This window comes from Methylophaga sp. (genome assembly GCF_048266885.1).
Classification (GTDB): Bacteria; Pseudomonadota; Gammaproteobacteria; order Nitrosococcales; family Methylophagaceae; genus Methylophaga.
In genome coordinates this window covers 1-57671 of the sequence record NZ_JBLWYR010000013.1, presented here as the reverse complement: position 1 = coordinate 57671, position 57671 = coordinate 1, and the positions used below count along the sequence as shown (strand labels likewise).

General features: G+C 41.4%; 53 protein-coding genes (1 of these 53 running past the window's edge). 9 read left to right on the top strand and 44 right to left on the bottom strand.

Annotated elements, in window-relative coordinates; translation table 11 throughout:
• The 22 genes from ACN0V2_RS08155 to ACN0V2_RS08050 form a co-directional block, all read right to left on the bottom strand.
• Positions 1-74: the start of an FAD-dependent oxidoreductase gene (locus ACN0V2_RS08155; RefSeq protein WP_417550316.1), read on the bottom strand. The gene continues 2119 nt to the left of window position 1, outside the view; the window shows 74 of its 2193 coding nt (coding positions 1-74); the start codon lies at positions 72-74; its stop codon lies off the left edge, out of view.
• A gap of 239 nt (positions 75-313) precedes the next feature.
• Entirely contained in the window at positions 314-2026 is a 1713-nt protein-coding gene (locus tag ACN0V2_RS08150; RefSeq protein WP_417550315.1) for an APC family permease, read from the bottom strand.
• Between the two features lie 327 nt (positions 2027-2353).
• Positions 2354-2659 (bottom strand): hypothetical protein, encoded by a 306-nt coding sequence (locus tag ACN0V2_RS08145; RefSeq protein ID WP_417550314.1) that lies wholly within the window; start codon positions 2657-2659, stop codon positions 2354-2356.
• On the bottom strand, positions 2656-3705 hold the full coding sequence (locus ACN0V2_RS08140) for a DMT family transporter (RefSeq protein ID WP_417550313.1): 1050 nt from the start codon (positions 3703-3705) through the stop codon (positions 2656-2658). The genes ACN0V2_RS08145 and ACN0V2_RS08140 overlap by 4 nt, the downstream gene beginning before the upstream one ends.
• 9 nt (positions 3706-3714) lie before the next feature.
• Positions 3715-4899: a bifunctional 3,4-dihydroxy-2-butanone-4-phosphate synthase/GTP cyclohydrolase II gene (ribBA, locus tag ACN0V2_RS08135; protein WP_417550312.1), complete on the bottom strand. Its 1185-nt coding sequence runs from the start codon at positions 4897-4899 to the stop codon at positions 3715-3717.
• A 5-nt stretch (positions 4900-4904) separates the two neighbouring features.
• On the bottom strand, positions 4905-5699 hold the full coding sequence (folE2, locus tag ACN0V2_RS08130) for a GTP cyclohydrolase FolE2 (protein WP_417550310.1): 795 nt from the start codon (positions 5697-5699) through the stop codon (positions 4905-4907).
• A gap of 419 nt (positions 5700-6118) precedes the next feature.
• Positions 6119-7582: an APC family permease gene (locus tag ACN0V2_RS08125; RefSeq protein ID WP_417550309.1), complete on the bottom strand. Its 1464-nt coding sequence runs from the start codon at positions 7580-7582 to the stop codon at positions 6119-6121.
• A 250-nt stretch (positions 7583-7832) separates the two neighbouring features.
• Entirely contained in the window at positions 7833-8117 is a 285-nt protein-coding gene (locus ACN0V2_RS08120; RefSeq protein ID WP_417550308.1) for a hypothetical protein, read from the bottom strand.
• Entirely contained in the window at positions 8114-8779 is a 666-nt protein-coding gene (locus ACN0V2_RS08115) for a hypothetical protein (RefSeq protein WP_417550307.1), read from the bottom strand. Before ACN0V2_RS08115 ends, ACN0V2_RS08120 begins: the two co-directional genes overlap by 4 nt.
• 124 nt (positions 8780-8903) lie before the next feature.
• Positions 8904-9332: a universal stress protein gene (locus tag ACN0V2_RS08110; protein ID WP_417550306.1), complete on the bottom strand. Its 429-nt coding sequence runs from the start codon at positions 9330-9332 to the stop codon at positions 8904-8906.
• Between the two features lie 13 nt (positions 9333-9345).
• Entirely contained in the window at positions 9346-10740 is a 1395-nt protein-coding gene (locus ACN0V2_RS08105) for an APC family permease (protein ID WP_417550305.1), read from the bottom strand.
• Positions 10737-10916 carry a hypothetical protein gene (locus ACN0V2_RS08100; RefSeq protein WP_417550304.1) on the bottom strand — a complete coding sequence of 60 codons (180 nt, stop codon included), beginning with the start codon at positions 10914-10916 and terminating at the stop codon, positions 10737-10739. Before ACN0V2_RS08100 ends, ACN0V2_RS08105 begins: the two co-directional genes overlap by 4 nt.
• Complete coding sequence (locus tag ACN0V2_RS08095; RefSeq protein WP_417550303.1) at positions 10913-11329, bottom strand: hypothetical protein; 417 nt, start codon at positions 11327-11329, stop codon at positions 10913-10915. The genes ACN0V2_RS08100 and ACN0V2_RS08095 overlap by 4 nt, the downstream gene beginning before the upstream one ends.
• The gene (locus ACN0V2_RS08090; protein ID WP_417550302.1) at positions 11326-11595 is read right to left on the bottom strand and encodes a hypothetical protein; all 270 of its coding nucleotides are present in this window, start codon (positions 11593-11595) and stop codon (positions 11326-11328) included. The genes ACN0V2_RS08095 and ACN0V2_RS08090 overlap by 4 nt, the downstream gene beginning before the upstream one ends.
• A gap of 240 nt (positions 11596-11835) precedes the next feature.
• On the bottom strand, positions 11836-13167 hold the full coding sequence (locus ACN0V2_RS08085) for an FMN-binding glutamate synthase family protein (protein ID WP_417550301.1): 1332 nt from the start codon (positions 13165-13167) through the stop codon (positions 11836-11838).
• Positions 13168-13191: 24 nt separating this feature from the next.
• Complete coding sequence (locus ACN0V2_RS08080) at positions 13192-13875, bottom strand: protein glxC (RefSeq protein WP_417550300.1); 684 nt, start codon at positions 13873-13875, stop codon at positions 13192-13194.
• A gap of 24 nt (positions 13876-13899) precedes the next feature.
• Complete coding sequence (locus ACN0V2_RS08075) at positions 13900-14802, bottom strand: class II glutamine amidotransferase (RefSeq protein WP_417550299.1); 903 nt, start codon at positions 14800-14802, stop codon at positions 13900-13902.
• 35 nt (positions 14803-14837) lie between these two features.
• The gene (gene glnT, locus ACN0V2_RS08070; RefSeq protein WP_417550298.1) at positions 14838-16172 is read right to left on the bottom strand and encodes a type III glutamate--ammonia ligase; all 1335 of its coding nucleotides are present in this window, start codon (positions 16170-16172) and stop codon (positions 14838-14840) included.
• 99 nt (positions 16173-16271) lie between these two features.
• Entirely contained in the window at positions 16272-16937 is a 666-nt protein-coding gene (locus ACN0V2_RS08065) for a sarcosine oxidase subunit gamma (protein ID WP_417550297.1), read from the bottom strand.
• An 11-nt stretch (positions 16938-16948) separates the two neighbouring features.
• Complete coding sequence (locus ACN0V2_RS08060; RefSeq protein WP_417550296.1) at positions 16949-19849, bottom strand: FAD-dependent oxidoreductase; 2901 nt, start codon at positions 19847-19849, stop codon at positions 16949-16951.
• Positions 19846-20109: a sarcosine oxidase subunit delta gene (locus tag ACN0V2_RS08055; RefSeq protein WP_292355646.1), complete on the bottom strand. Its 264-nt coding sequence runs from the start codon at positions 20107-20109 to the stop codon at positions 19846-19848. The genes ACN0V2_RS08060 and ACN0V2_RS08055 overlap by 4 nt, the downstream gene beginning before the upstream one ends.
• Before the next feature lie 15 nt (positions 20110-20124).
• Positions 20125-21366 carry an FAD-dependent oxidoreductase gene (locus ACN0V2_RS08050; protein WP_417550295.1) on the bottom strand — a complete coding sequence of 414 codons (1242 nt, stop codon included), beginning with the start codon at positions 21364-21366 and terminating at the stop codon, positions 20125-20127.
• Between the two features lie 246 nt (positions 21367-21612).
• Between ACN0V2_RS08050 and ACN0V2_RS08045 the strand changes: the two genes are divergently transcribed.
• A complete protein-coding gene (locus ACN0V2_RS08045) occupies positions 21613-22248 on the top strand; it encodes a helix-turn-helix domain-containing protein (RefSeq protein WP_417550294.1) in 636 nt (211 codons plus the stop codon).
• Here the strand turns inward: ACN0V2_RS08045 and ACN0V2_RS08040 are convergent.
• The 3 genes from ACN0V2_RS08040 to ACN0V2_RS08030 form a co-directional block, all read right to left on the bottom strand.
• Positions 22245-22649, bottom strand: a complete 405-nt coding sequence (locus ACN0V2_RS08040; RefSeq protein ID WP_417550293.1) for a group II truncated hemoglobin — start codon at positions 22647-22649, stop codon at positions 22245-22247. The two genes, ACN0V2_RS08045 and ACN0V2_RS08040, sit on opposite strands and share 4 nt — an antisense overlap.
• A 131-nt stretch (positions 22650-22780) precedes the next feature.
• Positions 22781-24571 (bottom strand): sodium-extruding oxaloacetate decarboxylase subunit alpha, encoded by a 1791-nt coding sequence (gene oadA / locus ACN0V2_RS08035; RefSeq protein WP_417550292.1) that lies wholly within the window; start codon positions 24569-24571, stop codon positions 22781-22783.
• A 23-nt stretch (positions 24572-24594) separates the two neighbouring features.
• Positions 24595-26010 (bottom strand): acetyl-CoA carboxylase biotin carboxylase subunit, encoded by a 1416-nt coding sequence (locus tag ACN0V2_RS08030; protein ID WP_417550291.1) that lies wholly within the window; start codon positions 26008-26010, stop codon positions 24595-24597.
• A gap of 120 nt (positions 26011-26130) precedes the next feature.
• Between ACN0V2_RS08030 and ACN0V2_RS08025 the strand changes: the two genes are divergently transcribed.
• Entirely contained in the window at positions 26131-27072 is a 942-nt protein-coding gene (locus ACN0V2_RS08025; protein ID WP_417550290.1) for a LysR family transcriptional regulator, read from the top strand.
• Positions 27073-27208: 136 nt separating this feature from the next.
• Positions 27209-27736, top strand: coding sequence for a cytochrome b (locus ACN0V2_RS08020; RefSeq protein WP_417550289.1), 528 nt, complete (start codon positions 27209-27211; stop codon positions 27734-27736).
• Positions 27737-27798: 62 nt separating this feature from the next.
• Here the strand turns inward: ACN0V2_RS08020 and ACN0V2_RS08015 are convergent, their stop codons facing one another.
• The 7 genes from ACN0V2_RS08015 to ACN0V2_RS07985 form a co-directional block, all read right to left on the bottom strand.
• The gene (locus ACN0V2_RS08015) at positions 27799-30177 is read right to left on the bottom strand and encodes a tetratricopeptide repeat protein (protein ID WP_417550288.1); all 2379 of its coding nucleotides are present in this window, start codon (positions 30175-30177) and stop codon (positions 27799-27801) included.
• Positions 30178-30192: 15 nt separating this feature from the next.
• The gene (gene xrtD, locus ACN0V2_RS08010) at positions 30193-31680 is read right to left on the bottom strand and encodes a VPLPA-CTERM-specific exosortase XrtD (protein ID WP_417550287.1); all 1488 of its coding nucleotides are present in this window, start codon (positions 31678-31680) and stop codon (positions 30193-30195) included.
• Between the two features lie 82 nt (positions 31681-31762).
• A complete protein-coding gene (locus tag ACN0V2_RS08005; RefSeq protein ID WP_417550286.1) occupies positions 31763-32890 on the bottom strand; it encodes a WecB/TagA/CpsF family glycosyltransferase in 1128 nt (375 codons plus the stop codon).
• Positions 32890-34149: a glycosyltransferase gene (locus ACN0V2_RS08000; RefSeq protein WP_417550285.1), complete on the bottom strand. Its 1260-nt coding sequence runs from the start codon at positions 34147-34149 to the stop codon at positions 32890-32892. Before ACN0V2_RS08000 ends, ACN0V2_RS08005 begins: the two co-directional genes overlap by 1 nt.
• Entirely contained in the window at positions 34142-35065 is a 924-nt protein-coding gene (locus ACN0V2_RS07995; RefSeq protein ID WP_417550284.1) for a glycosyltransferase family 2 protein, read from the bottom strand. Before ACN0V2_RS07995 ends, ACN0V2_RS08000 begins: the two co-directional genes overlap by 8 nt.
• Before the next feature lie 41 nt (positions 35066-35106).
• Positions 35107-35466 carry an SMR family transporter gene (locus ACN0V2_RS07990; protein WP_417550283.1) on the bottom strand — a complete coding sequence of 120 codons (360 nt, stop codon included), beginning with the start codon at positions 35464-35466 and terminating at the stop codon, positions 35107-35109.
• The gene (locus ACN0V2_RS07985) at positions 35463-36893 is read right to left on the bottom strand and encodes a UbiA family prenyltransferase (protein WP_417550282.1); all 1431 of its coding nucleotides are present in this window, start codon (positions 36891-36893) and stop codon (positions 35463-35465) included. Before ACN0V2_RS07985 ends, ACN0V2_RS07990 begins: the two co-directional genes overlap by 4 nt.
• 84 nt (positions 36894-36977) lie before the next feature.
• On the opposite strand from ACN0V2_RS07985, the gene ACN0V2_RS07980 reads away from it, so the two are divergent.
• The gene (locus ACN0V2_RS07980; RefSeq protein ID WP_417550281.1) at positions 36978-38210 is read left to right on the top strand and encodes an ArnT family glycosyltransferase; all 1233 of its coding nucleotides are present in this window, start codon (positions 36978-36980) and stop codon (positions 38208-38210) included.
• A gap of 28 nt (positions 38211-38238) precedes the next feature.
• Here the strand turns inward: ACN0V2_RS07980 and ACN0V2_RS07975 are convergent, their stop codons facing one another.
• From ACN0V2_RS07975 to ACN0V2_RS07940, 8 genes are all read right to left on the bottom strand, one after another.
• Positions 38239-38685 (bottom strand): hypothetical protein, encoded by a 447-nt coding sequence (locus tag ACN0V2_RS07975; RefSeq protein WP_417550280.1) that lies wholly within the window; start codon positions 38683-38685, stop codon positions 38239-38241.
• On the bottom strand, positions 38682-40106 hold the full coding sequence (locus ACN0V2_RS07970; RefSeq protein ID WP_417550279.1) for a GMC oxidoreductase: 1425 nt from the start codon (positions 40104-40106) through the stop codon (positions 38682-38684). The genes ACN0V2_RS07975 and ACN0V2_RS07970 overlap by 4 nt, the downstream gene beginning before the upstream one ends.
• 65 nt (positions 40107-40171) lie before the next feature.
• The gene (locus tag ACN0V2_RS07965; protein ID WP_417550278.1) at positions 40172-41182 is read right to left on the bottom strand and encodes a glycosyltransferase; all 1011 of its coding nucleotides are present in this window, start codon (positions 41180-41182) and stop codon (positions 40172-40174) included.
• On the bottom strand, positions 41175-41696 hold the full coding sequence (locus ACN0V2_RS07960; protein ID WP_417550277.1) for a serine acetyltransferase: 522 nt from the start codon (positions 41694-41696) through the stop codon (positions 41175-41177). The genes ACN0V2_RS07965 and ACN0V2_RS07960 overlap by 8 nt, the downstream gene beginning before the upstream one ends.
• A complete protein-coding gene (locus ACN0V2_RS07955; protein WP_417550276.1) occupies positions 41693-42217 on the bottom strand; it encodes a serine O-acetyltransferase in 525 nt (174 codons plus the stop codon). Before ACN0V2_RS07955 ends, ACN0V2_RS07960 begins: the two co-directional genes overlap by 4 nt.
• Complete coding sequence (locus tag ACN0V2_RS07950) at positions 42210-43205, bottom strand: glycosyltransferase family 2 protein (RefSeq protein ID WP_417550275.1); 996 nt, start codon at positions 43203-43205, stop codon at positions 42210-42212. Before ACN0V2_RS07950 ends, ACN0V2_RS07955 begins: the two co-directional genes overlap by 8 nt.
• A 2-nt stretch (positions 43206-43207) precedes the next feature.
• Positions 43208-44263, bottom strand: a complete 1056-nt coding sequence (locus ACN0V2_RS07945) for a glycosyltransferase family 4 protein (RefSeq protein WP_417550274.1) — start codon at positions 44261-44263, stop codon at positions 43208-43210.
• 17 nt (positions 44264-44280) lie between these two features.
• The gene (locus ACN0V2_RS07940) at positions 44281-45642 is read right to left on the bottom strand and encodes a hypothetical protein (RefSeq protein ID WP_417550273.1); all 1362 of its coding nucleotides are present in this window, start codon (positions 45640-45642) and stop codon (positions 44281-44283) included.
• 257 nt (positions 45643-45899) lie between these two features.
• Here ACN0V2_RS07940 and ACN0V2_RS07935 point away from each other — a divergent pair, with 257 nt between their 5' ends.
• From ACN0V2_RS07935 to ACN0V2_RS07920, 4 genes are all read left to right on the top strand, one after another.
• Positions 45900-47231: an oligosaccharide flippase family protein gene (locus ACN0V2_RS07935; RefSeq protein ID WP_417550272.1), complete on the top strand. Its 1332-nt coding sequence runs from the start codon at positions 45900-45902 to the stop codon at positions 47229-47231.
• A 23-nt stretch (positions 47232-47254) separates the two neighbouring features.
• Positions 47255-48148, top strand: a complete 894-nt coding sequence (locus tag ACN0V2_RS07930; protein ID WP_417550271.1) for a capsular polysaccharide synthesis protein — start codon at positions 47255-47257, stop codon at positions 48146-48148.
• A gap of 59 nt (positions 48149-48207) precedes the next feature.
• Positions 48208-49353 (top strand): glycosyltransferase family 4 protein, encoded by a 1146-nt coding sequence (locus ACN0V2_RS07925; protein ID WP_417550270.1) that lies wholly within the window; start codon positions 48208-48210, stop codon positions 49351-49353.
• Positions 49354-49433: 80 nt separating this feature from the next.
• Positions 49434-50267, top strand: a complete 834-nt coding sequence (locus tag ACN0V2_RS07920) for a hypothetical protein (RefSeq protein ID WP_417550269.1) — start codon at positions 49434-49436, stop codon at positions 50265-50267.
• A 74-nt stretch (positions 50268-50341) separates the two neighbouring features.
• Here ACN0V2_RS07920 and ACN0V2_RS07915 read toward each other — a convergent pair whose 3' ends face one another.
• Positions 50342-51301, bottom strand: coding sequence for a polysaccharide pyruvyl transferase family protein (locus ACN0V2_RS07915; RefSeq protein WP_417550268.1), 960 nt, complete (start codon positions 51299-51301; stop codon positions 50342-50344).
• 653 nt (positions 51302-51954) lie between these two features.
• On the opposite strand from ACN0V2_RS07915, the gene ACN0V2_RS07910 reads away from it, so the two are divergent.
• Positions 51955-52980 (top strand): glycosyltransferase, encoded by a 1026-nt coding sequence (locus ACN0V2_RS07910; RefSeq protein ID WP_417550267.1) that lies wholly within the window; start codon positions 51955-51957, stop codon positions 52978-52980.
• A gap of 83 nt (positions 52981-53063) precedes the next feature.
• Here ACN0V2_RS07910 and ACN0V2_RS07905 read toward each other — a convergent pair whose 3' ends face one another.
• The 3 genes from ACN0V2_RS07905 to ACN0V2_RS07895 form a co-directional block, all read right to left on the bottom strand.
• Positions 53064-55454, bottom strand: coding sequence for a hypothetical protein (locus tag ACN0V2_RS07905; RefSeq protein WP_417550266.1), 2391 nt, complete (start codon positions 55452-55454; stop codon positions 53064-53066).
• Between the two features lie 680 nt (positions 55455-56134).
• Complete coding sequence (locus ACN0V2_RS07900; protein WP_417550265.1) at positions 56135-57025, bottom strand: ExeA family protein; 891 nt, start codon at positions 57023-57025, stop codon at positions 56135-56137.
• Between the two features lie 3 nt (positions 57026-57028).
• Positions 57029-57671 (bottom strand): CpsD/CapB family tyrosine-protein kinase (locus ACN0V2_RS07895; protein ID WP_417550264.1); only part of this gene is annotated, 643 nt, incomplete at its 5' end.

Sequence of the window (57671 nt, the reverse complement as noted above, 5' to 3'; positions counted from 1 at the left end):
AAACGGTTGCGAAGAGTTTTAGGACCGATTTGAATCGGTTCGAATAATATATCGTGCTTGGGATCGCGTGCCATATCATGTTCTCCATTATTGTGAGTTCGGGCAAGCTTATTTTCAGCCTTGCCACATACCACAACAATTCTCCTGATGTGTTACCACCTAGGAAGTACGTGAGGCTTGAGCGAAGTGGTTACTCTGTCGGAGATAGCATAGGAGCTGTCAGATATGCCTTAATGAGCACACATTTAGCCATCAGTTGAAATTGATGCCAATACATGAATTATGGAAAGAAAAAAATGCTGGGGGGTTGGGGCTACAGCTCGGCCACCAGCAAACTGCTGAAAAAGACAATCAGAATGCCAGCCAGCAAGACCAGATAAGGCAAAATACCAGCACGACAGATAATGTCTCCGCCATTTTCATCCAGTGACATGTCTTCACGCATCGCTTTGGGAAATATGCCTTTATCCACCACATAATGGCGCCAAATAAAGATCGGAATCACCAGCAATGCCAGCAGAATGCCACTCATCAGGGTGCCTTTCCCCCAGACATTCGCTCCCATTCCCATCAAAACCATATTGAAATAGGACAATATAGTGCCAATCACAATCAGTAGTGTTGGCGCTCGATAAGGCCGTTCCCAATTAGGCCGATCCAGTCGATGGATCCAGCCGGCATTGAGGTTGAGGAAATTGAAAATGATATACCCTACATTCGAAGCTGCCAGCAGGAATACATAGTCAGACATGCTAAGCAGCACTAGGTTGACAATCAGATTGGTCCACATTGCAGCCGTCGGGGCACCCTGCTCATTCACCTTGGACAGATAACGCGGTAACATCCCGTCAACCGCCCCCTGATACAGGGTTCGTGAGGAACCCGCCATGGTGGTCATCACTGATAACATTAATGCCAGAACCAACATAACCACAAACACATTAGCAAACATACTGTCGCCGCCAAGAATACCTGCCAGTACGTTCGCCACACCCATGCCACTATAGATTTCTGCCGATAACATGCCATCATAAATGGCCGGTGCGACTAATTGCCCCGCACTGTTAAGTGTCTCCCGCTCTACAAGCTGCCCCAATCCCAAGTGTCCCTGAAATGCCAATGGCACCAGCGTAAACACTGCAATACACAATAAACCGGAAAAAAAGATCGCCTTAAACGTGTCACTTTTGGGATTTTTGAATTCCCGTGTATAACAGACTGCTGTTTCAAAACCATAAGTTGACCAGGCTGCAATAAACAGACCTCCGGCCATCAGTTTCCAGCCTTCAAGGTTCCACTCGCCTTCGATGACATTGCCAATCGAGTCATACGCCAGTGGTGTCAGTGGTGTGATATTAGATAACGGTAAATCCCCGGTAATCAGTGGTACCAGTCCCACCATCAATAAGGGCAATAAACCGGTCAAACCAAAGATCATTGTGGCTCGAGCCGAGCGAAGTATGCCGCCATTCTGGATAGCAAACACCACCAGCATCAGTGCACTGCCGATGATAAAGGTTGCATTGATACGTAAGCTCAGACCGTCTTTCAGGTAAGACAGGTCGACCAGCGTGATTTGCCAGCTATTAATAACTGCATCTGGAGCAAACAGGGCGGAGAGAATATAACCGGCTGCCAATCCTGAACCAATCGCCAGTACGGGTCCCCAGGCTATCCAGTTGCACCACACGGAGACTGGCGCAACAATCTTGATATATCGGATCCAGGCCACTGCCCCGTATACTGATGCACCACCAGTTTTATGTGGAAATAGTCCGGCAATTTCGGCATAGGTAAAAGCTTGCAGAAAACCAAAGCTGATAGAAACAATCCATATCAGCCAAGCGGGTTGGCCGACTGTAGCAGCAACGGCTCCCATGGAAAACAGAACAAGTGCCGGCACGCCACTTGCTACCCAGAAGGCTCCGGTCCAGTTGATTCGGCGGTGCAACGTTGATGGATCAGCCCTGTTTTCGGCCAATAAATCAACGGTCGCCACATTGGCAGATACTGATGGCTCTCTCACCCGTTTGCCCCTGAAGTTACAGCTCTATGGCCGTATTTTTTAATTATTATTGTTTACATTATCACGCATTGAAGATGCGTTAATTGCTTATAACCAAAATGCAATTAACGAACAGCTAGAAGCTGGGTATCTGACAATATGATTGCTTTAGACAGAATATGGCAACACATCTTTAGATGTACTTCCAAGGGAGTAGATGAATAGCTGACTGGAGTTATAGAGACTTAATACGTTTTGACAAATATTCTTGCACAGACTAAAGCCACGAGGCTGAGCGCGAATATAATCACAAAAGCCAGTACATCGGCGTAAGGATACCCCCAGAATTCAGTCATTAGTTGTTTCTCCATCTAATAAACCAGTATCCAACATGCGTTGTCGACCAAAATCAGACAACGCAAACTCAAACAATAAGCGATCCTTCGTAATAGCATCACCATCATCAAGCCGATGTCCGATACGCTTAATGAGTCCGGCCGAGGCCAGCTCATCCAAAGCAATACTAAAATGATTTATCCAGTAATGGCCCTGCAGCTCATATTCAACCATTGCACGTTGAATCAATTCAAAATCCCACAAACTCGGGTACTGATTTAGCGTGATCAGCAGAAAACCCTTTTGTGGTAGTTTCATGATTCCACCTCACGAAGAGTAGAAATGTTTTCAGCCGGTTCACGATACATAACAAAGCTGCCGGTTACGGTCAGAATTAGGCCCAACACAAAATACCATTCGGGGAGTTCCAGCGTGAATGCCATAACAAACAATACGGCAAACACCCCGTATAAATTACCTATCGCCTCGCCCCGGCCCACACCAATCAGTGAAAAACTCTTATAAAAAGCGGTGTAACAATATGCATGCGCAATCGAAGCCAACACCATCCAGATCATCACCATCGGGCTGGTCAGCATATCTACAATCAACGTGACAATGGGTAAATCTGTCAGCAGGTAAATCATCGGTAATACCAGAATGCCCCAAAACAGAATTTCAAAGCTGAAGCGACATTGGATACCAACATCAGGATCAGTAACATCCATCGCACGCGACGCTACCGCCCCCTCTGCCCCCCAACCTATAGCCGACATGATGCCACCCACATACCCCAGCCAGGCGTAGTTTTCGCTGATATCAATCTCACCAAACAGGCCTGGGCCGTAAATAACCATACCGCCCATGATAATGATTGCCATGCCCAGTGCAGCACGGCCGGAGATTTTTTCGTGATACCAGAGTCGCGCAATTATTGCTCCGACAACGGGATAAAATAGCGAGGTAATTGCCGCAAACACAGGGCCAACATAGCCCATCGCCATATACGAGCCAAAAATGGCCATCGGACCACCACACAAAGAAGCTAGTGCATACCATTTGGAGATACGTCTGAAACGCACAATGGTGCGACCATAGTCACGTAACTTGCCCAGCATGCCGTTCCAGATGATCAGAAACAGTAGCACTACAACAGCATGGATCCAGGTCATAACGGCCGTGGCGGCCAGACGCATGCCGTGATCTCCGCTATGAATGCTGACAAAGGGTTCTTCATACCACATTGCTGTACCAGGGACATACCATGCTCCCCAGAGAACAGCAGTCCATAAAGCCCAGGTAAAGCCCCAACGCTGACTGCGTTGGAAATGATTATGCAGTGCTTTATCCAACGATAATGACATTAAATTTCCCTACAACGCCTGTATCAGTTCTGCAAGAGCAGCATCAATCCCCTTTTCCGACTTTTCAGGTAAAACATAACCTTCCACTTCCAGACCAAAACCCGTCATATTATGGATCTTGCGTGGGCGGGTCATCAGACGCATCCGGCTGATTCCCAGATCCAACAGGATTTGTGCACCGATCCCATAATCCTTCAATTCGATACTGGCTACAGGCAAAGAATCCGGACTGCTGATTTGACGCAGGATGTCCTGTTCAGACTCATCACGCCTTAACAACACAATCACACCCGCCCCTTCGCTGACGATTTTCTGCATCGCAGCATGAATACTCCAGCTATGGGAGTGTTGATTAGCATCGAGTAATTCAATGACTGATAGCGGTTCATGAACTCTGACTAATGTGCTGGCAGCTTTTGTCGGATCCCCATACACCATGACCAGATGGGTTTTATCAGTCGTAATATCCCGGTAACCGATTAACTCAAACTCACCAAACATCGTATTGATCAGCCGACTGCTTTTACGTTCAATCAATGTTTCTGTCTGATGCCGATAAGCAATCAGATCGGCGATAGTGCCAATCTTCAAGCCATGCTCAAGGGCAAATCCCTGCAGATCCGGCAATCTCGCCATGCTGCCGTCTTCATTCATGATCTCGCAGATTACTGCGGCCGGGGTTCTATCAGCCATTGATGCGATATCACAACCTGCTTCAGTATGCCCTGCCCGAGCCAATACACCGCCAGGTTGTGCCATTAAAGGAAAAATATGCCCTGGTCGCACAATATCGCTGGGCGTCGCATTCGCAGCCACTGCAGCCTGAACAGTTCGCGCACGGTCCGCAGCAGAAATACCGGTGGTTACCCCTTCTGCTGCTTCAATGGATACCGTAAAGTTGGTGCTGAGCTGCGCCCGATTATGTTTGACCATCAAAGGTAGTTCCAACTGACGGCAACGTGCTTCGGTCAGTGTCAGACAAATCAGTCCCCGCGCATAACGGGCCATAAAGTTGATATGTTCTGCAGTAACCGCATCGGCGGCGATGACGATGTCGCCTTCATTCTCCCGATCCTCATCATCGATCAGAATCACCATTCTGCCCTGGCGTATTTCGTCAATTATTTCCTCAACTGGTGAAATCACCGATTGTGAAGAACTCGGAAAGCTTAAAGGTTGTAATGGATAGTTCATCGTGATCACCTACTTTTTTGCAACATGGCATAAGCCGAATGGTTATGTATCGATTCGAAGTTTTCACATTCAATGATGTAATCAACAATGGCCTCACAACTATTTAGCGATGCAGCTACATCACGTACCAGATCTTCAACGAATTTTGGGTTGTCATAGGCGTATTCGGTGACATACTTTTCATCAGGCCGTTTGAGTAAACCGTAAAGCTCACTGGAGGCCTGTTGTTCGATTTGCCCAATCAATGATTTGAGACTGATGATCTGATTCAACTCGGCCGTCACGGTAATCATTGAACGTTGATTGTGGGCACCATATTCGGAGATTTTTTTCGAGCAGGGACACAGGCTAGTCACCGGAATCGCTACTTTAAGTTTGAGATTCAGCGTTTCCTCTAGATTGGCAATCACCGTGACGTCGTAATCCATCAAGCTACTGACGCCGGAGACCGGTGCCTGCTTGCGAATAAAAAACGGAAACTGCATTTCCAGATGACCGCTATCGGCATCAAGCTGAGTCAGCATGGTTTTCATGAAATCGCCAATACTGTCAGTCGACATGACCAAATCAGGCGTTTCCAGCAGTTCGATGAAGCGTGACATATGTGTGCCTTTCACATCATGCGGTAACTTCACATACATATTGAAGTCAGCCACCACACGAATAGGCGCTTCATCAGCGTCACTTTGAAAAAATATAGGATAACGTAGAGATTTTATACCGACTCTATCGATGATTTGGCAGCGTTTATCTGGCGTATTCTGAACATCTTCCAATTGAATATGCAGGGGTAGGTTCATCGATCTATCCTTCTGTATTGGATTGCTGGTTAATCACCTGCTGTCGTCTTCCTCAAAAAAAAGTGGATCTGCCTTTGAAAACAAAAAACTGCGGATTTTGCTCTCCGGCATGATCCACCTAACGCCTCAACGAGAGAACGGATCGAGGAAACTAAATGAAGCTGAACTAACGGTTTAACTCAGCTACGGTTACATTATTGCCTCGAGCAATAGGCCTAACAATTCCAAAGAAGGATTACTCCCTAGTAGTTAGAAAATCACTGGAATTTTGTGCTCAACAATTACTATTTAATTTGCGTGTCAGAGCTCATCGGATTTAAAAAAGCTAAGGTAGCTTTCTCATGGTGAAATATTTCAGTAATCCCACATCTCAAAGTGAGTGTTAAATATCCACAAGAGAAAACTACCCGCCTAATCTCTTACTCTCCCGCTACAGAGTTAATAGCGATCTCAGGCTGCGAGCGAGCTTCGTATTGCGTGTAAAGCCAGATAGGCAAATACATGGCCAGCACAATAAATCCTATCCATGTCGAAAACCAACCCACTTCAAGACTGTTCAGATACACCACCCCAATCAGGCACAATGGAATATTGAACAGGCCGAACAATAGAGCGACATTTTTCCAGCCTGTAGGGGCTTTGAAAGGTCTATCTAGATTGGCAAAGTGAGGATTATTTTTGGCTTTGACATAAGCAAATAGACTGATGCCATTTGCACAGGTATAACCGATAGCTGAAGCAGCCAGAATAGCCGCAGGAGTGCCCATCGAAATCAATACTAGATTAAACAGACCAATCACCACCATCGCCACAACGGGGGTACCTCGTGAATTCAACTTACCAAACACTTTCGGTAAATTTCCCTCTGTGGCCATGGAGTGCATCGCTCTGGCAGAACCAAGATAAGCAGTTTGAATAATAAGAATCATCGCAGCAATCAGCATAATAATGGCAATCATTGCTCCGGCTTTACCAAAAGCGGCTTCAGCAACTGGAATCATAGGAGATAATGGTTCCGCCAATACGCCCTCAACTCCCAGAACACCTATCACTGCAGCCTGAACTAAAATAAAAGAGAACAAACAGATAGCACCACAAACAAAAAGGGCTTTAGGAACATCAGTTCCCGGTTTTTTATATTCCGGACCATAAATAGCTGCAGTTTCCCATGCACAGGCACTCCACTGAGCAATGGCAAATAAACCGAACAAAATCAATATATGATGCATATCCCAAGACCAATCTACCGGCAACCAGCTGCCAGTGATGTTGCTTATTTCCACTGCCCCACTAGCAAAAGGAGTGATAGTCATTACAACTAGTGGTATCAACGAAATAGCTGCCAGAATGTAACCTAAAATCGCACTGTCTTTTAGTCCAAAATAATTGATGATGAACAGTACGCTGAAAATCACACCTCCACATAGCAGAGAGAGTTGATACTCGGTAAACATCGTTCCCAGTACCGGAAACAGTCCATGCAGATAACTGCCGACAAGTATGGCAAAGATAGCCAGTACCGGGTTCCAGGCAAACCAGTAACTCCATGCACTGAACCCACCGATAAGCTTGCCTTTGTCATAATTGCCATCGTAATTCTGGGTTTTGAATACATTTTGGGCAAAACCAGGTAAACCTGAGGCTTTGGGAAAGGTAGTGGCTAATTCAGCATAGGCCAGATTTTGCATAAAACCCTGCAATACCGATAACCCCCAGATGAGGATCGCAGCAGACGCGACCCAAAGGGGAAAGTAACCCAATGAAGGTAAAATCAGTAATGGCACACCGGACGCAATGGCCAGACCCTGTTTCCAATCAATGGAACGTTCGAGGTCATCGGAATGTTCTCCACCTCCCTTAACGGAGGCACTTGTAGTGCTCATATTGTTTTCTCTCATAAGAATAATCTCCAGCTTATTAAGCGTGTAATTTCTCTGTAATTATTATTTTGTTATGTAATTTAAAGAACATTTAACATATTGAATTTAGGTTCATTTCAAACCCGAATTGAACTTAGCGTAATAATCAGCGATTGATAATTCTCCTCAATAAGTACTACTTTAGGTGTATGTGTCAGCTGATATGAAATATAAAAAATGTTGAGTAAAGCCGCACTAATGCCTGTTTTTTTAACTACTTCTGCTGCGCCAAAGCCCAATGCAACCTTGCCCACATATACGCATCCATGATGGATATGGCATAGATAAAAACACCACCGGCAAACTTACCAATTAATGAAACATCTGGATCAGCCAGATTAAAAGTGATCACACCTAAAACCATCATAAAAAACACCATCATCAAACCCCGTATAGGGGCATGATTCAGTACCTGACCTACACCGGGTAATAAAATAGCGATGATAAGTACAAGATAGGGATGAATTGGGCGGGAAGGTTTTTGTATAGCCTGACTCATGAGCTTTTGCCTCTTATTAAATTTTGCTGCAATCTCAGTAATTGACGAGTCAATGCCGCGACTTGATCCGAATCTATCGGTTCGTCATCAAATTGCACCGAACGCAACAGTAAATAATTACCCCTGTCAGCCTGACGAATCAGATATGTCAGTCGAACAGCATCGGGGGTTATAAGAAGTTCTTTGACTTTTTGATCGGCAAATATCGTCCTGACATCAGCATCAATTGCCTGCAGTTCCGGCGCAATATCACGACTCATATAACGGGCATGTTCCGGCCAACCAGGCAATGGCTTTATCGGTTGATCCCATTGCCATGATGGACTGTAAACCTCGGTATTCTGTGGTCGTACCAGAATATCGAGACTGCCGTTTATGGTAGGAGTGTTATGTAGTTTGATATGCAACCACATCACCGGAATCTTACGGGCAGTCAGGTTATCCACCTCAACCCGCAAACTCAGCGGCGTCTGATTAAAAATGCCCTTTAATGAGGCATAACCGGCAGTATTAAAGTGTGTTTCATTAACCTCCATGATTTTGCCAAAACCATTAAGTAAATTCGCACGCGATTGAATCACCTGTCGATGATGTTGTTTATATATCCACCACAAAGCAATACTGAACACGACGAGTAGCGTAAAAATGCCAAATTCAGACATCGAGCCCTCCTCTTCTCAGCACAGAAAATAGTTGACTGAACATTGAGTAACTCCCATAGATAACAGCAAAACATCGTAAAAAAAGGCCTCGCAGTTAGCATTTAACTCACTGCGAGGCCAACGATTAACGCACCACCGTTACCGGGCAATGCGCCTTGCTGATTACCTGCTCGGCAATAGAACCGAGCAGCACTTTAGAGACACCCGTACGTCCCACTGAACCAGTTATCACATGATCGTGCTCGTTCAGGTCAGCAAAATTAATAATTGCTGCCGCAGTGTTGTGTCCCTGTACCGTGGTGCAGGAAGCCGATCCAAGACCTCGCTGAAAGGCTTTATCAAAAGCTTTTTGCAACTCCATTTGAATCTGGTCATCTGCTGCTCTAAGCATATTGAAGTCCCAGAAGTGGGTTTTGGAAACATCCTCTCCAGTCGGCCTTATCACATGAATAAAGGTCAGTTCAGCCTTGGCCAGAAGTGCTAATTCAATGGCAAATTCAACTGCTTTTTCAGCACTGTGAGAACCATCTGTTGCGCATAAGATTTTTTTCATTTCTGCACCTCCCTTAATACCCTTTCGGCCGTGGCCAAGGCATAGTGAATTGGTCACCACGTTTCACAAACTGATACCGACGCATTACAAACCACACCGACGCCGCGATGTAGAAAGCCATGATCGACAGCAGCGAAGCACCATAACCAAGGAAAGTAGCGAAATAAACTACCGAACAGAGGGCCAACAAAGTGAATGCTGGAATTGGATGAAACGGATGAATATAGCCACGCTTAATCACATCCAAAGGCCACATTTTTCTGAAGCGGATCATATTGAAGGACATAAACGTATAGCCCAGCAAACCCGACAGAATCGAAAACGTGATTACTTGATCCAACAGACCGGTAAAGGCAAACGAGACTGCTATGGGTACCAAAAAGATAATGGCCCGAAATGGGGTTCGGTAATGCGGGTGAATTGCCCCAAACCAGGTTGGCATATAACGATCACGGCCCATGGAAAACCAGGCACGTGCCGCATCATTGATACAACCATTGGCAGAGGCAATCGCCGCGAACATGGTGCCAATAAACAGCACTATCTGCAGGGAAGGATTACCAATAATAGATGCTGCATCATATAAAGGTGTAGTTGCCTGCCCCAAATATTGCCATGGCATCAGTCCCGTTGAGACATACCAGGTCAGTGTAGCCGCCACCAGCAGTGTTAAAATCCCACCGATGGTTCCTAATGGAATAGACCTTCCTGCACTCCGCACTTCTTCTGCAGCCTGACAGGTTCCTTCAATCCCCAGGTAATACCACATGCCAAACTGCAATGCAGCAACGACCCCAATCCAGCCATACGGCAGCTCAGTTAATAAGTCACTGTGCTTGAGAATATTGCCTGGATTCAGTGGATCACTGCCGATAAACAAAGCAATAATGGCCAGAAAAGCAAACAGAGTAATGACAAAATTTACCGTCAAGGTCATAAACACCCCGCGATAATTCAACCAGGCCAGAAAAGCGATGGTCAACACCACAAATGGCTGTGGATTCAGATCGGCATAACCAGTGGCCGAAGCCACCGCTGCCATCAAATCCCCGACAATCAAGGCATCTGCGGCTTCCAGCATGGTATAGGCCATGACCAGATACAATCCGACATTAAAGGCCATAAGCGGTCCGATAATATGTTTTGCCTGAGTATATTGCCCACCAGCTGCGGCCACGGTTGATGTCACTTCGGAATCGATCATCGCCACACAGCTATACAGTAGTCCAATTACCCAGCAGGCAATCAAAGCACCATACGCACCGCCCTTGGCAACCGAAAAGTTCCAGCCCATAAACTCACCGACCAGAACAATACCGACCCCTAGTGCCCAAACATGAAAGGGGTTTAATACTTTCAACATCGAAATGCGTTTTTGAGCTCCAGTAGTAGAAGTAGACTGACTCATTTGCCTTCTCCTTCACTTTTGATTTGTTCAAGCATTTCATCCGCGCCCTCTCGGGAACTGACCAGCAAATCTTCATCAAATTGTCGAGAGACGCTCACCGCATCGACGACAATCCATAACAGAAGAAAGGCAGAAATAATCCAAGCGGCATAACTCAATAAATCCCAATAAATCATCTCGCATCCTCCTGCTCATTATTTTCCTGACGGCCAGCAGCACCGAATTTTTCCTCAATCACTTCACGGTATTGGCGGTCAGAAACACGGAGTACAAAAAAGAAATAACCGATAATGACTAACGCCGTGATAATCAACATGACCGGGTCAATCGTGTAATCAAATCGGTCATTGATAATCTCAGCAGCACCTAACTCATCAAAGCCAAGTTTTTGCCACTGTTCTTGTTCTACGGCGGAGACATTAAGGGATTCCCAAGTGATGACTTGGGCAGAAGCTGTTTCTTCGACTGTTTTGGTATCAGACTCGAGAAACAAAGGGATATAAAGACTTACGTAAACTAGAAATAAAATAAACAAACTGTCAAATAGTTGACCACGTTTGTGCTGAGTTTTAGGGATATAGTTAGTCATAGCCTTTCCTCATTAGTAGACTCTTGCATTAATTTTTTCGCTTCTCGATTTTCATCAAGATGCTTAATGTCTAATTCGTAAATGAAATTCTTATCTTCAGCGTAGTGTTTGGTCATTGCTGCCACTGACGCCGTATTGAAAATCACTAACAATGCACTGGAAATTATCAACACCGCTCGGATGAAGGGATCTTCCACAATGCTCAAGATACTAATGAGGACAAAGCCTATTGCCAGCCAGAGTAAAACAATATCCGACCAGGCCATAACACAGTCCCGTATGTACATATTTTCTATACGTTTTTTTAAATTATTATTCATAGTTATTTCTCTCTCTTATTTAAAGATAGTTAATGACTACACTTGTCCCTCCTTGTGAAATGAAAAAAAAAGGGCTGATGCCATCATGAATAAACTGACTTAAAGCGAAGGGGTAGAGATCGCTTTAAGCAGGTTTAATCAAAACAGCATCAGCCCTTGTCTCGATTTACTCTTTTAAACTGAGTATCAGAACGGCTGTTGACCGGGAATCCAGTTAGTCCCTGCTAACGGAACTCTGGCCATGGCAGCAGATTCCACTGTCAAGGCCACTAGATCTTCTGGTTCCAGATTACGCATATCATTTTTGCCACAGGCACGCGCCAACGTTTGTGCTTCTAACGTCAGAACTCGTAGATAGTTAGCCAGTCGGCGTCCACCTTCAACCGGATCCAGTCGTTTACTGAGCTCCGGATCCTGGGTTGAAATACCTGCCGGATCACGACCTTCATGATAATCATCATAAAAACCGGCAGCTGAGCCAATGGCTTTAAACTCTTCATCATATTTAGGATCGTTACATCCCAACGCGATCAAGGCTGCAGTACCAATCGCTACGGCATCCGCACCCAAAGCCATACACTTAGCCACATCAGCACCGTTCCGAATACCACCGGAAACGATCAGCTGCACTTTACGATGCATGCCCATTTCCTGCAGCGCCTGAACCGCTTGTGGAATAGCAGCCATGGTCGGAATGCCGACATGTTCGATAAAGACTTCCTGGGTTGCCGCTGTACCGCCCTGCATACCATCAACTACGATGACATCAGCACCGGCTTTCACCGCCAGCTTCACATCATAGTAAGTACGAGTCGCACCGACTTTAATATAGATAGGCACCTGCCAGTCAGTGATTTCGCGTAATTCAAGGATCTTGATTGCCAGATCATCCGGCCCAGTCCAGTCTGGATGACGGCAAGCACTGCGTTGGTCAACACCCATCGGCAAAGTACGCATTTTGGCGACACGTTCAGTAATTTTTTGACCCAATAACATACCGCCACCGCCAGGTTTAGCACCCTGTCCCAAGACCACTTCGATAGCATCCGCTTTCCGCAGATCATCCGGGTTCATACCATAGCGTGATGGCAAGTATTGATAGACCAGTTTGGTGGATTGACCACGTTCTTCCGGCGTCATACCGCCGTCACCGGTTGTGGTTGAAGTGCCTACTGCAGATGCACCACGACCCAGAGCCTCTTTTGCATTGGCCGATAAGGCACCAAAACTCATACCGGCAATGGTTACGGGGGTTTCAATAACGATCGGTTTTTTGGCAAAACGAGTGCCTAATGTGACTTGGGTATTACATTTTTCACGATAACCTTCCAACGGATAACGAGACATACTCGCCCCCAGGAATAACAAATCATCAAAATGTGGCAACTTACGTTTGGCACCCCAGCCACGGATATCGTAGATACCGGTATCCGCTGCCCGACGGATTTCGGACATGGTCGACCGATCAAAAGTCGCTGACTCACGGAGTTCGGTAATGTGTTTTGTTTTTTCACTCATAATAAATTCCTCGTAAAATCAGCATTAATACGCCGAAGCGTTATCGACTTTGAAATTGTAAAGTTGACGCGCAGAACCATAGCGTTTGAAAGCATGGGGATCCTCATCCACACCAGCCCGCTTGAGCAAATGACTAAGTTCCTGGATATGTTCATCACGCATTTCTTTGGCAATACAATCCGCACCCAATGATTTCACTTCACCTTTCACATAAATGTGGACTTCATACAATGAATCGCCCAGGGCATCACCCGCATCACCACACACCACCAACGTTCCGGCCTGCCCCATAAAGCAACTCATATGGCCAACATTGCCAGTTACGACAATGTCCGAGCCTTTCATGGAAATACCACAACGTGAACCGGCATCACCTTCTATCACCAAAAGTCCACCAATTGATGTCGCTCCAGCAGATGAAGAGGCGTTGCCTTTCACGCGAACACTGCCAGACATCATGTTTTCGGCAACACCTTGACCGGCACTGCCATGAACCACGATATCGGCTTCTTTATTCATGCCACCACAGTAATAACCGGCATGGCCTTTAATATCGATTCTAAGTTTTTGGTCAACGCCCACGGCCAGATTGTGCTGTCCTTTGGGATTAAGCACTTCCCATTCAGATTCGGTACATGCAGCCGCTTGATCATGTAGGGCCTGGTTTAAATCACGTACCGTCTGTGTTGCTAAATCAATTGTTTTCATTGTGTTCCCCTTAAGCACTTCTAATCAGTTACTTCCACGTTCCCAAACGTAGATAGTTGACGGTTCTGGTTCCCAAACCTTGGCGGTTTCAATCCCTGGTAAGGTTGTTAATGCCTGATATTCAGAGGCCATCGCTACATAGTCATCGGTTTCTGCAATAACAGCTGGTTTGCAGGCAATAGGATCACGAACTACTGCAAATCCATCTTTGGTGCCGATAGTAAAGGTGTAAAAGCCATCTAACTCTTTTAAAGCGTGTTCCAGGGCTTGATGTAGAGAATCACCTTGTTGCAAGCGATAGGTTAGAAAACCTGCCGCTACTTCGGTGTCATTCTCGGTATCAAAATGAATACCATTGCGTTTCAGTTCCTGACGCATACGGTTGTGATTAGACAAAGAGCCGTTATGCACCAGACACAGATCCATGCCGGTAGAGAAAGGATGGCTACCCGCCATTGTTACCGCAGATTCAGTCGCCATCCGGGTATGACCAATGATGTGAGTACCTTGCATATTGTCGAGATTGAACATGTTGACAATACGCTCTGGCAGACCGACTTCTTTCAATATTTCAATGGAACTACCGGCACTCATGATCAAAACATCAGGATGACTTTCATGCAGATAGTTTTCGACAAAGTCAGCGTCAGTTTTCACTTTGAAAACAGCTACTTTGTTGTTCTGAAACCAATCAACCTGAGTAACAAGTGCTTGTTCAATATCTTTTGCCAACTTTTCCCAGTCATAATTTTCATCTTCATGACGCAAGGTAAATTTGATACCGGTATCGACAGCATCACCATAAATGGCAAAGCCGGCGCTATCTGGACCACGATCGGTCATGGCAATCATCATTGGGGAAAATAATTCACCCAAGCGACTTTGATACTTATCATTTTTTAAATAAAGACCAACAATTCCACACATTAGATTTCTCCTAAAAATTCCAACTAGTCGGCTGCTTAATAAAATTCAGCGTAACGATCAATTTCCCAGTCAGAGACATGCCGCATATATTCCACCCATTCCATGTGTTTCAATTCCAAAAACTCATTTGCCAGTCCTTCGCCTAAAGCACCCTTTACGACACTGTCTTTTTCAAGCGCCAGCAGTGCTTCATGCAGGTTCTGGGGTAAGATATTGATACCTTTTTCTCTCAGCTCCATCGGGCTGAGATCATATAGATTGGTATTGTGACCCTCGCCAGGATCGAGCTCTCTTTCAACACCATCCAGACCTGCGGCGATAATCGCAGCAGTAGTCAGGTAAGGGTTGCACGAACCATCCGGCAGTCGCATTTCAATGCGGCCGTAAGGAATGCGAACCATAGTTGAGCGATTGTTATCGCCATAAGTGATGTAAGCCGGGGCCCAGGTTGCACCCGATAGTGAACGACCCACTACCAGACGTTTGTAAGAGTTAACAGTGGGGGCTGCCAAGGCACATAACGCTGGCGCATGTTCCAGCAGACCAGCCATAAAATGATAGGCCATCTTGCTTAAACCATGACCAGCTGGATCACTGTCATCATGGAACAGACACTTTTCACCATCGCTGATCGAAATGTGTAAATGCATGCCGTTACCGGGACGATTGCTGAATGGTTTTGGCATGTAGGTACAAATCATGCCCAGTTCATTGGCAATTTCGCTGGCTGCCATTTTGAACATAATAAAATCATCTGCACTTTTCAGGCAGTCGGCATAGGTATAGTTAATTTCAAACTGACCGTTAGCGTCTTCGTGGTCAATTTGATATACATCCAAACCGACTTCAATCAGTGATTCCGTTAGTTTTTCCAGGAAAACACTTTGGCGAGTTATGCCTTTATAGTCGTAGCAAGGCTTTTGTAATGTATCGCTATCTTCAAACGGATGAATATGACCATGCTCATCTTTTTTGAGCAGAGAGAATTCGGGTTCAAGACCGGTAAACATGGTCCAGCCCTTTTCTTCAAGCCGCTTGATCTGGTTTTTCAACACAACACGAGAATCGAAGTTATACGGTTCGCCATTAACGTGTCCGTTACAGATAACGCGCGCATAACCCGGCTGCCATGGAATCAGTGTCAACGTCGATAAATCGCCCATCGCCATATAATCAGGGCCATTTGGCTGGATGCCCATGCCGCAGATAGCGCCACCAGCAAAACCGGCACCGGTTTTAATGATGTCTTTAAGATGTGCAGAAGGGACCGATTTAACTTTGGCCACACCATGAATATCGACAAACTGTGCTAAAACATATTTGACGTTGTTGTCTTTAATAAATTGTTCTGCCTGTTCTAGGGTTTTCATCACTTTTGCTCCTGGTTATCGGTTATAGGCTGGCTAAGGTTTGTTTGTAACTCGTATTTCATAGCGTGACCTGGATGAGTTTATTCAGCACCGGATGACTTAATTACTATTGAAAAACTGATTGATACCAACCGGTCCGCCGCCTAATTCTTTAATAATGTTCAACAGGGTTTCCCATAGATAAACGCCAAAAGTGCCATCACACCAGAGACGCAATTGAGTTTGCCCCGCCACTTCCTGTCTGAGAACAATCACCGAGACACCTGCTATTGAGGTCATCGCCAGTCGATTGTCAGCCAACGTCGGCCCAATCAGATTAATTGCACATACCTGGGCCAGTAGCTCATCAAGCAACTCACCACTCAAAATGAAAGACGCATCATTACGTAGTACCACGTGAACGCCATCGCCACTTTGCAACTGCTCACTTAAACCTTTGCACTGCTGAACACCAATCGGGTCTTCCAGCAAAAATTCACTATTACCAAGACGCAGGACTAGGGTTGCGTCATGACGAATCCAGCTGTTTGCTGAACCGGGTAATTCAATACCTTTTGCTTTTAAAGAATCAGCTGCGGCAAGGCCTTTGATAGCGAAACGTGCCAGGCAACTGACATCACATATCGCCAACTTTGCAGCATAACGACTCTCCATATCAGGATCTGAATAACGATTGGCAATCGCCATGCCGTTGATAAAACCCATTTCCGGCTTCAGAGACGTTTGGGCAAACGCAACTGGACTCTGTAAAACAACATTTTGCATATGCTGGCTCCTTAGCCCTGACTCATACTTAGAAAAGAGTGTTCAACCACTTCAGCCATTTCCAGCCATCCACTATCAGTGCGAATAGCAAAGCGTTTTCCCGCTTTGGCCTGCTCAGGCAAAACAAAGGCAAAACCAATCACTCGATTTAAATATTCACTGAAAGAAATACTGGTCACCCTTCCAGCGATCTCGCCATTTTCAATCACCAGATTGCATTCCTTGGGCAGTTCACCAAATCCTTCATTTAATACAAAGGTCACCAGTTTTTTCTTTAATGGTTTCTTCTGCAGGATTTGCAGACTGCGTTGGCCGATGAAAAATGGTTTATCCATTGCCACCAGTGACTCTGCATGTGCCTCAAACGGGTTGGTCAAACCATCAGTATCATGACTAATCAGATGATGGCCCATTTCCAACCGCAGCAGACGCTGGGCATCAGTGCCAAAAGGTCGGATACCATAGGTTTTGCCTGCCTCCATGATTTTCTGCCAGACATGCAGACCGGCACTTGAAGGAACATGTATTTCGAAAGCCAGATCCGAGACAAACGCCACCCGCATAACTCTGGCATGGACACCCGCTACCAAAGCTTCGCGATATGCACCCTGTGGAAAGGCTTCTTCCAGCAGATCCAAATCAGTTACTTCACTGAGGATGGAACGAGATGAAGGCCCAGCCAAAGTCATCGCTGACATCACACCAGTAAGATTGACTAGGGTGACTTGCATGCCCCAAAGCTGCAGATTGCGTTGCATTTCTCGATACACCGTGGCGGCATTGGACGAGTTGGTAGAAACATAAAACTTGTCCTGGTCCAAACGAACCGCCACGCCATCATCGACAATGACGCCAGCTTCATCAAGTAACATTGCGATACGGCTGTTGCCGACTTTCTGACTGGCAAATCTGCCGGTATAAAAACGCTCTAGAAACGCAGCAGCATCTTTGCCGAAGACTTCGATTTTGCCCAACGTACTGCCATCAATCATGCCAGCAGACTTGCGAACAGCCAGTGCTTCCTGCTGCACTGCCTGTTTATTGGATATTTTAATTCCGACAGGCAAGTAGTAAGCAGGTCGCAACCACACACCGGCTTCCATCATCACCCCGCCTTCTCTCACATGCCATTCATGCATTGCGGTATGACGATGTGGGTGAAAACCACGACCACCTAAATGCCCAATAGGTGTTGGGTGGAAAAACGGCCTTGCTGTCGTCGAACCAATTTTTTCAACTGGCAAATCCCGAATACGTGCCAGAATACGAATGGCATTCATATTGGAATGTTTGCCCTGACTTGGTCCCATTCCTACTGTGGTGAAACGCTTCATCAACTCGATGTTGTCAAAGCCTTCTTTAGCGGCATTGATGAAATCCTTTACTTGGATATCTTCATCAAAATCAACAAAGTTTTTGCCTTTTGGATGATTCACAATGGGGTAAGGATGGCTGGGCGAGTTACCGCCATGCGTCATGACAGCAACAGGATCAGCAGTATTTTTGCCTAGATAGCGTGCAGCTTCGGCGCCGGCACGTTTTCCGTCTAACAAGCGTTGTTCAAGTGCAAATATGCCGTTCACTTTACCGGCAGCAAATACACCTTCCGGCAATTGATTAGGCACAAACTGTTGAACAGCCTGGTCATAACGCATCTGCGTACCAGCCTGATAAAGCAAGGCGGCAGCCGGAGCCCAGCCAGCACTCATCGCCACACCATCGCAATGCAATATCACCTGTTGATGAAGATCTGCCTCGGCAGTGGTTTCATCATAAGGACAGACCACAACCGCACTGACACCCATTTTGTCGGAGGTTGGCACTACTTCGTAAATACAACTACCCAGATGAACGGCGATGCCGGCCTGTTTAACTTTTGCAGTCAAATCGCCATCAGCACCGGTCTGACGCATATCAATGACAGCAACTATTTCGATTTTAGCCGCTGCCAAATCCAAGGCCGCCCGGTATCCATAATCATTCGCGGTGACCAATATGCCTTTGGTAAATGGTTTCACCGAGTAACGGTTTACAAGACGTTGTGCTGCTGAGCTGAGCATCACTCCTGGTAAGTCGTTATAACGAAATACTGGAGGTTGTTCAAAAGCACCACTGGCAACAATGATTGAACCGGCACGAACCTTGGTAATACCGGTTTTCCCTACGATAGGCACTAGATGATCAGTGTAATAACCGCCAGCATAGGCATCAGCAATTATCTGAATATTCGCATGGTTTTGCACGGAATCTGTCAGCTGTTTTAACAAGGATCCAGTGTCGGCATCTGCAGCCATATCATAGGTGAGACTGCCGCCAATTTTGCGGTTTTCATCCACCAGAATAACCTGACTGCCAGCTTCGGCTGCTTCAAGTGCTGCCGACATTCCAGATACACCTGCGCCGACGACCAAGACATCACAATGTGCATAGCGTTTGGCACGAGTGATTCGAGGATAGTTGAAATTGACTTCACCTAGGCCAGCTGCTTTACGGATCTTGTCTTCCCAGAATGGAAACATCCGTTTAGGGGTATGGAAAGCTTTGTAATAAAACCCTACCGGCAGAAACGCCGAGATTTTATCGATAAAGCGACCTTTATCTTTTAATACACCTCCGTCCGTGTTGACCGCAGTCAACTGCATGCCATGAGCAACGGGAATCACATCAGCCCGGATATTGGTGTCCACTCCATCTGTCATTAATGCGTTGACATCATGGTTGGCAAAACTCAATAAACCACGCGCCCGGTGATATTTAAAACTACGCCCCAAAACCTTAATATCGGCAGCCCAGAGCGCACTACTTATGGTATCGCCTTCATATGCTTCGACTTGCTGACCTTCGTATTCAAAGGTCAAGGGCATATCACGGTTGATCCATTCATTCTCTTGTTCAGTGATACGCAATGTCATGCTTTATTCTCCTGACCGTAAAGATAGGTCCGGCTGACCTTGTCAGTCAGCGTGTTTCTTTCTGCGATAAACCAGGTGCCACTTGGACCGTGATACCACCATTCTTTTTTCAAACCCGGCGCCCCATGCCGGTAATGCACATAACCAGCCCACTCTTTATCACTGCAGGTATCTGGGTCAGGCATTTCCCGGTATTCCCCACCGTAGGTAAATTCACTCACTGGGCGGATACCGTTAACGGGACATTGAAGTAATTTCATCTTGCTTTCCCTAAATTAGTGGCCGACCGAGGCTGCGCCTTTTTCACCGGTCAGCTCATAATCTTCAAATCGTGATAACCGGAAGGATCGGATCATATCCGGGGCCATATCGCGGGCGATGGTTTCGGCCATAGTTTTGCCACTGATGGGGGTGGCTTTAAAGCCCCAAGTGCCCCAACCGGCATCAATGTAAAACCCTTCCACTTCAGTTTTGCCCATGATTGGAGCAAAGTCAGGGGTAAGATCCGCCATCCCCGCCCATTGCCTTACGACTTTCACATTACCGAGGAAAGGAAACATATCGGTGATATGCGAGGTCAGGCCTTCAACAAAATCCAGTGAAGAACGAGTTGAATGTATTTCGTACGGATCCAGTGAAGACCCCATAACTAATTCACCACGAGAGGACTGACTGACATAAACATGCAAGCTGCCAGAAACCAGAATCGTATCCAGCCATGGTTTCATCGGTTCAGTCACACATGCTTGAAGCGGATGAATCACAATGGGCGTTTCCACATCGACCATTTCGCAAATGCGTGGTGTAAAACCGGCTACTGCTGATAACACGCGGTTGGTACTGATATAACCTTTGTTAGTTTGCACCCCAACGACCTTGCCACTTTTCACGTCAATGCTGGTCACTTCGGTGCTTTGGAAAATCTCTACCCCCATCCGGTCAGCTTCCTTGGCATATCCCCAGGCAACGGCATCATGACGGGCTACTGAGCCTGGTGCGTGATACAAGGCACCAAGGATTGGAGCCTGACCACTGCAAGAGATATCAAGTTGTGGGCATGCTTTTGATATTTCATCCGGGCCAACTACATAACTTTCAACACCAACATGTTTGTTAACTTCAGCCCGCCAGCGCATGGTACGCATGGCAGAGTCGGTATGGGCTAAAGTGAAATGGCCACGATTGGAATAAAACAGGTTGATGTCGAGCTCTTCTGAGAGATCTTCAAACAACTTAACACTGGCATTGTAAAAATTGACGCCTTCCGGAGTCAGGTAGTTGGAACGAACAATAGTGGTATTGCGTCCGGTATTACCGCCGCCGATATAGCCTTTTTCCAGCACCGCAACATTGGTGATGCCGTGATCCTTAGCCAGATAATAAGCGGCAGCCAGACCGTGCCCACCGCCGCCGATGATAACCGCATCATAGGTTTTTTTGGGTTCAGTACAGTCCCGAAAAAAACGGGGAGCCGGGTGTTCTCGGCTGAGTGCATATTTCAAAAGTCTTAATGGCATTGTTGCCCCTCATTGATATGTTTGCCATTTCATCTACTACCTAATAGGTATACTGAACTACCACCTTTTAGGTAAACTTTGTTTCACATGATGAAACCATGGGCTCATTTACTCATGTGGGAAATCAGATGTCAACACCCTAAAGAAACTTTTTTTCATGAGATGAATCTTAAGTGAGTTATCTACGAAAAAATTCGTGTATGATCAAGCTTCTATCAATGAAACAAAAAGGGAGAATTTGACGGCGTGAACGATAAACTAGAGATGAATGGAATCGAAAATACGGTTAAGTCACTGGACAAACATCTTGGCAACACGCTGCGCCATCTTCGTCTGGAAAATGGGTTAACAATTGCAGAAGTGGCCACGCGAGCTAGTTTAAGTCGTGGAATGTTGAGCAAAATCGAAAATGGTTTAACCTCGCCAAGTCTCGAAAAACTTGAACATTTAGCTAACGCTTTGGGCGTTACACTTTCAAAACTGTTTCATGATTACGACACCCCAAAAGGCGGAGCTCAATACGTTAAGAATGGCGAAGGGATGGAAGTAGTCAGACGGGGCACTAAATCTGGGCATACCTATCATTTGCTTGCTTATGATCAAGGCCCGCAGAAACTATTTGAACCGTTTCTGATTTCCCTTGAAGAAGAAAGCGAAGTATTTGATCCGTTTGAGCACTCAGGTATCGAATTTATCTATATGTTGGAAGGTAAACTTGAATACACAGTAGGAGACGAACGCTATATTCTGAATCCAGGCGACTCACTGACCTTCAATGCTGAACAGCCTCATCGTCCTGAAACTAAATTAAAAATGCCCATCCGCTACTTAGCGATCATTTATTACCACAGTCTGGATGCAATGGAACAAGAGCAGGATTAGCGATTAACCAATATGCTGGCCATGCGTTCAAAGTTTTCCATTAAATACTGTTTCATCCTTGGTTCATACTGAAGTCTCTCAACGGCAACCTGCATCGATGCTAACCAAGCATTCTTATGTGCTTCGGTTATGTCGACATGCTCGTGGATCTGTCGGATATTAGAATGGCCCCACTTCTCGGCATAAAGCCGCGGGCCTCCAAACATACCTGAGAAAAAATTGAACTGTTCCATGCGTGCGTGTGCCATTCCATGACCACGCAAATGTAGCAGATGAATTGGCCGACCAACATCAGTTGTTTCCAACACATCACAAAAGGTATTTACTAACTTTCGGATACCTTCGGCACCACCCAAACTATCATAGATTGACGTTTTTCTGAGATCTGCAGTCAGTGTCATATATGACTCCTCCATGCCTATTTATATGGCATGGAGTCTAACGCCAGAATATGCAATAAGTTAATACACAGGACTAAGTACTACTTAGAAAGTAACAAGCTGACCCCGCATAAACGTTTACAAGATATTCATTAAGCAATTTCAATTAATACTTCACCCGGTGTCACCCGATCACCTTTATTAACATGAATCGCTTTAACTTCCCCATCGATATTAGCCAACAGCTCTGATTCCATTTTCATCGCTTCAATGATCATTGTCGATTGACCTGACTTGACCTTGTCACCGACATTGACCAAAACATCCACTACATTACCCGGTAATGGTGTGGTGACATGACCTGGATCGCTGGCTTTTTTACGGCCTTGCTGAGCACCATCTGAAACAAATTCGCTGATGGTCTCGAATATAACTTCTTCCGGCATACCATCAACGGATACATACATTTTGCGTTTGCCACCGCCAACATCACCAACACCGGTAATAGCGACATCATAGGTTTCACCATGCACATCAACTTTAAACTCGGTTGATACGGTGCCTGGCGCTTTGCCTTTACTCTCCGGAATCAACGGTTCTGGTTGCAAAGTGCCATCTAAACGTTGTTGCAAAAATTCACGACCGATGTCCGGGAACATGGCAAAGGTCAATACATCTTCTTCGCAGGTCGCCAGTTCACCAATCTTGGCGCGTAATTTTTCCATTTCTGGTGCAATCGAATCTGCAGGACGTGACTCAATTACCGTTTCATTGCCGATTGCCTTGCGTTGCAGTTGGGCATTAATCGGTGCCGGCGGTTGACCGTAACCACCCAGTAGATAACGCTTAACCTCATTCGTAATGGTTTTATAGCGTTCGCCACTTAAGACGTTATAAACCGCCTGTGTACCGACGATTTGTGAAGTTGGCGTGACCAATGGAGGAAAGCCTAAATCTTCACGAACCCGCGGAATCTCAGCAAAAACATCACGAATCCGATCCAACGCATTCTGTTCTTTCAGCTGATTGGCCAGATTAGACATCATGCCACCAGGCACCTGATTGATTTGAACCGATACATCTTCGCGGGTGAATTCGCTTTCAAACTGGTGATATTTTTTGCGAACCTCACGGAAATAATCAGCGATTTCCGAGAGTAAATTCAAATCCAGTCCAGTATCCCACTCGGTGCCTTTTAACGCTGCTACCTGACTCTCGGTCGCAGGATGGCTAGTGCCACCAGCAAACGCTGAAATCGCGGTATCAATACGATCAACACCGGCTTCAATGGCTTTTAACTGACACAGAGGTGCCAAGCCAGAGGTGGAATGACTATGAATGACTAAAGGCAGATCCACAGCGGATTTAATGGCTTTGACCAACTCATAAGTTGGATACGGTGCCAGCAGACCGGCCATATCTTTAATTGCAATGGAGTCGGCGCCCATATCACGCAGAGTTTTAGCCTGTTCTACAAATAACTCAGGCGTATGTACTGGACTGGTGGTGTAAGCAATAGTGCCCTGAGCATGTTTACCCGCATCTTTCACCGCTTTTAATGCGGTTTCCAAATTACGCATATCATTCAAAGCATCAAACACCCTGAATACATCGATGCCATTCTCAGCCGCTTTGGCGACAAAAGCTTGCACTACGTCATCAGCATAGTGACGATATCCCAGCAGATTTTGACCACGTAATAACATTTGCAGCCGGGTATTAGGCAAAACACCTTTTAATAAACGTAAACGCTGCCAGGGATCTTCTTTCAGGTAACGCACACAGGCATCAAATGTCGCCCCGCCCCATACTTCCAGTGACCAATAGCCCACCCGATCCAGCTTTTCACAGATCGGCAACATGTCATCGGTACGCATGCGGGTGGCAATCAATGATTGATGTGCATCACGCAACGTCACATCAGTAACTTGAATTTTTTTCATTACAATTCTCCGGCTAACTTGTTTTACCAACCTGCATGCGCGGCGATGGCGGTAGCCAACACCAATGCTAATGCGGTCGGGTGACGTTTATCTGAATAAGTAAGAAGTTCAGGATGTGAAGGCACAAAACTGGTATCAAATTTTCCAGCCCTGAAATCAGGATCTTTGAGGATCTGCTGATAATAACTGGCTGTAGTTTTGATGCCATGTAAACGCATATCATCCAGAGCACGACGCCCTCGATCGACTGCATCCTCCCAATCCAATGCCCAGACAACTAGCTTCAAACACATTGAGTCAAAATATGGCGGGATTTCATATCCAGTGTAAATCGCGGTATCGACCCGAACACCTGGGCCACCGGGAGCGTAATAATGTGTGATGCGACCAAAGCTGGGCAGGAAATCATTTTTTGGATCTTCAGCATTGATACGAAACTGCAAGGCAAAGCCACGATAATGAATATCTTCCTGACGGTATCGCAAGGTTTCACCCGCGGCGATACGTAACTGTTCGCGAACAATATCAATACCGGTGATTTGTTCGGTAATGGTGTGTTCGACCTGAATCCGGGTATTCATTTCCATGAAATACACCTGATTGCCAGTCAGCAGAAACTCAACGGTTCCGGCATTTTCATACCCTACTGCTTCAGTGGCTTTTACCGCCAACCCACCGATATAGTTACGTTGTTCTGGTGTAAGTTGTGGGCTGGGAGCAATTTCAATTAGCTTCTGGTTGCGTCGTTGAATGGAACAATCGCGTTCGTATAAATGTACGACATTGCCGTGTCTATCAGCCAACACCTGCACTTCAATATGCCGTGGGTTAACGATGCACTTTTCCATAAACACTTCAGCTGAGCCAAACGCTTTGGTCGCTTCAGAAATAACACGGGGAAACTGTTGTTTCAGTTCAGCCGATGTATCACAACGGCGAATACCGCGACCACCACCACCGGAAGTAGCTTTGATCATGATGGGGTAACCAATCTCTTCAGCAACCGTTAATGCTTCTTCAATGTTTTCGAGGTTGCCGTCCGATCCAGGTGTAATTGGTACACCAGCCTCACGCATACTGTCGCGAGCAGCTGTTTTGTCGCCCATCTTTTCGATAACAGAGGCTTTAGGACCGATAAAGATGATGCCATTTTGTTCGCATAAACGAGCGAACCGGGCATTTTCAGATAGGAAACCATAACCAGGATGAATCGCATCACAGCCGGTTTCAACAGCCAGATTTACCAGCCGAACCGGATCCAGATAACCTTCAAGCGGGTCTTCACCTAATGAATAGGATTCATCAGCGCGTTTAACGTGTAAGGCATAACGATCCGGTTCGGTATAAATGGCTACTGAACGAACACCCATTTCCGAACAGGCACGGACAATTCGTACAGCAATTTCGCCACGATTAGCGATTAGAATTTTTTTTAACATAGCTCAGTCTCGGCCAAATTTGTTTGCTAAGACTAGAGCAAATTAATGATAAATAAAAATCAATAAAATATAATTCACCTATAAGCTAAAACTTATCAATCCCCAAATAGGTGCAAGATCATGGCGCTCAGCCTACAACAATTATTATCTCGTTTGTCGTTCCGACAAATGCAGGTGTTTCAAGCGGTCTATCAACACAAGGGTTATCGTAAAGCTGCGGAAAATCTAGGTTTGACCCAACCTGCTGTCAGCTCACAAATGCGTCATCTTGAAAATGCACTAGAGCAACCGTTATTTGAATATATCGGTCGCCAACTGTATTGCACCGAAGCTGGTGAAAGGGTAGCAACATTTATAGATAGGCTCTTTGGTCAGATGAGTGAACTGCAAACCGAATTGAATTTGTTACGGGAAGCGCTTTCCGGCGATTTGAAACTGAGTATTGTCAGTTCTGCTCAATCAGTAGTACCTCACTTATTGACTAGCTTTCTCGAAGAATTTCCTGCCATCAATCTGCATATTGAAGTAGTAAATCGAGCCCAGGCCTTAGAACGATTAAAACTAAATATCGATGACCTAGTGATTATGGCCATGGTACCCGAGGGGCGTTCATTATCTACGCTGCCGTTTTTGGATAATGAATTGATTGCTGTGATACCCGCACAACATAATTTGTCTGAAAAATTACCTTTATCCGCTAATCAGTTTTTTGCCGAACCAATGTTAATACGTGAAAACGGCTCTGGAACACGATTCGCTATTGAACAACATTGTCAGCAACATCGATTACAACTCAACCCGGTAATGGAATTAGGTTCAAATGAAGCCATAAAACATGCCGTGTTAGCAGGCCTTGGAGTAGCTATTTTGCCAAAGCTAAGTGTATTGGCCGAATTACAGACTGGCATACTAAAAACGTTAGATATTCCTGACTTTCCAATCCGTCGTACTTGGTGTCTGGTTCATCCGATGGGGAAATATCCATCCCGCGTTGCCCAAGCTTTTATTGATCATGTGTATGCTCGGCTTGAACAAATTCATGCTCATTTCCGTGACGTTTAACCACACCAGATTAGATAAGGAAGATCACCATAATCGCATTCTCTTAATAAACACTTAAAGTTGACATTTTTATACTGAAACAACGAGATCACTATCTCGTGCATATAAAAAATTATGGCAAGCAAAGGAGAGAGAAATGTTACATGACAACCATGAACGTTATGGGTCCATAACGCGTATTTTTCATTGGGTAATCGCAGTGGTGGTGCTGCAGCAGTTTTTCAAATTTGCTGATCGCATAAATGAAGGCGAGCATTGGCTGGGCGATACTTTTGGCCCCTGGCACGTAACAATGGGAGCAATCATTTTAATTCTGACGGTAGCAAGATTATTGTGGACTTTAAAACAAAAGCCGCAACGACCAGTTAACCCTGGTTTAGATGGCGTTATCGCCAAATTAGCTCATCGTTTAATGTATCTATCGATGCTTGTTATGCCCTTTCTTGGCGCATTATATATTCATGGTAAAGGCTACCCAGTCAAAGTATTCGGCTATGAACTGGTTGGCAAACCCGCTGGAGAAGTACCTTGGGCACTTGCTCTAGGTGAATGGCACTCCCCTTTTGCATTTTTATTAATATTTTTGGTATTGGCTCATATTACTGGGGCTTTGTATCACCATTTTATTAATAAAGATGATGTATTAAAACGCATGGCTGGGTAATAAACGCCAAGCATAAAAAAAGCCTTGCAGACTATAATCTGCAAGGCTTTTTAACTAAATATTTATAACTGACTCAACTGCTCATCAATTTTACCAATCAACGCTTCATCATTTTCTTCATTAGCCATCTTTTGTGCACGCTCTAAGGATTGACGTGCTTCTTCTGGCATTTGCATCGCCAAATACAAACGGCCTAAATGGTAATGGAATAATGCAATAGCATCACTGCTTGAAGCAGCTCTTTCCAATGCTGGTCTAGCTTCTTCATAATTACCTAGCTTGTAATTAACCCAGCCAAAAGTATCGGCAAAATAAGGTTGTTCAGAATCACGGAAGCGACTAGATAACGTTAACGCACGTTGTAAGTTCTCAGGAGATTCAAACTGATCAGAGAGCAAACTTGATAAGTTATTCGCTGCCACATCTATTGAAGGATCACGTGCGATAACTTCTTCATATAACTTACGTGCTTTTTCGTACTCTTTTTTTGTCTCGTGAGTTGATGCCAACTGCATCGCCAACTGATTATCTTCTGGCGTTTTCGAAAGCCCCTTTTCAAAGGCTGCAATAGCTGCATCGGGTTCATTGTTTAGATAATGCAAATTGGCTTTCAAACTATAACCCGCCGTCCATTCGTCATTTTTAGCTATTCCGTTATCGATTGCGGCGATCGCCTCCGGTAAATTCCCATCCATACGATAGTAATCTGCCAAGACTATGTAGCCATTGCTCAATTCAGGATGCTCGGCAATATGTTCATTCAGAAACGTAACAATCTCTTCTTTTTGATCTTGTTGATAATGAATGGCCATAATTTGCTGTAAGGCTCTCGTCAAGCTTGGGTCAAGCTTCAAAGCAGCTTCATACTCAGCAATCGCCAAGGTATTATCGTTTAAGCCTTGATACATTTGGGCTGTCAATAAATGGGTTAATGGAGTGGATTCCGTTAATCCATCAATAGCTTGTTGAGTCCCCGCCCAGTCACGTTTTAATATCCGAACCTGTGCCAATGCTTGTAATAAATTCTCATTATTAGCATTACCATCTAATGCTCTTACTAACACTTGTTCAGTACGGTCTAAATCATTGCCTCGCATCAGCACGCTTGCAACAGATAACGCTGCCTGTGGATTACTTGGGTTTACAGATAAAGCCTGACGGAAACTATTTTCAGCCAATTCAGATGACCCGGTTAAGGCATACGCCTGAGCTAACAAAACCATCGCTTCATCTAGTTCAGCATTATTTCTAATTAATACCCTTAAATTACTGATAGCAGGGTCAAGCTGTTCATCTCTTAATTGCAATTTAGCTTTTAATAATAATGCCTGCTCATGTTCAGAGGATATCGCCAACACCTCATTTACCATGGTTTCAGCTTCTTCAAATTTACCCTCTTGGGCTTTTATACCTGCAATAGTCGCTCTGGCACGTAAACCAATTTCACTGGTTGGTTCTGAAGCAATAATGGCTTCTAGCTCAGATATCATCAAATCTTGCTTGCCTTGAATACTCAGCATTTCTATTTTGGCAAAACGTAATTCTTGGTTATCAGGTTTAGCCGCAATAAATTCATCCAATTTAGCCATGGCCAGCTCTGGATCACGGCTGTTCATCAAAGCCACTAACAGCATAATGGTTTCAGCGTCATCTGGATTATTAGCCACATAATCCTCAAGCACTTTTTGCGATTCCTCAGGACGATTCATCGTGTCGTTAAGCAACTTAGCTAAAGAGACTGCGACCCAACTTTCGTGAGGGTATTCAGGCAATAACTCCCGGTAAAGCTGTTCCATCGCAGAATAATCATTAAGCTCTTGATAGATACTCAGCTTAATCATTTTTAACGGCATAGCATCTGGATACAATGCTAATGCTTCGTCAGTCGCTGTCATAGCTTTACTGGTTTGACCACTATTTTTATAAAGCATAACCCTAGCGGTTAAAGCTTCCATATTCTTAGGTTCGATTGCCAGTATGCGATTGATTTCGGCCTCAGCCATGCCAAAGTTTTCTTGCTTGATAAGTGTAGTTGCCTTCAGCAAGATGGCATTAATATTGTCCGGCTCAAGCGACAAAGCTTTTTCAGCTTTTTTCATTGCTTCATCAAGTTGACCAGAAACAATATGCAGTTGACCCAGCTTAATAAGAGCAGGAACATGATTGGGGTCCAATGACTCTACCGTCACTAAATTGGAATACATGCCTTTCCACTTCTGGCCTTTTTCATCAATTAAAGCCAACTGATAATAACCTTCCGCTTCCAGTGGATTGATTTGTAAGGCATTTCTGAATTCCAGACGAGCTTTATCGAACTCACCCTGTTCCATCAATTCTTTGCCACTTTCAATAAATCTTTCTGAGGAATCTTCGGCAGAACCACAGCCTGAAATCATCCCAGCCAACATTGCAGCCAAGACCGTGCGTTTAAAATTTTTCATATCCATATTCCTAACTTAATCTGCAATATAACGGTTTATTTCTGGTGTCGTATGTTGCATCAACGATTGAATTCTAGCGTCTGCATCTTGATGACTTTCTCCGGGTAAAATAGGAGTCACATAACGAACCAGAGCACCATCTGTTCTGTTTTCCAATAAAGCATCCTTGAATAAAAACCACTTATTCAAATATTCATTAGCTATCTGTCGGTTACGTCCTTGGAACCAGTAATAAACCAACTGTTCCTGATCACCGTTTTTAATAATCACTCGGTTAATAGGTTCACCAGCGACTTCTGTACGGTTAAATTCCGAAATTTCCCAACCACCACCTGGTATGCATACTCTGGGTGAGTGCGGTGATTGGCCTTTGCGTTGTGACTCGTAATAAGCCACATACACATTCACAATATTCCGGTCAATGCTTGTAAAGTTAACAAACAGATAATCCGTCATCCCGAGTTTATCGACAACCCGATCATCCAGTTTTTCATGCTGGCCAATCCAATCAGTAAACTGCATTGGGAAACTAATAAAATCTTCATGCTCTGGGACTTGTTCAACGCGGTTATCGACAAACTTAGTAGAAAACAAGGCAATCAGCAGAACGATAATGAAAACAATAAAAGGAGCGTATGAATACGATTTACCATAATTGCTACTGAACATGTTATTCGCCGGCGCATGATCTACTACGCCAAACAACTGGGACAGAGACTTACGGCTCGGGGCAATTTTTTCTAGTAACACCACCAATAAAAATAGCAGAGCTGCACAGGCCATGAAGATTATCCAGCCTTCAAAGTCATGCAGAAAACCTTCCGCCATCGAGATGCCCCAATTGTCGACCATCACACCAATAACACCTATACGGAAGCTGTTCATGAAGATGGTGATGGGAATAGTCATCAAAAAGATTGTGGCGCGCTTCCAAAATGCTGCTTGGTAAAAATACGCCGCAATAAAGCCAAGACTCATTAAAGGAAACAAATAACGTAAACCACTACAGGCTTCAACGACCTGAAGCTGATAAACCCCGAGGTCAATAATGTTCCCTTCAAGGAATACCGGTATTTGGAACAAACGAATAACTTGAACACCCAACCATGAAGAAAACAGCTGGAGTTTAGCGGTCAGAACGACCTCAACTACGTAGGGTAAAGGGATCGCAAACAATAATAAAAGTATTGGAGCCAATGTGTATTTGGTTGCTCGACCAACATAAATCATCGACAAACCAAGCAACATCAAAACAAATGAATACTGAATAAGGAGGTATAAAGCGCTAATTTCACCGATGATAAAAATGATAACGGCAATAACGCTTACAAGTACACCGGTCCACATTGGTGGCCCTTTTGTAGCGTTAATCAGATGGCGTTTTTCCCACAAGATAAAAAGTGTAACCAATGGTATAAGAAAACCATGGCTATATTCTTCTTGATTACTCCAGCGATTTACCGCTTCAGCTAAACCCGCCCAATATGCAACAATTGCAAGCACGAGCGCCAGGATAAACATCCCTGTCATCTTAATATTTAACAACCTTGACCCCCACTAAATATCCTGCAAACACCTAATCAAGTCAGATTAACTTGAATCTATTTAAAACGCTACTCATCCGTAGCAAAGTTATAATTTTGGCAGGAAAATCTTTTAATATCATTACATTCTGCTTTTGTTGCAGCTGTCCTTGGAAGGTCAAGAGTCTGGCAATCGTATCCATAGCTAAATAATGAATTTCCGCACCCTCAACAATGACATCTTTATCACTCAATAGTGCTTTCTGAATTACATTCTCTAAATCATTCATCTGCTCGGTAGTAATGCTACCTTTAAGTGTAACTATGAATTTCTCCTGCGGCAGTAATGTATCAGCTAAAACCTCTCTATTACTAGTGTCTGATTTTTTGGCCAATTTTTTTGAATACACCGCCAGTGGTATGGTTTGTGTCACCATCATCTTTAAAAATCGTAAGCCATCCCCTAAGTAACGTTTATAAAGCTTTGGTTCTTGCTTAATCCGCCATAACCACTCAAGCCCACCCCCCTGCCATTTTTCCGGTGCACGTTGCACACTCCCTGCAACAAAATTAATGACTGCCCCTAAATGACTTATGACAGGTGCATTTAGTTTATCGCGATTGTGCATAATCCAGCGCTGGCCCTTTTTGGCTCCCAGAGCCACCAAGACAAAGTCCGGTTCACAAGAATTTATATGCTCAATAACATTATCTGTACTCATCTCATCAATTGAGACAAACCCTGGATCATAAAAACCACAGCTTTCCATTCCTGGACTGGTTCGATTCAACTCCTGATGCGCCTTTTCGGCAATGCCCGTTTCTCCTCCAAAGAAAAACACACGAATTTTTCTTTCTCGAGGTTGCTCTGACAGAAAGGCAAACAGATCCGACCCAGCAACTCGTTCGGTTATAGGCAAACCGAGTAATTTAGCCACCCAAATTAACGGCATTCCGTCTGCGACCACTAAGTCACTTTGAATCACCGAGTTATAAAAATCCGGATCATCTTGAGCCATGACAGTGAAATTAAGATTAGGGGTGGACAGAAAACAGGGCGTTCGCTGTTCGATTGATTCTGTAACGATTAAAGCAGCATCACTCAATGATACCGCGTCAAAAGGAAGCCCCATTAGACTGTATCGATTGTGAGGGACAGATAAACGAGGCTGTAATCCTGGTAATTTCATTATTTGTGTCTAGTGTTTATGGAAGACTGAATTAACGTCAAAAGTTTTGCCACATTTTTATTTAACAAAAACTCATTTTCGACTCTTTGTTTAGCTCCAGAAACGAGACGTAAGGCTGTTTCTGGTTTATCCATTAGTTGGTATATCGCTTCTGCTAGCTCAATCTCATTATCAGGTGGAACAGTTAAACCAGTTAGATTATTAATTACCAACTCTGGAATTCCAGATAGCTCTGTTGAAATCACTGGAACCCCACAAAGCATGGCTTCCATTAATACAACCGGTATGCCATCCATATCACCTTGTTTATCTTTTTTACAAGGCAATACAAATACATCTAAACCACTAATAAAATCGGCAACCTTATCATGAGATAAAGCCCCAAGAAATTGCAGCTGGTCGTCTACTAGCCCAAGTGAAACAGTCTGCTGCTTTAGCTCAGTTTCAAGTGGCCCATTACCTGCGATTTGCAAACGAACTTTCCGTCCATCTTTAACTAACTTGGAAATAGCATTGATGAGCGTATCAATACCTTTTTTCTCGACCAGTCGACCAACGGTGCCAATCGTAAAAATCTCATTCTTGTTTAATGACTTTGCCGGAGGTTGCCAGTTCTGGTCGACTCCACAACGTACTATTTTAATTTTGTTGGAATCAGCCTTCAGATTCTCTAAAAACCGCTGATTAAATTCAGAAATTGTTGCGAAAAAAACGGAACGAGAGACCTTTTGTTTTAGCAACCATCCTCTTTCAAATAAATCATTTGCATGGGCTTGCACGCTAAAGACTATGCCGGCCATTGGCGCAGCATACATCGCTATATCTGTTGGAATATGTGCAAAATGCACATGTAAATGTTGAACATCGGCTTGTTTTAATTGTTTAGCCAAAGTCGCAGCATACAAAAAGCGATAAACCAGCCCCAATGCTGAACGTGTAATAACACCCTGTCGGAAGATATCACCTATTAATCTAGTCGCTGCTTTTAGATAACCCATTGGATTTCGGAAAAGCATAATGAAATTATCCAGGACAACCTGTCCTTTTGATATTTCATATAAATGAAAAACCGCTTTTTTTAATTCTGTCAGCGAAGACTCAGAAGCAATATGGGCAGGACGATGCACTGAAAAAGCCTTAACCTCCACCCCCAACTTGCCGAGCTCTAATATCTCGTTATAAACAAAGGTGGCAGACAGTGCCGGAATCTCAGGTGCTAAATAGGCAATTTTGATTGAAGCCCCAGCCTTATCAGGCATATTGTTGTTCCCATACCTTTGCCTGTTGCACATTCAGTTCTGCTGTGGCTTTCGATTTACCTTTTAACAAGCATTGCCATTGATAATTATTAATAAATTTAACAAGCGCTTTATCTTCAAAACGTGGTTTGCGTTGCAACATGCTTTTTACGTAGCCCCACCACATGGCAGCGCCACCAAGAACATACGGAGGATGAAGCATGCGAAACACTGAAGATGCTGTCATGTAAGTCAAACCAGTGCCCATGAAATACTGCCCAAACCCATGACGCATTCGGCCTGTAAAGATGCCTTGTTGACTCGAGCCCATCGGCCGTAAATGAATAAAGCGTAAATCCGGTTCATCCCAGCTCACAGCAATCCAACCCATTTGGCGGCATTTATGACAATCAATGCCATCCCACATTACTTGGCGAACGAACCCGCCAATCGCTTCAAAACAGGTGCGTCGGTAAAACTTAGTCATACCAACTGACATCTCATCACCACATTTTTCGCTGATTAATTCACCCGTTTTTTTATCCCGAAAATAGGCTTTGCCACTGCAAGTACCGATACGTGGATTCTGCTGCATGCGCCCGATTAAAATTTCAAAGTATTTAGGTGGCAGGTCCAAATCCAAATCAAACTTACAGACATAATCAAATTGCGAAACATCCACCTGATCGTAGCCATGATAAAACGCTTCAATTACACCAGGTCCAACACTACGATGACCGCGATTTTCACGTGTGATGATCTTGATAAACGGATATCGCTCTGCATATTCAGCCAAAATATTTGGCGTTTGGTCAGTAGAGCCATCATCAACGATTACCCACAAATCTGGCTGCACCGTTTGATTGACTACACTATCCAAGGTAATCCGCATATAAGCGGATTCATTACGGCAGGGCGAGACTAATAGATAACTCATATGATTCCTTATTAAACACCGTTACAAGTAATAGAACATAGTTACCGAGCGAGCAAAACAACACCCGATACAACAAGCATTGTTCCCACCAGCTTTTGAACTGTAATCGGCTCATGCAATAAAAGGTGAGCAAATAACATTGTGCCAACAAATCCAAGTCCTACAAAAGGATAGGCACGGCTCACTTCGACCTTCGTTAAAACATACAACCAAAACACCATGCTCATGCCGTAACAGAACAAACCTAGCAACACAAATCGATTGAGAATCAAAAAGACACTTTCTATCGAGAGCAGCGTTTCCGGTAAAATTAAACGCCCCATTCCCGCTTTGAGCGATAACTGAGCGGCAACAGAAAGCATTACACTGACCAAAATCATTAAAAGGGTGAGATAACTCATATGAGTTTAGCCAATAAGGTAATGATTAATATAAAGCAAATTGTTGCCAGACTGCCTTTATTTTTAATTGAAAAAACAATCGGATCATCATGCATTTCCCCTCGATTGGTTTTTAACCACATTCGTAAAAACCAGTAGGCAAAAGCAGGCAAGGTTGCCCATAACAACAATGGTGTCGAGTATTCTTCATTAGTCATTGCGACCTGAACATAAAATGCCACTAGCAATAAAGAAATAAATGCGGAGGTCACGCCGAAGCTCTGCATCAAATAGTAATCCTCCACCTGATAATCTCTACCAGTGGCTTTATCTTTGTTCACTTTTGATAATAATTTCAGTTCAGCACAGCGCTTCACCAAAGCTAAACTGAAAAAAGTAAACATTGAAAACGCCAACAACCAGAATGAGAGCACGACATCAATAACCATGGCTCCGGCGATGATACGAATTGTAAATAAACTAGCCAGTGAAATAACGTCAGCAATAACATATGTCTTTAAGACAAATGTATATAAGAGCGTCAAGGCAAGGTAAGCCAAGATCGATAATTGGAATGCGGTATTGGTAAAAAGTAACGATCCAATCAATGTCGCAACAAATAACCCCATAGCGAGCAATACGGCTTGTTTAATAGATAACATTCCAGAGGGAATGGGTCTTAGACATTTTCTGGGGTGTGCTCTATCGGCTTCAATATCAAGTAAATCATTAAGCAGGTAGGTGGCTGATGCCAACAATGAAAATAAAAAAAATCCAATTATTGCATCACCCCAAACAGCCAAATCAAGATAAAGTGATGAAACAAAAACAGGTACAAAAATAAGCATATTTTTAAGCCATTGATGGACTCGCATGGCTTTTAGGATCGTCTTAAATGTATTGGTTTTGTTATGAAAAATACGTGTCACAGGGCGCTTTTTTGATAAGCGTAATGCAGCAGCAGTGGGATTAACTAAAAAAGACTCATCAGCCTTATCAAATAAGCAGAAATCAAATGTCTCATTGCCTGCATAGGCAAACTTCGGAGAAACTTCTAGGCAATGTTTTAATTTGTTCTCACCTTTCATATTAAACGTGGCAGAAGTCGCCAGTACTCCATCGAAAATTCCCAGATGCTCAGCGATGGCATCCGCATATTTTTGATGACTGGCCGTGGCCAAATATAACTTTCTACCCTCTTCACGCTGCTCTTTGAGAAAACCCAAGAAGCCCTGGTTATAGGGAAGTGTGGCAGCATTAATGTCCACCCGCTCAGCAAGTTTGTGTTTTAAATTAGCCTTCCCTTTCGCTAGCCAGCCAATTAACAAAAAAATATTTAAGGGGTTGTGTTTTAAAAACGTTAAACAGACTTCTAATAGCAGGTCTGTATAAATAAGTGTGCCATCCAGGTCCACAAAAATTGGCAACATGTCCTTATCGACAATCATATTAGATTCTCTGTTGTACTCATTAATCAATTTACGTCTACAATAAAACTATTGAATTTATTTTGACAGGGACGTAACGACGTGATGAAAAATATAATGGTTTCAACTTATGCTAAAAACACCTTATATATTGTTCTCGTTGCATTAGCATTACGCCTGCTTTGGCTATGGTTGATCCCCGTTGTACCTCTCTCTGATTCGGTAATGTATCACGAATTTGCCAAGAGTATTAGTAATGGAAATGGCTATGCATTTCCTTCTGGAAATCTCACTGCATATTGGCCTGTTGGCACGCCGGCAATTTATGCACTCCTTTATAGCGTTTTTGGTGAATCATTCCATGCCATTACAGTTTTTAATCTTGTCGTAGGGATTCTCACACTATTATTAATGATGTCATTAGCCAAGCTTTGGTTTAATGAACCCACGGCATATATTGTGGGTATTCTATATGCAATATGGCCCTCTCAAATTCAGTTTACGACCATTCTAGCTAGTGAGACTATTTTTAATGTATTTGTATTACTCGGCTTATTCTTCTGGTACCGCCCCCAACAAAATACCCTTTTGAACTGGGTGCTTGGTTCTATTTTTTTTGTAGCAGCCACTTACGTTCGACCAATTGCATTATTAATCCCATTTATCTTGATTGGATTGAGTTTTTTACGCGGATTTAACTTCAAACAATTCTTTAGCGCGACCGTGGTAACACTCTTAACAATGGCAATTTTGATTACGCCATGGGCTGTCCGAAACTACAACTTGTTCGGCGAAGTAGTATTGATATCAACCAATGGTGGGCCAGTCTTCTGGATGGGAAACAATCCTGACTCTACCGGTGAATACATGCCTCTACCCGAAGATCTACATTTTGACTCAGAAACGGAACGAGCAGATTATTTTAAATCAGAAGCCATTAAACATATCAAAGAAGAGCCTGGCATCTTTACAAAAAGATTAGCCAAACGATTTATCGATTATTACCGCTCAGAAAACATCGGTGTGAATTGGAACATTGCTGGAATAAAACAGCAAGGATTTGATAAAGCTGTATTCCCGCTTAAACTTATAAGCTCAGCTTTTTGGATTTTATTGGTGATATTGGCAGTTTATGGAGCAATAAAATTAATCCGCAATGATGGCTTTTATAATGCCCTGACAATGACTCCAATTTTTGCCCTTATTGCCTACAACACCACTTTACATACAATTATTGCGTCGGGGGATAGGTATCATTTTCCAATCATACCTTTTATCGGAATATTAGCGGGTTATGGTATATATGAGTTACTGAAAATAAGATTAGAAGATCATTAGTTTAATTATATTTTACAAATAAATATGACTAGTCTTGTTTAAAAAAATTAGCACAGGGACGTTTATAAGGATCATAAAAACCGAGATATTTTATTTCTCTACTTATATCAGCACCATTTTGAAAAAAATCTGTGGCTAATAAAAAGTTAGAGACTGTATAGTTTTCTAAACGCCTTATTGGATGTCCCATAGGTAAAATATTATATGGGGTTATCACAGATAATAATCCCGAAAACATCCCAAGCACTTTTAATTGTTTAGCATGACTTTGTCGATGTTCCATCATTTCATTACTAAATGTTTTAAATGTCTCGCGATCAATATTTAACATTCCCAATCTGCGCTTCAATATCGCTTCAATAATGTCCGTTTCTTTAGTTTTTTTCCATGTAAGCCAAAAACCAGCGGGCCCCAATAAAGTGGCCGCTGCTATGGATGAAATCAAAAACTTTCTTCTTGATATCAAATTTTTCATGAAAATATCGCTCTGGCACTCTTGATAGACAATGCAGATAAAATTAATGTTGGATTTGCTGCAGGACACGTTGGAAAAGCACCACTACCCAGACAGGCTAAATTTCTAATCTTATGGTTAATAAGGTTTTTATCTACTACGGAAGTTTTCGGATCATTCCCCATTCTCATAGTTCCCTGTATATGAGCAGAACCACCTAAATTTCCATCTTCTTTTTGTTCAATTTTAAAGTCTTCAACTGGAAGACCGTCTAATAATCTCTCAACCCTTGAATTAATATTATTAATCCCTCGTGTCATATAATCGCTATGCTGGGCATATTCAATGTTCGGTTTCCCATTTAAACCAACTGTGACACGTTTATCTGGCTCAGGTATATCCTCTAAAACAAATTTTAACAGGCCTGTATGACGCCACTTGCCAAACTCAGCTCTGAGCCATGGCACATTATAATTCTCAACTAGACACCCAGGCATTTGGTTTCGATCATCTTCATTAACAAACATTGCCCCCAAACCGGTTACCCGTTGTCCGCCATCAAAGTTTTCAACATTTTCTAGGTTAACCCTTACATCCACCGAGATTTGCTCACTTAAATATCGTCCTAAAGCATATTGCTCAATTCCAGAATTCAACAATATAAAGGGAGACATGATTGCGTGGGCGCCAATAGCTACAAAATTACCTTTGTAGCGAACTAATTGCCCTCCTTCTCGACACTCAACCCCCGTCGCAATATTATTTTGAATCGTGATTTGTTCAACAGAGGTATCTAATTTGAGTGTAACTCTTTCATCTTCATATATTGACCGCATATGCAGATCAACTTGAAACTTTGCTCCAACTGGGCAAACTGAGCAAACGCCATTATTGCAACATTTAGCTCTGCCATAACTGAAATCATTCGCTCTCGCACTGGGCATTGCGATGTGCAGATCTCCATATTTCTTTTTGATTAATCTATCAAAGGCATTAAGATTATGGGGCTGCATTGGATAAGGAGCAGACATAGGATAATGACTGGAAGCTTCTCCCGAAATCCCCATATGAGTTTCGACCTCCACAAAATAGGGTTCTAATGTCGAATAATCAAAAGGCCAATCTTCCCCAACACCATGTAAAGAATGCATCTTAAAATCACTTGGATGCATTCTTGGGGTGTTACCAGTCCAACAGCTTCCGCCTCCAAAAGCAAAGTTTTGGATCCATGGTTTTTGAGGAGTTATATTGTTTATTTGTGAATCAAAACTAATTCTACTGTTTAGCTTGGTATCCAACTTCCAGGCGTAAGGCAAATCTTCACCCTTCTCAATAACTAAAATCTTCTCATTCGATTTAGCGTGCTTTAAATATTCATACAAAAAATAAGATGAGGCAAAACCTGTTCCAATAATGATTGTGTCAAAGGATGTATCCATCATACCTACCTGTGTGCAGAGTCGTTGTAGCTAATTACGTAAGTTTCTTGCGTATGTAACAAATAAATTTATTTATACTCAATTAAACCACCTTGCTTCCCGCGAGCATAATTCTTTAAAAACTCTACCACACCTAAAAATTGCGGCCATTTACCTAATACATTAGATGTAGCGTAAATAAACCCAACATAAATTGAACCGATTTTACTTTTATATTGAAAAGCTAAACGAAGAATTTGGACGGGATATAGTAACCATAAGATTATGAAATCGTCTTCAAGGATAGTTAAAAAAAGGAGAGTAAGCGGAATTAAAACTGCCCAAATAACGATGCTACGAGTTTCTTTTTTACGAAAGTGCTCTTGATCATTTCCATGTAAAGCATAGCTTTCGGCATAGGCATGACCTGCACGTTGATTACGCTTCCACCATTGCCCGAAACGCGTCATTGCAGCATCATGCAATGTCATTTCAGCATCTAATCGCATAATCTTCCAACCTAACTGACGCATGCGATAACACATCTCAGGCTCTTCGCCAGCAATAAGACCTTCACGGTATCCATCAACAGCTTGGAGAGCCGTTAAACGAAATAAAGCATCTCCGCCACATGCTTTAGCTTCGCCTATCGGCGTATCCCACTCGATATCACATAATCGGTTATAAATACTGGCATCGGGATATCGTTCTCGACGACGTCCACACACTGCAGCAAAATCCGGATGACTATCCAAAAAATCTTTGGCTTGAGCAATCCATCCAGACTGAACCTCGCAGTCCCCATCAACAAACTGAACATACTGAGTAGCTGGATGTTTCTCTATTAATGCAGCCAAGCCTGCATTTCTTGCCCGGGCAGCGGTAAAAGGTTGTGTCATATCCAGCTCAACCACTATCACACCTAATGATTGCGCCAGTGCAACACTTTCATCTGTGGAACCTGAATCAACATATACAATATACTTAAGCTCATTAACTAATGAATTTAGACACTGTTTTAAACGTTCGCCTTCATTTCGGCCAATCACCACAGCACCAATATTTTGATGGGCACGAGAGAACAAGTCCTGATCAGTCATTTTGAATAACCTCAGCCGTGCTCCCAATGATTTTTGCAGGAATACCAGCGACTATTGCATATTCAGGGACATCTTTTGTGACAACCGCATTTGCTCCGATTAATACATGCTTACCGATCGTGATATCACCAATAACCTTGGCTCCAGCTCCTATATCGACATGCCCCATTAATTTGGGTGCACCTTCATTTCCTCTTTTCACGCCGAGAGTTACTTGCTGATGGATTAAACAATTAGGTCCGATATAAGAATTTGGATGAAGCACAATTCCATTCGGATGCGGCAGCAAAATGCCACCTGAAATCGCAATAGTTAATGGAATATCTGCCCCCGTCACTGCAGACCAAAATCGGTAACGCAAAACTGCTAGTTTTTTTACTATTTTAGAAAAGAATCCGCTTTTTTGATTTAAAGCTTGATAGTCACGGATACTCGATAAGAGTTTTCTGGAGGGATCCCAGAACTGGCGAGGCTTTTCTCGGCTCCAATCAGCTTGTTCAGCAGAAACCGTCATAGATCTTGACCTTGTGGATACTTTATTTTGATAACTTTGGCAGGAATGCCAACTGCCACAGCATAGTCAGGTATATCTGATGTCACTACGGCATTTGCGCCTATGGCCGCATGATCACCAATGTGGACCCTTCCTAGAATTTTGGCCCCAGCACCTATATTTACATACGCTCCTATCGAGGGGGCATCAAAAGGAGCTTCAAGACTTTTGTTTCCAATAGTGACACCCTGCCTGATGATACAACCATCCCCTATTTTAGCCTGGCCATGAATCACTATCCCGTGTTGATGCTCAAAAGTAACGTTATTGCCTAACATCACCGTATAAGGTAATTCAATTCCATATTTGAACCGCACATGCTTTTCCATTTGCCGGTAGAGAAAACTTAGTGGTGTCCTTAATAGTTTGTTGTTTATCGTCATACGCCATCGGCCAAAGCGGTAGACAACTAAAGTACGAAAACCTGCATGATTGATTGATTTCGAATTCGCCTTCCTATCTTGTCTGATATTTTCAAACATCCTGTTTCCTATCTAGCCACGACAGAAAAATGCTATTTCGCCAGAAGTCTCTAAGCATATTTTTTGGATTATTAGTTTTTTTGCGCTGAACAAAGTAGCGAATCTTTAATAAACCAAACCCAATTCCCCAGATAAGATCTGCAGCCATCGTATAACTTAAACCATGATTTTTTAAAAAATAATATTGTCTTGATTGAAACCAATATTTGGGACGTCTTCGGCGAAGAGCATCCCCTCGAATTACACCAGTACTTTGCCCAACATAGTGTATAACCCGACTGGAGGGCACATACCAACATTCCCAACCAGCCCTAACAGATTGAAGACAAAAATCTGTTTCTTCAAAATAAAGAAAATATGTTTCATCCATCAGACCGATATTTTCGATCACAGAATAACGAATAAACATGCTCGCACCTGCAACCCAGTCACATAGTGTTGGTGAGTCTGGAATGTAATTTAGACTTACTAATGATTTTGAAAAAATACGATTAAGATATCCAATACTTGTACTTGCGAGAAATTCACTTGCCAAGCTACAAAAGTTAAATGCGGATTCTTGGGGGGCACCATTTTCTGATTCTAATCGGCTGCCTAAAATACCTGCTTTGGGAGACGTATCAAAAAAACTAACTAAATTGGTTAAAGCCCCATCTAACACTCGAGTATCAGGATTCAAGAGCCAGATAAAGGAAGGAGTTTTTTGATATCTATTAATTGCAGTTTTGATAGCTAAATTATTACCATAGGAAAACCCCCCATTTTTTTCTGCAAGTACTACATCAACATATTCAATAAATCCGGCTTTATTTACGAAATCAGTCAAAATTTTAAAAGAATCATCAGGTGATTGATTATCCACAATAACAATACGATCTCTAGATTTATCTATTTGATGAATCAAGTCCGGTAACATTCTGCAAACAAGCGCTGCTGAACGATAATTGACAACCGAAACTAATACCCGGAAATCAATAGAAGCTGCCATTTTCAATTTACCTTAATGTTTTTAGATGAATTAATAAGTTGTTGATAAAAACTATCAAGCTCTAGCTTAGTATTTTTCAATCCATAATCATTGGCTTTAGCTAAACCCTGCAAACGTATTGTTTCTTTTTTTTCCGGTTCAGCTTGTAATGCTAACAACATTTCCACCACAGCTTGGCAATCACCATCTTCTGCCACTAAAGCAGTTTCATTATGTAGCATAAACTCACGCCCTGCACCACCAGTGAATCCCACTACCATGCAACCACATGCCATGGCTTCGAGGGGTGGTAATGAAAAGCCTTCTGGATATCCCGTTGCTAAAAAAATATCAGCAGATTGATATTCGTCAATTAGTTGTTTCTGTGTCAATCCATCGACAATCCTAATTTCATAATCGCTATTATTTAAAAAATGTTTGATTATTTTTAAATCTGCAAGGTTTTTACGGGACATAGCCAATATCCGATTAGGTATTCTTTTCTGTGGTTCAGGTTTGAAAGAAAACAAGTCAATACCGTTAGTAATAGTAGTTGCAGAAATTTTCATATGTTGTTCGACGTATTCCGAACAATATTGGCTGCAGGTTATTACTGAATCATAACCTAACTGAAAATAATTCTTTTCTTTATCTTCAGGTTTTAGCCATTTAATAAGACCAACCCAGTTTTGCAAAAATAAAATTTTTGTAGCTTTTTTGAATAGAAGGCCTTGATAAGGCGCAAACTCAGTAGCTATAACTACATCGTTCTCAGTTATTGTATTTATTATTTCTTTGAATTTTACGGTAGCAATGTCATAGTGAAAAAAATTGCCATGGTACTCTCCCATTAATACAGGATGAACAGAATAACCAAGCTCCCTTAATAAAAGACAGTGTTGATAAATGACCTTAATACCGCCAGCTGGCTTATGCTTTCGAATAAAACATTTTTGAAGATAGTTAATTGTCTTGAGTCTAAAAATATTCTTTAGCAAAGCTTTTAGGGAAAAGGGAGTTCTTTGATGTAAGTCGGGAATAATATAAAAAATTCTTGCTATATTGTTGCTCGCTAACATATTTAATCATTATCCCTTTAAATAGTTTTATTACCAACGTTAGATCCGCTTGACAATAAGCTTTGAGCTCGACCTAGCAGACTTCCAGCAAGACACCAATATAATGGATTAAATGAAGCGTTTGGTAATTGATCAATCATGAGCAAACCAACAGCTAAACAATGGCCTGAAAAGAGTATTTGAGACTGTTGAGATGTAAACTTCATCTGCTTATTTCTTCTAAATGCTATCCACACTGGCAGGAATAAAAATAGATATGTTGATAAAAAGCCTAACCAACCCGAAGTACCAATTTTAATTATCCACTCACCATCAGTCACACTAATATCTTCACCGGTCTCTAGATCATAAATTCTATTCCGCCCCCAAGTCCCCCATCCAAACAAGGATTTTTCACTAGCTCGATCAAGCAACATACTTTCATTCCTAAACCTATAATCCAGTGATCCCGCTCTTTCCGTACTAATCTCACTTGCTAGATTAACTACCATGCCGTGAGGAAAGAGCCCTGTTGCCGATGAAATTGGGTAAGTTATAAAAATCAACGCCATCAAAACAGATGCAAAGTAGATTTGCTTTGATTTGAAAAATCTTATAAAAATCACTGCAAACAAGCCGTAAATTAGTGCAGCTAAACTTTTAGATAATAAAAGCGTTATAAAAACAACTGCTAAACCAAATGTGTTGCTATACCTAAAAACTTTATATTTTGCTTGTTTTAAAGAGGCCCAGAAAACAACTCCTAGAGCTAAAAACATAGCCACTAAGAGTCCATGCCCCATAAAAACGACAGCTCTAAACCCGCCCGAGCGATATTGTTGTATCCAAGAATGCGGAAAATAGCCATAGACTATATTATGTAATTGAGGACTCATTCTGATTTCATACAAAGCAAGGAATGCATATACCAAACTAGCTAGAGCAAAGTACTTAAAAAGTCTGAACTGATCTTTTTCTTCTCGAAAATAGGTTAAACCTATTAAAAAAGGAATAAACTCTAAAAAACTGATCACTGAATTACTAAAGCCATCATAAAGCGTCAGTCCGGGTAAATGTAAATAACGTTCTTGATTTGTTATTGCAGTAACGAAGGGGGAAATAATGAACAATAATAACAATAACTTAAAACGCTTATCCAAGTAACCAAAACCTAATTTCCCACCCCGAAGAAGAATAAAACACAAGATTGTAAAAGTAGTTATTGAAAACTTATCAGGATCAGGTAACCCAGGCAAGTTGATAGAAAAAGAGGCTGGCAGAAACATATAAGCTGCCAAAAGGGAAATTAAGGATCCTGGGCCAATACCATATTTTCTCAACAAGAAAAAAGTGACAAAAGGCCAAGAGAGTAAAGCAATATAAGCAAATGTATTTGGCATAGGATAATTTAGCGACTAGTATGTGCGGAGCTTAAAGGGTAATGATGCCTCTGTAAACGCGAATAAGGCATTTTGTAATTAGTTTAGGTAGCTAGCTGTTAAGCAAGACTTCACTTGAAGGAATTAATGCCAACTCATGGAGTGCCTACACCAACAAACAAACTTTTCGTTTTTTAAAATATTAAATTAATCGAATAAGTAATAACACTTTGTGAAATCCCCCACTCCCAAATAACTTGATAGCTCACCAACAAAACATGAAATTTATTACTAAAAACTTCAAAGGTGAAAACCTGCGAGCAAGGATATTGCGAAGTTCATCCATAACTTTTGCAAGTTACGGACTACAGCAAATCTTACGCCTCATCTCGAATCTGATTCTAACTAGAATCCTTTTTCCAGAAGCCTTCGGAATAATGGCTTTGGCAACCGCGATATTAGTTGGTTTGACAATGTTGAGTGATATTGGAATTGAGCAGTCTGTAATACAAAATAAAAGTGGTTCAAAAGGTTACTTCAGAAACACTGCATGGGTTGCACAGATATTTCGTGGAGTCATACTTTGGGCCTTTGCATGTTTAATAGCATATCCTATAGCCCTAACTTACGAATCTCCAATTCTTTTCCCATTAATATGCGCTCTTGGTAGCACATTAGCTATAAAAGGATTTAGTACTACATCTCTGGCTGTGGCTAATAAAGAGTTAAAAATATTCAAACTTTCGATAGTAACCTTGGGAATCCAAGTATCCAGTGTGGTACTTACTATTATATTCGCATTCTATACTAATTCAGTTTGGGCACTTGTTTGGGGTAATGTCATATCAAGCTTAATTGGTGTTTTTGCTGGACACATATTTCTAAACGATGGTTTTAAACATCGCTTTGTCGTCGACTGGTTAAGTATGCGACAAATCATTTCTTTTGGAAAATGGATATTTATTAGTAGCATTTTTGGTTTTTTAGCGAACCAAGCGGACAAAATGATAATTGGTAAGGTTCTCTCACTTACTGAGCTTGGGATTTATACCATTGCATTGACGCTCGCTGAAGTACCAAGGTCAATTTTATTCTCACTCAATCGAAAGGTATTATTTCCAGTTTACTCAAAAATCCAAGACGAAAGCGAAAAGGAAATAAGAAAAAAAGTTCTTCGATCTAAACTACTTATTTGTGGAATGTTATTACCAATTGCACTCTTTTTACTTATATTTGGTAGCCACATTACCGAATTACTTTACGATGAGAGGTATATAAATGCAGGTTGGATGCTACAAGTTTTAGCCGCTGGTGTTGCCTTTCAAATAGCTACAAATGTTGGACCATTTTACTTAGGTTTTGGCAGATCTGGACTATTTGCATTCACTATTGGAATAAAAGCAGCATTACTAATCTCATCAATGTTAATCGGTTCAGCACTATATGGTTCTGCAGGGTTAGTCGCTGGAATTACTATTTCATCAGTACTTTACTATTTCGTTGAAATATTCTATCTCTACAAGTTTCGCATTTGGTTCTGGTATATAGATCTTTTCTTGATCATTCTTATTGGATTAGTTAGTTTTTGGGTATATAAATCTAATATATAGTAAAACAATATGAGTAAAAATTAATGTCTTTAAAAAAATACTTAAGGAGCATTTATTCATTTTATAAATGGTTTTTCGACTTTTTTATTTATTCACCAAGATTTGAAATATATGCCAAACAGTTAAATAAAGTGAATGGGAAGTATTTTGATATAGTTAAAAATGATCAAGCAAAAAATACTGATACTCATTTAAAATCTTATTATGCAAATCCAGTTCCAAAAAAAGTTTGGATATATTGGGCTCAAGGTGAGATAACGGCTCCACTAGTTGTAAAAAAATGCATCGAAAGTTGGCGTAAAAAAAATATTGATTGGGAGATCATCGTTTTAGATGCTGAAAGTTTAACTAAATATGTTGAGTTACCTAAATTACCTGAATATTTACCCGTCCGATATCAAGCAAATCTTTTGAGGACAATACTCTTAAAAGAATATGGAGGCGTATGGACCGATGCAACGACTTATTGTCATAGACCGCTATCTGAATGGTTACCATTATTATCAAATAACGGTTTTTTTATGTTTTCAAATCCATCTGATGATCGGGATATAGAGAACTGGTTTATTGCATCAATTCCAAATCAACCACTCATAACTGCATGGCAAAAAAACCTTGAAAAATACTACCAAAATATGAAAAAGGTTCATCCATCCTATTTCTTAGCCTTTTATATCTATCAATGGATGTTAAAACAAGATAAGGAGCTTAGTAGGTTACAACGTGAATGCTCTTCTTTAAATGCTGGTCCATGTTTTATAATGAAATCAGTATTATTGGGTAATACCAGATATTCTGAACTTGATAATCATGTGAAGAATGGATTGCCATTGAGTAAGCTTGATTGGCGTTTAAGTGTAACTGATGAGCATTTCCAAGGAATATTAAATGAAATTGAATTTGATAAAATAATTTAACATCATACAAAGATTGAGACTATTTGTAATTATTTGTAGACTTTCATGGTGAGTTCATAATGCCCAAAATTGGTTACCTAGCTATAGACAATCCCTATGATGTTAAAAGCTTTAGCGGTACAGGCTTTTATATGTTTAATGCATTAAACGGCAATCAAGACTTTGAAGTGCATTTATTGGGCGAGGCGATTCTTACAAGAAAAGCATTATCATGCATTTTAATAAGAGCTATTAAGCGAATTTTCAAATTCTCGCCTTTAATTCATAAAAAACTGAAAAATTTAGAGCTCCTTTTTTTTGTGAGACAAGTAAATATCGAACTTAGAAAAACTTCTATAGACTTTATTATCGCTCCAGTCTGTAGTTCTTTAGTGGCAAAAATTGCCACAAATCCTTCCCTCCCGCCTATTATATTTGTAACTGACGCAACACCTAGCTTTCTTGAAGAATTTTACAATTGGCCAATAAAACCTGAAGCCTATGTTCAAGAAAAAATTGCTATTGAAGCAGCTACTGCCGTGGTCTATTCGTCCGAATTTATGGCAAACAGAGCCAAATTAGAATATTCAACAAAAAATCCAGTTGATAACAAATTCAAAGTTGTCCCTTTTGGACTTAACCTGGAGGGTATCCCTGAATTTATTCCAGATAAGAATGTTTCTGGAAAGATTAACTTGTTATTCGTTGGAAGGGATTGGAAGCGTAAAGGGGGAGAGCTAGTAATTTCAACGTTCAACCTTTTAAAATCGCAAGGCCACACTGTTAAGCTAACTATTATTGGTAGTGATCCAGAAGAAGCCAGATTACTAGAAGATGTAGAAATAATACCTTACATAAACAAGAGTGTTTCCGAACAAAAAATAAAATATTTTCAAATTTTAAGTGAAGCGCATTTTTTGATCCTACCTACTAAGGCAGATTGCACACCAATGGTTATTGCTGAAGCAAATGCATTTGGTACCCCAGTTATCACCACAAATGTGGGTGGAATACCAACACTTATTGAAATTGGCACAAATGGTTATTTACTTAATGTAGATGCAAAAGCAGAACAATATGTTGATTTGATAATGAGAGTTATCAATGATAGAGAAGTCTTTAAAGAATTGTGTAAGACAAGCCGAATAAGTTTTGATACCCGTCTTAATTGGAGTGCTTGGAGTTCAGAAATATTACATATTTGTAATAACATACATAAATCTTGAATATAGATTTTAAAATTATTCGTCTTATTTGAACTATCAATTATTTAATATCCTATTTTCATCTAAAAGGTATATAACTAATGTCATTAGATATTTTATTTAAAGTTAATAGAAAACTGACAAGCTATAAGAGAATAATTTCGGATTTATTATTAATTAGACCAAAATCGGCTAAAATAGCAAATTTTTCAGTTACAAAGAAAAATATTTTAGTACTTGGCGTTGTTCTAGAGGATAGAAAAAATCATTTTAGACATATTAAAAAAGAATTGAATCAATCTGAACATGACGTAAAACAAATTTGGGCAGTTATCAAACCTAAAAAGGAAAAATCATATATTTCTACGGATAGAGTATTTTTCGAGCTGTTTTATAACTTCACACCCAGATCAGAAATAATTAATTCACTTTGGACAAAATACAAAAGCTTTAATCCTGACTATGTCATAATTTTAGATGATGATATAAGACTGCCAGCTGATTTCATTAATAAGTACATTTCTGTTCAAGAATTTACAAGTTTCTCATTAGCTCAACCAGCTAGAACGCCTGAAAGCTATATTTCTCATCAAATAACGACTCGCATTCCAAATATACTTGCTCGTGAAACACAATTTGTAGAAATAGGTCCACTTGTTTCAATAAAAAGAGAACTTCACGAGCATTTATTACCACTGGATACTAGCTCTCCTATGGGCTGGGGACTTGATTTTGTTTGGCCAATCGAAGTAAAAAAACACAAACTATCAATGGGTATCATTGATGCCGTACCAATCGCTCACTCACTCAGGCCGACTGCAAAATCGTACAGTCATTCCGAAGCACTGAATGAAATGAATAAATATCTTAAAAATAAGGAACATATGAAACCTGATGATGCAATGAGGGTATTAAATATTTATGAAATTAAATGATTACCATTACTAACTCCACCATTCATTCATACTTCTTATTAAATTGGAAAATCTTCTCAACTAAATCCTATTACTTATAAGGAAATCTGTCTGTTAATCAAATCAATTTTCTCATCTATTAATTCAATTTTTCTTGTATAAACACTAATATTACTTTGCATCATCATTCTTGATTTTGAATTTCGCAAACCTTTTTTAATTAAATATTCGAATACGATCTCATATTTACTTATTAATTTTTTTACCCTCTCACTCTCGCCTTTATTCTTTTCAACTATATGCTTTTCGTTAATACCTTTTTTTATGCCTTTATCTGATTTAAATTTAAAGTATTTGTTTGTAATCTCACGAAACTCTTTGATTTTAGAGTACAGCTCTTTTGGAAAACCTAACATCTCATATGTATCAACTGACATCTCAAGACTAGATGCCCAATCATCCCATTTAAACGTATTGTATTGATTTGAAATTGAAACTGGTATCCACGGAATTCTATATGCATCAGCAATGATTGCAGCGTGCATTGATTCTGCAATTACATATTCTGCATCTCTAATTCTTTCTATTACAGAAATGGAGTCATCTTTTGGACTCACGTACTCAATGCCAATTGAATTACATAACTCATCCCACTTGATTGGTAATTTAGCCGTGGTGGCATGTGGAATAAATATTGGCTTCCTTTTTATGACATTGCTTGGAATTGTAAACCGTGGTGTCAAAATAGCAGGGTCTGTAATTGCTAAATCTTCATTTAGTCCAAGTGCTATTGCAGATTTTGGGCCTCTAACCCATACATAGTTAATATTTCTCTTTGATTCAGGTAATGGTAAGGTTCCATAGCCCACGCCACTTCCCATGACAAAAATATCTTTATAGTTCGTAAAATTTCCTTCGTTAATAATTGTGCCAATACCAAATAGCACGCTTTCTTTTTTGTAATCTCGCCATTTAGGTATAACAGAATCCCAAAACCATAGATTCATATCATCGCCAAAATTTCCACCTGGCATTTTTTCGTAGAATAAGTTCACATCACCTCCTCTGTCTAACTACCATTTTTAACCATTTATCATACAATATTCTCATTATTAAATTATATTAAACTGAATATAAGTACTTTCTTTGGCTCAATTTTGGCCTAACCTGATCTTTAATCTTAACTCAGCTTAGTAATTCTGGTGGGGTTGCTTAATTTTGCCTCTGAATGCGATAACATTAATGGGCATCTGATAGTACTAGTACAGACGATTTTTGTTCTAGTACATTGGGTTTATTAACTATCTGACTTGCGACATGCCTATAACCGATAGTTATTATCATGCCTCCCAACCTAAGACTAAAAGCCAAATTAATAAGATTCTTACTCTCTAACTGACTAAATATATTTTACAATTCCGATCATATTAATTTCATTAATGACTCTAATGTGATGCTTGTAAGTACTACAAAAATAAATAATGGGTTCACTTACTAGATACAATTTTAACTTCAATAAATAGCGGTAGTGACCCATTCTCTAACTAGCAGCATAAAATCCCTCTATAGTTCATATGAAGTGAGCTATCATATGAACTATAAAGTTCTGAGCGCATGGTAATTGTATTAGCATGGCTACACCTCTCAGGTCTACTGAGATGATTCAAATTACTTTTTATAATTTATATGCTATTGAACGGAATAAGAAATGCTTAAAGTAGACATTGGTATATTTGCACATAATGAAGAAAAGAATATTCGGCAAATCATCGAAACAGTAAAGCAACAGGATATATTTTACTCAGAACAATATTCTGTCAAGGTCTTTATCTTAGCTAATGGCTGTAAGGATAATACTATTAAATTTGCCCAGCCCCTTGTTGATGAAACAAGTAAATTTGAAATTGTGGATTTACCCATAAGTGGTAAATCACGCACTTGGAATCGATTTGTTCATGAATTATCCAGTAAAGATGCTGATCAGCTTATTTTTTGTGATAGTGATATCTGGTTTACCAAAAAAAACGTATTAAGAGACCTATCGGAAGGGTTAAATAAAAATGCCATGCTCTCCGCAATGAGCAGTCGTCCAATTAAAGATTTAGTTTTAGCGCAAAATAGACAATCTATCACCGATAAAACAATAGCGTCCTCAGGTGATAGTTTTAATAATTGGAAAAAATCTATTTGCGGTCAACTCTATGCTCTTACCTCATCAACAGCCCGCTCCATTTATTTACCGATTGGTTTGCCTGTTGAAGATGGTTATGTGAGAGCTATGATACTTACAGAAAATATGACTTCTTCAGAGAATCTTTCCAAAATATCCGGAGATGAAGATATATTCCATCTTTATCAATCTGAGAGAACTATCAAAAACCTAATAAACCATCAAACCAGAATTGTTATTGGTAGTGCAATAAACTACATAGTCTTTGAAGAACTTCGCCAGAAAAACTTTACAAAAAAGGAAATGATTGAATTTACAAAATCTATATCTGAAAATGAAAGTTGGTTAGGTAAACTTATTACATTAAAACTGCCATCAAAAAAATATGGCTGGGTTCCTTGGCATTTCCTTATAAAGCGTTTTAAGTATGTAACTTCAGATCGCCGTAAGCTATTGAAACCTAAAAAATTAATACTGCTCATTCTTGGAGTTTGTTTTGATCTGATTGTGTTTATTAAAGCACAGTATAAGATGGCAAAAGGAAGTGGAGCAGGATATTGGTAATAGCTCTATTGCGATTAATATCTCTGCATTTTTATAAAAAATGGCCCTCAATTTTCACAATCAAGGGCCAGAATAATCAAATTCTATTTTTCTACTGAATTTTCTTTAGCCTTTTCAAGCATTGATGCTTTTTTCATATAAACCAATAATTCATCAATGATGAAATAATTGCTTGGATTATTTTGTAACTTCTTCAAAATATCATCTATGTAATTAGCATAATTAATATAACCTTGCTGCTTGATGTATGAATCTAAATTATTAACAGCATCAGTTTTAAAGATATATAAATTCTCACTAGTGGTTAAGCCGCTACTGGATATTTTCGAATATGTTTCTATCTGTTTTGCTTGATTGATGATTGTATTTTTATCAATATTCACCTCACCAATATTACCTTTAACCATAATTCCAGAATTATTTGATATTGAATTATTGCTCTGATCCATTATGTGATTGCCACAGACTAAACCGGACTTCCAATCATTGACATTAATATTCCATGCAATATCCCTATTTGTTGGTTTAGCTCGCCCCACGTTTGAGAGCACATTTCCTACTACTTGTATATTTTCCCATCTAAATCCATTATTAAAGTCTGTATTGCCACCCAAAGAAAAACCAATTTCCCCTTCAATAATTACATTAGTATCTAATAATATATTTTTGGAATTAATGGTATCAACTTTTGTGTTTCTATTTGAATTAGATGTAAACTTCATTCCCATACTCGATGGTCGTGAAGATAGATTTTTGCGTATTACCATATTATTACTATTTTCTATATAAATATTATGGTTAAAGATAGTCGCATATCCTTTATCTTTCGTATTCAAGGGTACATCCAACGGCCTTTGTTGATACCAACCATTATGATCAAGAATATTTTCCTCAATTAAAATGTGATCTACGTTGCTCAAAAACATTCCTTGAGAGTGGCTACTATTGCTATACGAATTTAGAATCTCATTTCGTCTAATTACGATGTTTGTATTGATAGCACCTTCCATAGACCCCATGACAATGCCGCCAGAGTAATAATTAAAACGATTATTTTCAATATGTTGCCCTCTTAGAAACTCCTTACCACTCTTACCGCTAGCAAGATTGGTAAATGCTGTGCGACCTTTATTACTCCAGCCTAAAAAGTTAGGGGACTTAGGATCATTGGTACTCGCATAAAACTCAATACCTAGAATCGTGTTGTAACCCCTGTTACCCAGTCCTTGCATGGTATTATTAGATTTTGAATCTATTATCGGTCTTTTTCCATTTTGGGGGCCATAAGCACCAAAGACAATGTGTGCATTCTGCGATTTACCGGTTTTTAACCAAATAGTTTTTTCCAACTCAAAAGTGTCGCCTTTTTTTAGCAAAATCCAGTCTGGTTTACCATCTCGAATTTGTTCATAGGCTTTTTCGATGGTTTTATATGCTTTAACTGTTCCAGGATTAAAAGGGTCATCCATTCCCAACCCATTATATGTTTGGCCTGTGCTATCATCACCTTCTGTGGAGCTAACGTAGACGATTTTAGTCTCAATGTCAGGTTTGATAATTGACCAACCCTCACTGTCTTTGGGGTAGGTTTGAATGGCATTTTCCCAAGGTGCATTAGCAGTACATTCAGATGTATTTACTGAATCAATTTTATCCTGCCCGTTTTCTATTATTGGCTCATCACTGTCGTTGACAACATCCTCAATGAGGTCTGGATTAACACCAGCTACTACGTCATCTTTCAATGATGTGTCTGCTAGTGAGTTTTGCAGTTGATTGCGTGATGCTCTGGTCGAGCTAGTGGTGGTCTGTTGCGGATCTATAACATTATCTACACCGCTATTCAGTGAATTAGAACCTGAGCTGGGGCCTCCGGAACTTGATCCACCTGAGCTTTTTCTGGGGCTGGAAGTTGAAGTTGTATTTTGTGGCGTACTGGTTGGTGCTTGGTTTATTATTGGATTGCTCGGTGTCACCAATTCGGTATTCGCAACGGTAATCTCGTTATTGTTCGAAAACTCGGTAGCAGGCGTTGTGTCGGCTGATTGTGTATCGTTTACTGCAGATGGCACCCATGTTAGGTCTTCGCCCTTACACTGCCTCTGCGAATAACTACTGACCTGAGAATTTTTTGTATTAAACTCGGCGGTTTTGTTCTGAGACCAAACGTCATAATTTGTCCATGTTGGTCCGGATTTGATAAGAACCAGGTCACCATTAGCGAGATTACGTGCAGCAAGCGCTTCATTTATATTCTGAAAAGCAACTATTCTTCTTGGTTCATAGGGGTTTCGCAGGGTTCCAAGATTGTAATTGTAATTTTTAGCCAGTTGATCACTACCATTGGTAGGGTTGATATAAATCACTCTGGACGACTTGGAGAAATTTTTCGTCGTTACGATACAGTCGGCCTGAACCGTACCAAAAGTAAATATAAGCAATAAGCCGAAGAAAGTTTTGATTTTGTTATGCATTTTGAATACCTCTACCTGTTTGTGAAGCAATCATATGCTTTTATAAGCTTACAAACAGTATGTTTTATTTTATTATCTGAGCGACTTAACAAAATGAACGAAATTAATCAAGGATGTAAATTCATAATCTATCGCTAAGTTATTTAAACCATCTCTACCAAACGCATCAATGAACAGTATTGTCTTCATTTTTATTATTTTTTTAGGCAATTACAGCATTATTATTGAACGACCCGTTTACTTGATTGATTGTTTTTAACCTTACTGTTTCGAAATTCGATTGTACAAGCTTTTCTAATATGACTTATCCATGGTTTTGAGCAGCCAAAAAGGTTTAGGCCGTCATCAACCCCATTAATTATGGATTAATCAGTATAGACGGGTTGAGATGGCGTTACTACCCTAACCAATTAGTGAGGAGTTTAACGAATTAACTGGATTCAGTCTTTATACTATTTAGATGCAGATTGGCTAGCTCGATTTGCGTTTTAACAAAAAAAGCCCGACGTTACCGCCGGGCTAAAAACCCTCTGGGGGGCAGAGGATTTTTAAAACAACCTGTGACTTTTATGGAAAGATCTCATAATTAAGAGATAGAGAGATATTAATAATTTGCCACAAATCGTATCGTGATTTTAATCACAGTTTGCGATTGTTGTGATTTCCAGTGCTAAACGCTGTTAGATCAATTGAATGTTATGTTGCTCCAGCAACCAGCTTTTAACGCGTTTTACATCAGGGTTCTCTGAAGCCTTCGATTCCACAATACGAGAGGATTTTTTATCTCGAATCATTTCCTGTATTAAAGCGACATCTATCTCATTTTTACCATCGGCAAACGCATATACCATGGCAAAATCACACAGGTTATTAATTCGGCGGGGAATGCCTTCGCTATAACAATAAATCACCGCACAGGCTTCATTGCTAAAGATTTTCCGTTTCGCCCCGGCCACTTCCAATCGATATTCAATGTAATTCTGCGTCTCCGGATAACTCAGCGCCTTTAAATGAAACTCCACGCCAATACGTTGAGCAAATTGCACCAATTCTGGCCGGTTTAATTTTTCAATCAATTCTGGCTGCCCGGTTAATACCAGTTGCAAGAAAATATCTGAATCTATATTGACGTTAGACAACAACCGCAATTCTTCCAATGCCTGTACGGATAAGTTCTGTGCTTCATCAACAATCAATACTACTCGTCTGCCCTGAGCATGCTGCTCAACCACAAAATTGATGTAATCACGATAACGACCGGCATTATCTGTTGATGTGGATTGTATTTCCAATGAGTCCAGGACCCATACCATCAACTCACCAAATGACTCATGGGTATTGTTAATTAAACCAATAACACAATCATCATCAATCTTACCAAGCAAAGCTCTTATCAGGGTTGTTTTACCTGCACCAATCTCCCCTGTGACCACGGTAAAACCAGCATGGCTCATTAAGCCATATTCCAGCATAGTTAAGGCTTTTTTATGATTCGGACTTAAGTAGAGAAATGTCGGATCAGGCACCAGGTTAAATGGCTTGTGTGTGAGACCAAATTGTTCTGTATACATAAATTAGTAATTTTGATGTTCGGGATGATGCGCTGCTTTATTCACGACCGTACCCAATAAATGTGAGCCTTCAAGTAACTGTAAAGATTTGGTTATATTCGATTCTGTGTTTTTACCATCTTCAAGCACCAATAACGTACTATCAAAATAGCCAGCCGATAATAAAACATCATCTGTTTGCAGTACCGGCGGCACGTCAAAAATGATCATTCGCGAATCATATTGCGCTTTAATGTCGGCCACTAGGTTTGCCATTTTTGGACTGGACAGCAATTCTGCTGAATCTTCTGCACGTCCAAGCCCTGGCAAGATAACCAAGCGTTTTATGCCCGGATTCATTAACACTTCGGATAGCTCATAATCTCCAGAGAGATACTCTCGTAAGCCAATGGAGGGTTTTAAACCAAAATATTTACTGATGCTTGGGTTACGCAAATCCATATCTACTAGAAGCACAGTTTGGTTTAGTTCCATTGCAATGGCTATTGCAAGGTTAGCTGCACCTACTGTTTTACCTTCTCCTGCTGTTGGAGACGTAATTGCAAGCGACTGCCAACGATTGCTTCGCATTTTTTTGAGTACTTGAGTACGAAGCATTCTAAAAACCGCTGATTGCGGGTTATTGTAAAACCCCGCAATAATTCGG

Coding starts and splice junctions, on each gene's coding strand:
- ACN0V2_RS08145 (WP_417550314.1), bottom strand. CDS start 2,659: ATGAAACTACCACAAAAGGGTTTTCTGCTGATCACGCTAAATCAGTAC.
- ACN0V2_RS08140 (WP_417550313.1), bottom strand. CDS start 3,705: ATGTCATTATCGTTGGATAAAGCACTGCATAATCATTTCCAACGCAGT.
- ribBA (WP_417550312.1), bottom strand. CDS start 4,899: ATGAACTATCCATTACAACCTTTAAGCTTTCCGAGTTCTTCACAATCG.
- folE2 (WP_417550310.1), bottom strand. CDS start 5,699: ATGAACCTACCCCTGCATATTCAATTGGAAGATGTTCAGAATACGCCA.
- ACN0V2_RS08125 (WP_417550309.1), bottom strand. CDS start 7,582: ATGAGCACTACAAGTGCCTCCGTTAAGGGAGGTGGAGAACATTCCGAT.
- ACN0V2_RS08120 (WP_417550308.1), bottom strand. CDS start 8,117: ATGAGTCAGGCTATACAAAAACCTTCCCGCCCAATTCATCCCTATCTT.
- ACN0V2_RS08115 (WP_417550307.1), bottom strand. CDS start 8,779: ATGTCTGAATTTGGCATTTTTACGCTACTCGTCGTGTTCAGTATTGCT.
- ACN0V2_RS08110 (WP_417550306.1), bottom strand. CDS start 9,332: ATGAAAAAAATCTTATGCGCAACAGATGGTTCTCACAGTGCTGAAAAA.
- ACN0V2_RS08105 (WP_417550305.1), bottom strand. CDS start 10,740: ATGAGTCAGTCTACTTCTACTACTGGAGCTCAAAAACGCATTTCGATG.
- ACN0V2_RS08100 (WP_417550304.1), bottom strand. CDS start 10,916: ATGATTTATTGGGATTTATTGAGTTATGCCGCTTGGATTATTTCTGCC.
- ACN0V2_RS08095 (WP_417550303.1), bottom strand. CDS start 11,329: ATGACTAACTATATCCCTAAAACTCAGCACAAACGTGGTCAACTATTT.
- ACN0V2_RS08090 (WP_417550302.1), bottom strand. CDS start 11,595: ATGGCCTGGTCGGATATTGTTTTACTCTGGCTGGCAATAGGCTTTGTC.
- ACN0V2_RS08085 (WP_417550301.1), bottom strand. CDS start 13,167: ATGAGTGAAAAAACAAAACACATTACCGAACTCCGTGAGTCAGCGACT.
- ACN0V2_RS08080 (WP_417550300.1), bottom strand. CDS start 13,875: ATGAAAACAATTGATTTAGCAACACAGACGGTACGTGATTTAAACCAG.
- ACN0V2_RS08075 (WP_417550299.1), bottom strand. CDS start 14,802: ATGTGTGGAATTGTTGGTCTTTATTTAAAAAATGATAAGTATCAAAGT.
- glnT (WP_417550298.1), bottom strand. CDS start 16,172: ATGAAAACCCTAGAACAGGCAGAACAATTTATTAAAGACAACAACGTC.
- ACN0V2_RS08065 (WP_417550297.1), bottom strand. CDS start 16,937: ATGCAAAATGTTGTTTTACAGAGTCCAGTTGCGTTTGCCCAAACGTCT.
- ACN0V2_RS08060 (WP_417550296.1), bottom strand. CDS start 19,849: ATGACATTGCGTATCACTGAACAAGAGAATGAATGGATCAACCGTGAT.
- ACN0V2_RS08055 (WP_292355646.1), bottom strand. CDS start 20,109: ATGAAATTACTTCAATGTCCCGTTAACGGTATCCGCCCAGTGAGTGAA.
- ACN0V2_RS08050 (WP_417550295.1), bottom strand. CDS start 21,366: ATGCCATTAAGACTTTTGAAATATGCACTCAGCCGAGAACACCCGGCT.
- ACN0V2_RS08040 (WP_417550293.1), bottom strand. CDS start 22,649: ATGACACTGACTGCAGATCTCAGAAAAACGTCAATCTATGATAGTTTG.
- oadA (WP_417550292.1), bottom strand. CDS start 24,571: ATGAAAAAAATTCAAGTTACTGATGTGACGTTGCGTGATGCACATCAA.
- ACN0V2_RS08030 (WP_417550291.1), bottom strand. CDS start 26,010: ATGTTAAAAAAAATTCTAATCGCTAATCGTGGCGAAATTGCTGTACGA.
- ACN0V2_RS08025 (WP_417550290.1), top strand. CDS start 26,131: ATGGCGCTCAGCCTACAACAATTATTATCTCGTTTGTCGTTCCGACAA.
- ACN0V2_RS08020 (WP_417550289.1), top strand. CDS start 27,209: ATGTTACATGACAACCATGAACGTTATGGGTCCATAACGCGTATTTTT.
- ACN0V2_RS08015 (WP_417550288.1), bottom strand. CDS start 30,177: ATGAAAAATTTTAAACGCACGGTCTTGGCTGCAATGTTGGCTGGGATG.
- ACN0V2_RS08005 (WP_417550286.1), bottom strand. CDS start 32,890: ATGAAATTACCAGGATTACAGCCTCGTTTATCTGTCCCTCACAATCGA.
- ACN0V2_RS08000 (WP_417550285.1), bottom strand. CDS start 34,149: ATGCCTGATAAGGCTGGGGCTTCAATCAAAATTGCCTATTTAGCACCT.
- ACN0V2_RS07995 (WP_417550284.1), bottom strand. CDS start 35,065: ATGAGTTATCTATTAGTCTCGCCCTGCCGTAATGAATCCGCTTATATG.
- ACN0V2_RS07990 (WP_417550283.1), bottom strand. CDS start 35,466: ATGAGTTATCTCACCCTTTTAATGATTTTGGTCAGTGTAATGCTTTCT.
- ACN0V2_RS07985 (WP_417550282.1), bottom strand. CDS start 36,893: ATGATTGTCGATAAGGACATGTTGCCAATTTTTGTGGACCTGGATGGC.
- ACN0V2_RS07980 (WP_417550281.1), top strand. CDS start 36,978: ATGAAAAATATAATGGTTTCAACTTATGCTAAAAACACCTTATATATT.
- ACN0V2_RS07975 (WP_417550280.1), bottom strand. CDS start 38,685: ATGAAAAATTTGATATCAAGAAGAAAGTTTTTGATTTCATCCATAGCA.
- ACN0V2_RS07970 (WP_417550279.1), bottom strand. CDS start 40,106: ATGATGGATACATCCTTTGACACAATCATTATTGGAACAGGTTTTGCC.
- ACN0V2_RS07965 (WP_417550278.1), bottom strand. CDS start 41,182: ATGACTGATCAGGACTTGTTCTCTCGTGCCCATCAAAATATTGGTGCT.
- ACN0V2_RS07960 (WP_417550277.1), bottom strand. CDS start 41,696: ATGACGGTTTCTGCTGAACAAGCTGATTGGAGCCGAGAAAAGCCTCGC.
- ACN0V2_RS07955 (WP_417550276.1), bottom strand. CDS start 42,217: ATGTTTGAAAATATCAGACAAGATAGGAAGGCGAATTCGAAATCAATC.
- ACN0V2_RS07950 (WP_417550275.1), bottom strand. CDS start 43,205: ATGGCAGCTTCTATTGATTTCCGGGTATTAGTTTCGGTTGTCAATTAT.
- ACN0V2_RS07945 (WP_417550274.1), bottom strand. CDS start 44,263: ATGTTAGCGAGCAACAATATAGCAAGAATTTTTTATATTATTCCCGAC.
- ACN0V2_RS07940 (WP_417550273.1), bottom strand. CDS start 45,642: ATGCCAAATACATTTGCTTATATTGCTTTACTCTCTTGGCCTTTTGTC.
- ACN0V2_RS07935 (WP_417550272.1), top strand. CDS start 45,900: ATGAAATTTATTACTAAAAACTTCAAAGGTGAAAACCTGCGAGCAAGG.
- ACN0V2_RS07930 (WP_417550271.1), top strand. CDS start 47,255: ATGTCTTTAAAAAAATACTTAAGGAGCATTTATTCATTTTATAAATGG.
- ACN0V2_RS07925 (WP_417550270.1), top strand. CDS start 48,208: ATGCCCAAAATTGGTTACCTAGCTATAGACAATCCCTATGATGTTAAA.
- ACN0V2_RS07920 (WP_417550269.1), top strand. CDS start 49,434: ATGTCATTAGATATTTTATTTAAAGTTAATAGAAAACTGACAAGCTAT.
- ACN0V2_RS07910 (WP_417550267.1), top strand. CDS start 51,955: ATGCTTAAAGTAGACATTGGTATATTTGCACATAATGAAGAAAAGAAT.
- ACN0V2_RS07905 (WP_417550266.1), bottom strand. CDS start 55,454: ATGCATAACAAAATCAAAACTTTCTTCGGCTTATTGCTTATATTTACT.
- ACN0V2_RS07900 (WP_417550265.1), bottom strand. CDS start 57,025: ATGTATACAGAACAATTTGGTCTCACACACAAGCCATTTAACCTGGTG.